The sequence below is a fragment of the Mesorhizobium sp. WSM1497 genome (assembly GCF_001672455.2).
Lineage (GTDB): Bacteria > Pseudomonadota > Alphaproteobacteria > Rhizobiales > Rhizobiaceae > Mesorhizobium > Mesorhizobium ciceri.
In genome coordinates this window covers 1,410,429-1,464,064 of the sequence record NZ_CP021070.1, presented here as the reverse complement: position 1 = coordinate 1,464,064, position 53,636 = coordinate 1,410,429, and the positions used below count along the sequence as shown (strand labels likewise).

Annotated in this window: 62 protein-coding genes (2 of these 62 cut by a window edge); 38 read left to right on the top strand and 24 right to left on the bottom strand. The window is 63.4% G+C overall.

Annotated features, from left to right (window positions below; translation table 11 throughout):
* Window positions 1-253: the 3' portion of an RNA polymerase sigma factor RpoH gene (gene rpoH / locus A9K65_RS07185; RefSeq protein WP_064993254.1), read on the top strand. The gene continues 659 nt to the left of window position 1, outside the view; only the last 253 of its 912 coding nucleotides appear in the window; its start codon lies beyond the left edge, outside the window; it ends in the stop codon at window positions 251-253.
* Window positions 254-393: 140 nt separating this feature from the next.
* On the opposite strand, the gene A9K65_RS07180 is transcribed toward rpoH, so the two are convergent.
* The 4 genes from A9K65_RS07180 to A9K65_RS07165 form a co-directional block, all read right to left on the bottom strand.
* The gene (locus A9K65_RS07180) at window positions 394-1,266 is read right to left on the bottom strand and encodes an MBL fold metallo-hydrolase (RefSeq protein ID WP_064993255.1); all 873 of its coding nucleotides are present in this window, start codon (window positions 1,264-1,266) and stop codon (window positions 394-396) included.
* Between the two features lie 143 nt (window positions 1,267-1,409).
* The gene (locus tag A9K65_RS07175) at window positions 1,410-2,069 is read right to left on the bottom strand and encodes a peroxiredoxin (RefSeq protein ID WP_013529253.1); all 660 of its coding nucleotides are present in this window, start codon (window positions 2,067-2,069) and stop codon (window positions 1,410-1,412) included.
* Between the two features lie 224 nt (window positions 2,070-2,293).
* A complete protein-coding gene (locus A9K65_RS07170; protein ID WP_013529252.1) occupies window positions 2,294-2,659 on the bottom strand; it encodes a cell division protein ZapA in 366 nt (121 codons plus the stop codon).
* Between the two features lie 11 nt (window positions 2,660-2,670).
* Window positions 2,671-2,943, bottom strand: coding sequence for a DUF4164 domain-containing protein (locus A9K65_RS07165; protein ID WP_013529251.1), 273 nt, complete (start codon window positions 2,941-2,943; stop codon window positions 2,671-2,673).
* Between the two features lie 262 nt (window positions 2,944-3,205).
* Between A9K65_RS07165 and tkt the strand changes: the two genes are divergently transcribed.
* The 7 genes from tkt to A9K65_RS07130 all read left to right on the top strand — a co-directional run bounded on the left by tkt (window position 3,206) and on the right by A9K65_RS07130 (window position 12,656).
* Entirely contained in the window at window positions 3,206-5,197 is a 1,992-nt protein-coding gene (gene tkt, locus A9K65_RS07160) for a transketolase (protein ID WP_064993256.1), read from the top strand.
* 158 nt (window positions 5,198-5,355) lie between these two features.
* Window positions 5,356-6,366, top strand: a complete 1,011-nt coding sequence (gap, locus tag A9K65_RS07155; protein WP_013529249.1) for a type I glyceraldehyde-3-phosphate dehydrogenase — start codon at window positions 5,356-5,358, stop codon at window positions 6,364-6,366.
* Window positions 6,367-6,584: 218 nt separating this feature from the next.
* Window positions 6,585-8,474, top strand: a complete 1,890-nt coding sequence (locus A9K65_RS07150; RefSeq protein ID WP_013529248.1) for a potassium/proton antiporter — start codon at window positions 6,585-6,587, stop codon at window positions 8,472-8,474.
* 145 nt (window positions 8,475-8,619) lie between these two features.
* A complete protein-coding gene (locus A9K65_RS07145; RefSeq protein WP_013529247.1) occupies window positions 8,620-9,816 on the top strand; it encodes a phosphoglycerate kinase in 1,197 nt (398 codons plus the stop codon).
* 133 nt (window positions 9,817-9,949) lie between these two features.
* Complete coding sequence (locus A9K65_RS07140; protein WP_064993257.1) at window positions 9,950-10,975, top strand: class I fructose-bisphosphate aldolase; 1,026 nt, start codon at window positions 9,950-9,952, stop codon at window positions 10,973-10,975.
* Window positions 10,976-11,139: 164 nt separating this feature from the next.
* The gene (locus A9K65_RS07135; RefSeq protein ID WP_064993258.1) at window positions 11,140-11,880 is read left to right on the top strand and encodes a thioredoxin family protein; all 741 of its coding nucleotides are present in this window, start codon (window positions 11,140-11,142) and stop codon (window positions 11,878-11,880) included.
* Window positions 11,881-11,942: 62 nt separating this feature from the next.
* Window positions 11,943-12,656, top strand: coding sequence for an SGNH/GDSL hydrolase family protein (locus A9K65_RS07130; RefSeq protein WP_064993259.1), 714 nt, complete (start codon window positions 11,943-11,945; stop codon window positions 12,654-12,656).
* 21 nt (window positions 12,657-12,677) lie between these two features.
* On the opposite strand, the gene A9K65_RS07125 is transcribed toward A9K65_RS07130, so the two are convergent.
* Together A9K65_RS07125 and A9K65_RS07120 are read right to left on the bottom strand one after the other, a co-directional pair.
* Complete coding sequence (locus A9K65_RS07125; RefSeq protein WP_023810961.1) at window positions 12,678-12,839, bottom strand: hypothetical protein; 162 nt, start codon at window positions 12,837-12,839, stop codon at window positions 12,678-12,680.
* 114 nt (window positions 12,840-12,953) lie between these two features.
* On the bottom strand, window positions 12,954-13,901 hold the full coding sequence (locus A9K65_RS07120) for a ring-cleaving dioxygenase (protein WP_064993260.1): 948 nt from the start codon (window positions 13,899-13,901) through the stop codon (window positions 12,954-12,956).
* A 309-nt stretch (window positions 13,902-14,210) separates the two neighbouring features.
* Here A9K65_RS07120 and A9K65_RS07115 point away from each other — a divergent pair, with 309 nt between their 5' ends.
* From A9K65_RS07115 to A9K65_RS07100, 4 genes are all read left to right on the top strand, one after another.
* Window positions 14,211-14,378: a hypothetical protein gene (locus A9K65_RS07115; RefSeq protein ID WP_013529241.1), complete on the top strand. Its 168-nt coding sequence runs from the start codon at window positions 14,211-14,213 to the stop codon at window positions 14,376-14,378.
* 85 nt (window positions 14,379-14,463) lie between these two features.
* Window positions 14,464-15,054: a DJ-1/PfpI family protein gene (locus A9K65_RS07110; protein WP_064993261.1), complete on the top strand. Its 591-nt coding sequence runs from the start codon at window positions 14,464-14,466 to the stop codon at window positions 15,052-15,054.
* 75 nt (window positions 15,055-15,129) lie between these two features.
* Window positions 15,130-15,537, top strand: coding sequence for a hypothetical protein (locus A9K65_RS07105; protein WP_063169160.1), 408 nt, complete (start codon window positions 15,130-15,132; stop codon window positions 15,535-15,537).
* Between the two features lie 125 nt (window positions 15,538-15,662).
* A complete protein-coding gene (locus A9K65_RS07100; RefSeq protein ID WP_013529238.1) occupies window positions 15,663-16,382 on the top strand; it encodes a YafY family protein in 720 nt (239 codons plus the stop codon).
* A 63-nt stretch (window positions 16,383-16,445) separates the two neighbouring features.
* Here A9K65_RS07100 and A9K65_RS07095 read toward each other — a convergent pair whose 3' ends face one another.
* From A9K65_RS07095 to A9K65_RS07085, 3 genes are all read right to left on the bottom strand, one after another.
* Window positions 16,446-17,141 carry a DUF1013 domain-containing protein gene (locus A9K65_RS07095; RefSeq protein ID WP_013529237.1) on the bottom strand — a complete coding sequence of 232 codons (696 nt, stop codon included), beginning with the start codon at window positions 17,139-17,141 and terminating at the stop codon, window positions 16,446-16,448.
* A 484-nt stretch (window positions 17,142-17,625) separates the two neighbouring features.
* Window positions 17,626-17,766, bottom strand: a complete 141-nt coding sequence (locus A9K65_RS07090; RefSeq protein ID WP_013529236.1) for a DUF1127 domain-containing protein — start codon at window positions 17,764-17,766, stop codon at window positions 17,626-17,628.
* A 161-nt stretch (window positions 17,767-17,927) separates the two neighbouring features.
* Window positions 17,928-18,938 carry an NAD(P)H-quinone oxidoreductase gene (locus A9K65_RS07085; protein ID WP_013529235.1) on the bottom strand — a complete coding sequence of 337 codons (1,011 nt, stop codon included), beginning with the start codon at window positions 18,936-18,938 and terminating at the stop codon, window positions 17,928-17,930.
* A gap of 123 nt (window positions 18,939-19,061) precedes the next feature.
* Here A9K65_RS07085 and A9K65_RS07080 point away from each other — a divergent pair, with 123 nt between their 5' ends.
* The 3 genes from A9K65_RS07080 to A9K65_RS07070 all read left to right on the top strand — a co-directional run bounded on the left by A9K65_RS07080 (window position 19,062) and on the right by A9K65_RS07070 (window position 20,889).
* Window positions 19,062-19,256, top strand: coding sequence for a DUF1192 domain-containing protein (locus A9K65_RS07080; protein WP_023810953.1), 195 nt, complete (start codon window positions 19,062-19,064; stop codon window positions 19,254-19,256).
* 89 nt (window positions 19,257-19,345) lie between these two features.
* Window positions 19,346-20,593 (top strand): MFS transporter, encoded by a 1,248-nt coding sequence (locus A9K65_RS07075; protein WP_024502978.1) that lies wholly within the window; start codon window positions 19,346-19,348, stop codon window positions 20,591-20,593.
* Between the two features lie 32 nt (window positions 20,594-20,625).
* Entirely contained in the window at window positions 20,626-20,889 is a 264-nt protein-coding gene (locus A9K65_RS07070; RefSeq protein ID WP_063169162.1) for a metalloregulator ArsR/SmtB family transcription factor, read from the top strand.
* Between the two features lie 5 nt (window positions 20,890-20,894).
* Here A9K65_RS07070 and A9K65_RS07065 read toward each other — a convergent pair whose 3' ends face one another.
* The gene (locus A9K65_RS07065; RefSeq protein ID WP_064993262.1) at window positions 20,895-21,551 is read right to left on the bottom strand and encodes a glutathione S-transferase family protein; all 657 of its coding nucleotides are present in this window, start codon (window positions 21,549-21,551) and stop codon (window positions 20,895-20,897) included.
* 94 nt (window positions 21,552-21,645) lie between these two features.
* Window positions 21,646-22,482, bottom strand: a complete 837-nt coding sequence (locus A9K65_RS07060) for an alpha/beta hydrolase (protein WP_064993263.1) — start codon at window positions 22,480-22,482, stop codon at window positions 21,646-21,648.
* A 98-nt stretch (window positions 22,483-22,580) separates the two neighbouring features.
* Between A9K65_RS07060 and A9K65_RS07055 the strand changes: the two genes are divergently transcribed.
* The 3 genes from A9K65_RS07055 to A9K65_RS07045 all read left to right on the top strand — a co-directional run bounded on the left by A9K65_RS07055 (window position 22,581) and on the right by A9K65_RS07045 (window position 24,009).
* Window positions 22,581-23,102 carry a helix-turn-helix domain-containing protein gene (locus A9K65_RS07055; protein ID WP_024502975.1) on the top strand — a complete coding sequence of 174 codons (522 nt, stop codon included), beginning with the start codon at window positions 22,581-22,583 and terminating at the stop codon, window positions 23,100-23,102.
* 77 nt (window positions 23,103-23,179) lie between these two features.
* The gene (locus tag A9K65_RS07050; RefSeq protein ID WP_027037125.1) at window positions 23,180-23,413 is read left to right on the top strand and encodes a hypothetical protein; all 234 of its coding nucleotides are present in this window, start codon (window positions 23,180-23,182) and stop codon (window positions 23,411-23,413) included.
* A gap of 164 nt (window positions 23,414-23,577) precedes the next feature.
* Complete coding sequence (locus tag A9K65_RS07045; protein ID WP_013529227.1) at window positions 23,578-24,009, top strand: heme-binding protein; 432 nt, start codon at window positions 23,578-23,580, stop codon at window positions 24,007-24,009.
* A gap of 263 nt (window positions 24,010-24,272) precedes the next feature.
* Here the strand turns inward: A9K65_RS07045 and A9K65_RS07040 are convergent, their stop codons facing one another.
* The 3 genes from A9K65_RS07040 to A9K65_RS07030 form a co-directional block, all read right to left on the bottom strand.
* Window positions 24,273-24,674 (bottom strand): hypothetical protein, encoded by a 402-nt coding sequence (locus tag A9K65_RS07040; RefSeq protein WP_013529226.1) that lies wholly within the window; start codon window positions 24,672-24,674, stop codon window positions 24,273-24,275.
* A 233-nt stretch (window positions 24,675-24,907) separates the two neighbouring features.
* On the bottom strand, window positions 24,908-25,090 hold the full coding sequence (gene rpmF, locus A9K65_RS07035) for a 50S ribosomal protein L32 (protein ID WP_008834724.1): 183 nt from the start codon (window positions 25,088-25,090) through the stop codon (window positions 24,908-24,910).
* A gap of 140 nt (window positions 25,091-25,230) precedes the next feature.
* Complete coding sequence (locus A9K65_RS07030) at window positions 25,231-25,992, bottom strand: transglycosylase domain-containing protein (RefSeq protein WP_013529225.1); 762 nt, start codon at window positions 25,990-25,992, stop codon at window positions 25,231-25,233.
* A 222-nt stretch (window positions 25,993-26,214) separates the two neighbouring features.
* Between A9K65_RS07030 and A9K65_RS07025 the strand changes: the two genes are divergently transcribed.
* From A9K65_RS07025 to A9K65_RS07015, 3 genes are all read left to right on the top strand, one after another.
* Complete coding sequence (locus A9K65_RS07025) at window positions 26,215-27,132, top strand: polyprenyl synthetase family protein (RefSeq protein WP_024502973.1); 918 nt, start codon at window positions 26,215-26,217, stop codon at window positions 27,130-27,132.
* A 146-nt stretch (window positions 27,133-27,278) separates the two neighbouring features.
* Window positions 27,279-28,085, top strand: a complete 807-nt coding sequence (locus tag A9K65_RS07020) for a methyltransferase domain-containing protein (RefSeq protein ID WP_064993280.1) — start codon at window positions 27,279-27,281, stop codon at window positions 28,083-28,085.
* Between the two features lie 114 nt (window positions 28,086-28,199).
* Window positions 28,200-30,539 (top strand): response regulator, encoded by a 2,340-nt coding sequence (locus A9K65_RS07015; RefSeq protein ID WP_013529222.1) that lies wholly within the window; start codon window positions 28,200-28,202, stop codon window positions 30,537-30,539.
* 18 nt (window positions 30,540-30,557) lie between these two features.
* On the opposite strand, the gene A9K65_RS07010 is transcribed toward A9K65_RS07015, so the two are convergent.
* From A9K65_RS07010 to A9K65_RS06995, 4 genes are all read right to left on the bottom strand, one after another.
* Window positions 30,558-31,310: a Stf0 family sulfotransferase gene (locus tag A9K65_RS07010; RefSeq protein ID WP_064993264.1), complete on the bottom strand. Its 753-nt coding sequence runs from the start codon at window positions 31,308-31,310 to the stop codon at window positions 30,558-30,560.
* A 150-nt stretch (window positions 31,311-31,460) separates the two neighbouring features.
* On the bottom strand, window positions 31,461-32,315 hold the full coding sequence (locus A9K65_RS07005; RefSeq protein ID WP_013529219.1) for a lytic transglycosylase domain-containing protein: 855 nt from the start codon (window positions 32,313-32,315) through the stop codon (window positions 31,461-31,463).
* Between the two features lie 5 nt (window positions 32,316-32,320).
* Complete coding sequence (gene ispG, locus A9K65_RS07000) at window positions 32,321-33,574, bottom strand: flavodoxin-dependent (E)-4-hydroxy-3-methylbut-2-enyl-diphosphate synthase (protein WP_024502967.1); 1,254 nt, start codon at window positions 33,572-33,574, stop codon at window positions 32,321-32,323.
* A gap of 334 nt (window positions 33,575-33,908) precedes the next feature.
* On the bottom strand, window positions 33,909-34,088 hold the full coding sequence (locus A9K65_RS06995) for a YdcH family protein (RefSeq protein ID WP_013529217.1): 180 nt from the start codon (window positions 34,086-34,088) through the stop codon (window positions 33,909-33,911).
* A 239-nt stretch (window positions 34,089-34,327) separates the two neighbouring features.
* Here A9K65_RS06995 and A9K65_RS06990 point away from each other — a divergent pair, with 239 nt between their 5' ends.
* From A9K65_RS06990 to A9K65_RS06950, 9 genes are all read left to right on the top strand, one after another.
* A complete protein-coding gene (locus tag A9K65_RS06990; RefSeq protein ID WP_013529216.1) occupies window positions 34,328-34,531 on the top strand; it encodes a DUF465 domain-containing protein in 204 nt (67 codons plus the stop codon).
* 393 nt (window positions 34,532-34,924) lie between these two features.
* Complete coding sequence (locus A9K65_RS06985; protein WP_064993281.1) at window positions 34,925-35,914, top strand: TIM barrel protein; 990 nt, start codon at window positions 34,925-34,927, stop codon at window positions 35,912-35,914.
* Window positions 35,915-35,955: 41 nt separating this feature from the next.
* Window positions 35,956-37,008 carry a substrate-binding domain-containing protein gene (locus A9K65_RS06980; RefSeq protein ID WP_024502965.1) on the top strand — a complete coding sequence of 351 codons (1,053 nt, stop codon included), beginning with the start codon at window positions 35,956-35,958 and terminating at the stop codon, window positions 37,006-37,008.
* 68 nt (window positions 37,009-37,076) lie between these two features.
* Window positions 37,077-38,591, top strand: coding sequence for a sugar ABC transporter ATP-binding protein (locus tag A9K65_RS06975; protein WP_027162481.1), 1,515 nt, complete (start codon window positions 37,077-37,079; stop codon window positions 38,589-38,591).
* A gap of 9 nt (window positions 38,592-38,600) precedes the next feature.
* Window positions 38,601-39,569 (top strand): ABC transporter permease, encoded by a 969-nt coding sequence (locus A9K65_RS06970; RefSeq protein ID WP_064993265.1) that lies wholly within the window; start codon window positions 38,601-38,603, stop codon window positions 39,567-39,569.
* Window positions 39,566-40,441: a MurR/RpiR family transcriptional regulator gene (locus tag A9K65_RS06965; protein WP_013529211.1), complete on the top strand. Its 876-nt coding sequence runs from the start codon at window positions 39,566-39,568 to the stop codon at window positions 40,439-40,441. Before A9K65_RS06970 ends, A9K65_RS06965 begins: the two co-directional genes overlap by 4 nt.
* Window positions 40,438-41,331, top strand: coding sequence for a ribokinase (locus tag A9K65_RS06960; protein WP_064993266.1), 894 nt, complete (start codon window positions 40,438-40,440; stop codon window positions 41,329-41,331). The genes A9K65_RS06965 and A9K65_RS06960 overlap by 4 nt, the downstream gene beginning before the upstream one ends.
* A gap of 102 nt (window positions 41,332-41,433) precedes the next feature.
* The gene (purE, locus tag A9K65_RS06955; protein WP_063169171.1) at window positions 41,434-41,931 is read left to right on the top strand and encodes a 5-(carboxyamino)imidazole ribonucleotide mutase; all 498 of its coding nucleotides are present in this window, start codon (window positions 41,434-41,436) and stop codon (window positions 41,929-41,931) included.
* The gene (locus A9K65_RS06950) at window positions 41,928-43,007 is read left to right on the top strand and encodes a 5-(carboxyamino)imidazole ribonucleotide synthase (protein ID WP_064993267.1); all 1,080 of its coding nucleotides are present in this window, start codon (window positions 41,928-41,930) and stop codon (window positions 43,005-43,007) included. Before purE ends, A9K65_RS06950 begins: the two co-directional genes overlap by 4 nt.
* A 6-nt stretch (window positions 43,008-43,013) precedes the next feature.
* On the opposite strand, the gene A9K65_RS06945 is transcribed toward A9K65_RS06950, so the two are convergent.
* Entirely contained in the window at window positions 43,014-43,436 is a 423-nt protein-coding gene (locus A9K65_RS06945) for a lysozyme inhibitor LprI family protein (protein WP_064993268.1), read from the bottom strand.
* Window positions 43,437-43,677: 241 nt separating this feature from the next.
* Here A9K65_RS06945 and ykgO point away from each other — a divergent pair, with 241 nt between their 5' ends.
* From ykgO to A9K65_RS06930, 3 genes are all read left to right on the top strand, one after another.
* On the top strand, window positions 43,678-43,803 hold the full coding sequence (gene ykgO / locus A9K65_RS06940; protein ID WP_006203764.1) for a type B 50S ribosomal protein L36: 126 nt from the start codon (window positions 43,678-43,680) through the stop codon (window positions 43,801-43,803).
* A gap of 112 nt (window positions 43,804-43,915) precedes the next feature.
* On the top strand, window positions 43,916-44,521 hold the full coding sequence (locus A9K65_RS06935; protein WP_064993269.1) for a hypothetical protein: 606 nt from the start codon (window positions 43,916-43,918) through the stop codon (window positions 44,519-44,521).
* Between the two features lie 153 nt (window positions 44,522-44,674).
* A complete protein-coding gene (locus A9K65_RS06930; RefSeq protein WP_064993270.1) occupies window positions 44,675-45,739 on the top strand; it encodes an alpha/beta hydrolase in 1,065 nt (354 codons plus the stop codon).
* A 43-nt stretch (window positions 45,740-45,782) separates the two neighbouring features.
* Here the strand turns inward: A9K65_RS06930 and pyk are convergent, their stop codons facing one another.
* On the bottom strand, window positions 45,783-47,219 hold the full coding sequence (gene pyk / locus A9K65_RS06925) for a pyruvate kinase (protein WP_013529204.1): 1,437 nt from the start codon (window positions 47,217-47,219) through the stop codon (window positions 45,783-45,785).
* Window positions 47,216-47,704: a DUF1036 domain-containing protein gene (locus A9K65_RS06920; protein ID WP_064993271.1), complete on the bottom strand. Its 489-nt coding sequence runs from the start codon at window positions 47,702-47,704 to the stop codon at window positions 47,216-47,218. Before A9K65_RS06920 ends, pyk begins: the two co-directional genes overlap by 4 nt.
* 245 nt (window positions 47,705-47,949) lie before the next feature.
* Between A9K65_RS06920 and A9K65_RS06915 the strand changes: the two genes are divergently transcribed.
* The 3 genes from A9K65_RS06915 to A9K65_RS06905 all read left to right on the top strand — a co-directional run bounded on the left by A9K65_RS06915 (window position 47,950) and on the right by A9K65_RS06905 (window position 50,360).
* Window positions 47,950-48,747 carry an N-formylglutamate amidohydrolase gene (locus tag A9K65_RS06915; RefSeq protein WP_024502956.1) on the top strand — a complete coding sequence of 266 codons (798 nt, stop codon included), beginning with the start codon at window positions 47,950-47,952 and terminating at the stop codon, window positions 48,745-48,747.
* Window positions 48,748-48,758: 11 nt separating this feature from the next.
* A complete protein-coding gene (locus A9K65_RS06910) occupies window positions 48,759-49,067 on the top strand; it encodes a DUF1244 domain-containing protein (protein WP_013529201.1) in 309 nt (102 codons plus the stop codon).
* 117 nt (window positions 49,068-49,184) lie between these two features.
* The gene (locus tag A9K65_RS06905; RefSeq protein ID WP_064993272.1) at window positions 49,185-50,360 is read left to right on the top strand and encodes an MFS transporter; all 1,176 of its coding nucleotides are present in this window, start codon (window positions 49,185-49,187) and stop codon (window positions 50,358-50,360) included.
* On the opposite strand, the gene A9K65_RS06900 is transcribed toward A9K65_RS06905, so the two are convergent.
* Window positions 50,324-51,232, bottom strand: coding sequence for a LysR family transcriptional regulator (locus A9K65_RS06900; RefSeq protein WP_064993273.1), 909 nt, complete (start codon window positions 51,230-51,232; stop codon window positions 50,324-50,326). The two genes, A9K65_RS06905 and A9K65_RS06900, sit on opposite strands and share 37 nt — an antisense overlap.
* A 114-nt stretch (window positions 51,233-51,346) precedes the next feature.
* On the opposite strand from A9K65_RS06900, the gene A9K65_RS06895 reads away from it, so the two are divergent.
* Together A9K65_RS06895 and A9K65_RS06890 are read left to right on the top strand one after the other, a co-directional pair.
* Complete coding sequence (locus tag A9K65_RS06895) at window positions 51,347-51,556, top strand: DUF680 domain-containing protein (protein WP_064993274.1); 210 nt, start codon at window positions 51,347-51,349, stop codon at window positions 51,554-51,556.
* Window positions 51,557-51,669: 113 nt separating this feature from the next.
* Window positions 51,670-52,629: an SDR family oxidoreductase gene (locus A9K65_RS06890; RefSeq protein ID WP_064993275.1), complete on the top strand. Its 960-nt coding sequence runs from the start codon at window positions 51,670-51,672 to the stop codon at window positions 52,627-52,629.
* A gap of 60 nt (window positions 52,630-52,689) precedes the next feature.
* On the opposite strand, the gene A9K65_RS06885 is transcribed toward A9K65_RS06890, so the two are convergent.
* Window positions 52,690-52,848 carry a DUF3309 family protein gene (locus A9K65_RS06885; RefSeq protein WP_064993276.1) on the bottom strand — a complete coding sequence of 53 codons (159 nt, stop codon included), beginning with the start codon at window positions 52,846-52,848 and terminating at the stop codon, window positions 52,690-52,692.
* A 93-nt stretch (window positions 52,849-52,941) separates the two neighbouring features.
* Window positions 52,942-53,636, bottom strand: partial view of an efflux RND transporter permease subunit gene (locus A9K65_RS06880; protein WP_086081292.1) — the 3' end only. 2,479 nt of this gene lie beyond the right edge of the window; 695 of the gene's 3,174 nt are visible here — the last part of the coding sequence; the start codon falls outside the window, past its right edge; its stop codon occupies window positions 52,942-52,944.

Sequence of the window (53,636 nt, the reverse complement as noted above, 5' to 3'; positions counted from 1 at the left end):
GGAAAACCGGCGCGGCATGCTGTCGGGCGCTCTTGCCGTGCTCAACGAGCGCGAGCGGCGCATCTTCGAGGCCCGTCGCCTCGCCGAGGAGCCGCTGACGCTGGAAGAGCTTTCGTCCGAATTCGACATCAGCCGCGAGCGCGTGCGCCAGATCGAGGTGCGCGCCTTCGAGAAGGTGCAGGATGCGGTCAAGGCCGCCGCCAAGCGCCAGACCCAGGCGCTGCGCACCATTGAGGCGCAGCCCGCAGCCTAAAGCCGGCTAAAGGCAACAAGATCTAAAGGCGGCGCCAGGAAACTGGCGCCGCTTTTTTTCTTGTGTGGTTGGCGAAAGCGGAGGCGACATCCGATCTCCCCCGCAAGGGGGGAGATTGCAGCTTCGCCGGCAGCGATCTCTCAAAGCCCATCCAGCGGAAACTTTAGATACCGCCGGCCATTCGCTTCGGGTTCGGGCAGCCTCCCGCCATTCATGTTGACCTGCAGCGCATGCAGGATCAGCCGCGGCATCGGCAGCGTCCTGTCGCGCGCCTCGCGCAGGGCGACGAACTCGGCCTCGCTGCGGGCGGCGGCAAGATGGGTGTTGGTCGCCTTCTGTATGGCGACCGTGCTTTCCCACAAGGGTTCGCGGCCGCCGGCCTGATAGTCATGACCGACGAACAGCCGCATCTCGTCCGGCAACGCCAGTATGTCCTGGATCGAGCGCCAGAGCCGCGCGGCACTGCCGCCGGGAAAGTCCGTCCTCGCTGTGCCGCTGTCGGGCATGAACAGCGTGTCGTGGACGAAGGCGGCATCGCCGATCACATAGGTGATCGACGCCAGCGTATGGCCGGGCGAGAACAGCACCTTGACCGGAAGCGTGCCGACCGTGAAGGTTTCGCCTTCACCAAACAGCCTGTCCCACTGCGAACCGTCGGCGGGAAAATCCGGCCAGTTGTAGATCGCCTTCCACAAATTCTGGACGTCGACGACCCTGTCGCCGATCGCTGTCGGCGCTCCGGTCTTCTCCCTCAGATAGTGCGCCGCCGAGAAATGATCGGCGTGCGGATGGGTGTCGAGGATCCATTCGACGCTCAGCCCCTGCTCGCTGACGAAGTCGAGCAGGATATCGGCATTCGTCGTTGCCGTAGCACCGGATTTCTCGTCGAAATCGAGGATCGGATCGATGATGGCGCAGCGTTTCGTCGCCTGGTCGGCGACGACATACTGGATGGCCCCGGTCGGCTTGTCGTAGAAGCCGCTGACCTGCGGCCTGGCCAAAGCTACGTCCAATTCTGGCTTCCCCAACTCTCGGTCGTCAGGAATGATTTTCTCTGACGACACCCGAGAGGAGCATGGTTGTCCGCTCGGGTGAGCCAGTCAAGTATCATTTCGCTCGCGGCGACAGGAAAGCTAAAAACTGTTCCGAGGAGCGGTCAGGCAGAGGGCTGCTTGGTCTTCCGCAGATACGGCAGGATGGTCTCATAAGCGCCGAAGCGCCTGATCGCGTCCTCGTTGGAGACGGCAGCGGTGATGATGACGTCCTCGCCCTGCTTCCAGTTTGCCGGCGTCGCCACCTGATGCTTGGCGGTCAGCTGCATGGAATCGACCGCACGCAGGATCTCATCGAAGTTGCGGCCCGTGGTCATCGGGTAGGTCAGCACCAGCTTGATCTTCTTGTCCGGTCCGATGACATAGACCGAGCGCACCGTGGCATTGTCGGCCGGCGTGCGGCCTTCCGACGTCTCGCCGGCACCGCCCGGCAGCATGTCGTAGAGCTTGGCGACCTTGAGGTCCTTGTCGCCGATCAGCGGGTAGTTCACCGAATGGCCGGTCGCCGTCTTGATGTCGTCCTGCCACTTGCCGTGGCTTTCGACCGGATCGACCGAAATGCCGATGATCTTGACGTTGCGCTTCTTGAATTCGCCTTCGAGCCCCGCCATCGTGCCAAGCTCGGTCGTGCAGACCGGCGTGAAATTCTTGGGATGACTGAACAGGATCGCCCATCCGTCCCCGATCCAGTCATGGAATTTGATCGTCCCCTGCGTGGTCTCGGCGGTAAAATCCGGCGCAATGTCGTTGATACGAAGGCTCATGGTACATCTCCCCTGTAAACGGAACCCGTCGGCAGCGAGGAACGACAAGCGGCAACCCATGCTGCCATCGAACTGCCCCGCCCGGGCATCGTTGCATCTTAGCGCAAAAATCGTGACTGCAAGATAATATGAAACTCTTGTCGGCGGCAGGCGAGCATTTTTATGCTGCCGAATGCTCGGCACGCGGATGAGAGCCTGTTGGGCTGGACAGGAGAGATCCTGCCTCAGCTCTTGTTGACCGCCATTGTCACAGTCAGATCTTCCATGCGCTGTGCCAGCGCGCTGAGCGCGTTGGTCAGCACGCTATCGCTCTTGTCGGCCTTGGTCAGAGCCTCGTCGCGGGTCTTGCGCAAGGTCAGCACTTCGCTTTCCATGCCCTTGACGCGTTTCTGCAACTCCGAGAGTTCATCCATCACCATGATGCCGGCCATCACGGTCAGCCGCTGATCGCCAATCTCGCCGAACGAGTCCTTCAGGTGCGAAACATAGCGGTCGAAACGTTCGGCAAGATCGATCAGATGCTCTTCCTGGCCCTCGTCGCAGGCCATGCGATACTGCTTGCCGTCGATTGAAACCGTGACCTGTGCCATCGGGCCAGCTCCTATCTGTCCAACACGGCGCGGATGGTTTCCATGGCGGTCACCAAACGTCGCGAGACTTCCTTGTTGGCATCTTCCAGCCGTTCGGCGCGCGCTTCGGAATTGTCGAGTTCCTGCGCCAGCCGCGAGCGATCGGCATTCATCCGCTGCACCTCGGCCTCGGCTTCGGAGTAGTCGCGTTCATGCTCGAGCTTGGCCGCGACGGCGTTTTCCAGCCCCTCGATGGCCTTGCCCAGCCTCGCGATGACTTCCTTGAGTGTGGCTTCCCCGGTCATGGCCTTCGTCCTGTGCCCTGCCCATCACCGAATCGTTCACGTTCAGAACGCGTTATCCCTGAAACATTAGGCACCGGGTGAAGGCAACGTCAACAAAGCTCTCGCGACTGTCCCCCGCTAACGCTAATGTAGGTCCGCCGCCGGCATCACAAGACCGGCAAATATGCACCCGATTTGTTGACTAAAAGCCCGCGCCTGCTATGTGTCGCGCACCCTTTTCAAGGGCTCTCCCAAGCCCCCAAACCCCACTTCTGGAGGAACCATGACGTCGCGTGAACAACATGACCGGATGGCCAATGCGATCCGCTTTCTCTCCATGGACGCCGTCGAGAAGGCAAACTCCGGCCATCCCGGCCTGCCCATGGGCTGCGCCGACATCGCCACGGTGCTGTTCACGAAGTTCCTGAAATATGATCCGAAGGCCCCCCATTGGCCCGACCGGGATCGCTTCATCCTGTCGGCCGGCCACGGTTCGATGCTGCTCTATTCGCTGCTGCACCTGACCGGCTACGAGGACATGACGATCGACCAGATCAAGCATTTCCGCCAGTTGGGCTCGAAGACCGCCGGCCATCCCGAATACGGCCATGCCACCGGCATAGAGACGACCACCGGCCCGCTCGGCCAGGGTCTCGCCAATTCGGTCGGCTTCGCGCTCGGCGAGCGCATCATGAACGCAGCCTTCGGCAACGACCTCGTCGACCATTACACCTACGTACTGGCCGGTGACGGCTGCCTGATGGAAGGTGTTTCCCAGGAAGCCATCGCGCTTGCCGGCCATCTCAAGCTCAACAAGCTGATCGTCTTCTGGGACAACAACAACATCTCGATCGACGGCCCGGTCTCGCTTGCCGACAACACCGACCAGGTCGCCCGCTTCCAGGCCTCGGGCTGGAACGCCAGCCACATCGACGGCACCGATCCGGAAGCCATCGCCTATGCCATCGAAGCCGCTCGTCACTCCGACAAGCCGACGATGATCGCCTGCAAGACGACCATCGGCTTCGGCGCTCCAACCAAGGCCGGCACCAACAAGGCGCACGGTTCGCCGCTCGGCGCCGACGAGATCGCCGGTGCGCGCAAATTCTTCAACTGGGACTCGCCGCCCTTCGAGATTCCGGCCGACATCCTTGACGCATGGCGCGCCGCCGGTAAAACCGGCGCCAAGCCGCGCACCGACTGGGAGGGACGTCTGGCCAAGGCCGAGCCCAAGTTGAAGGCCGAGTTCGAACGCCGCCTCGCCGGCAAGCTGCCGTCGAATTTCGACGCCGTCATCGCCGACTACAAGAAGAAGCTGTCGGCCGACAAGCCGAAGGTCGCCACCCGCAAATCCTCGGAAATGGCGCTGGAGGTCATCAACGGCGCCGTGCCGGAAACCATAAGCGGCTCCGCCGACCTGACCGGCTCCAACAACACCAAGACCAGCCAGACCAAGAACATTACGCCCGACGATTACGGCCAGCGTTATGTCCACTACGGCATTCGCGAACATGGCATGGCGGCCGCCATCAATGGCTTGACGCTGCATGGCGGCCTCATCGCCTATGGCGGCACCTTCCTGTGCTTCTCCGACTATGCCCGCCCGTCAATGCGTCTTGCTTCGCTGATGGGCATCCGCTCGATCTTCGTCATGACCCATGATTCCATCGGTCTGGGCGAAGACGGCCCGACCCACCAGCCGGTCGAGCATCTGGCGGCATTGCGCGCGATCCCCAACCACAATGTCTTACGCCCGGCCGACGCGGTCGAAACCGCGGAATGCTGGCAGATCGCCCTGGAGTCGGAAAAGACGCCGTCGACCTTGGCGCTGACCCGCCAGAACCTGCCGACGGTGCGCACCGAATTCACGGCCAAGAACCTCAGCAGCCAGGGAGCCTATGAGCTGGCCGCCGCCAGCGGCGAGGCGGCGATAACGATCTTCGCCACCGGCTCCGAGGTCGAGATCGCACTTGGCGCGCGCGAGCTGTTGGAAAAGCACGGCCATCCGACCCGCGTCGTCTCGGTTCCCTGCTTCGAACTGTTCGACCAGCAGAGCGACGACTACCGCAAGAAGACGATCGGCAATGCGCCGATCAAGATGGCGATCGAAGCCGGCATCCGCCAGGGATGGGATCATCTGATCGGCTCAGACGGCATCTTCGTCGGCATGACCGGCTTCGGCGCGTCGGGCACGATCGAGCAACTCTATCCGCATTTCGGCATTACCGCCGAGGCCGCGGCCAAGGCGGCGGAAGCCCGCCTGCACGCCAAGTAAGATTCTGGGCCAGTTCGGCGAAACCGCGAAAACGGCTTCGCCGGGCTGGCTCAACTTAATCGATTTAAATCCACGCCAGTGCGGCTGGATTCTTTCTGCTTCCGCCGCTATGAAACTGCAGACCCCTCGTCCGCCCTCCAACTCCCAGGGAGAGAATTATGACCGTCAGAGTTGCCATCAACGGATTTGGCCGCATCGGCCGCAACATCCTGCGCGCTATCCATGAATCCGGCCGCAAGGACATCGACGTCGTCGCCGTCAACGACCTCGGCCCAGTCGAGACCAATGCCCACCTCTTGCGCTATGACAGCGTGCACGGCCGCTTCCCGCATGAAGTCTCGGTATCCGGCGACCAGATCACCGTCGGCAAGGAGACGTTCAAGGTCACCGCGATCAAGGATCCAACGCAGTTGCCGTGGAAGGAACTCGGCATCGACATCGCGCTCGAATGCACCGGCATCTTCACCGCCCGCGACAAGGCAGCGGCACACCTGACCGCCGGCGCCAAGCGCGTCATCGTTTCGGCCCCTGCCGAAGGCGCCGACCTCACCGTGGTCTACGGCATCAACCACGACCAGTTGACCAAGGATCATATCGTCATCTCGAACGCCTCGTGCACCACCAACTGCCTGGCGCCGCTGGCAGCCGTGCTGCACGAAACGGTCGGCATCGAAAAAGGCATGATGACGACGATCCACTCCTACACCGGCGACCAGCCGACCCTGGACACCATGCACAAGGATCTCTACCGCGCCCGCGCCGCTGCGCTGTCGCAGATCCCGACCTCGACCGGTGCCGCCAAGGCGATCGGCTTGGTGCTGCCCGACCTCAAGGGCAAGCTCGACGGCATCTCGATCCGCGTGCCGACCCCGAACGTCTCGGTCGTCGATTTCAAGTTCATCGCCAAGCGGTCGACCACGGTGCAGGAGATCAACGAAGCGGTGATCGCCGCCTCCAACGGCAAGCTCAAGGGCATTCTCGGCGTCACTCATCACCCGAACGTGTCGATCGACTTCAACCACGATCCGCGCTCCTCGATCATGGCGCTCGACCAGACCAAGGTGATGGACGGCAATTTCGTATCGGTGCTCTCCTGGTACGACAATGAATGGGGTTTCTCCAACCGCATGGGCGACACATCGGTCGCCTTCGGCAAGACCATCGCCTGATCACAAAGCCCTCTTTTCGAGACTTGGAACGCCCGGCTTTGCCCGGGCGTTTTTCATGAGCGCAGCTTGCGCCTTCCCAAATTGTGTCCCGGGCGCCAAAACATCCGAAAATCAGCGGCATAGACCAAAAAGCCACCCTGCCGCCTTGCACTGGTCACGTCTTCGCCCCACTCTCTCGCAAAGCAGGAGACAGACGAATTTGAGGGGCTGATTTCAGGATGGAGCATGCGATCTATCTCGTCACGCTGGTCGGCACAGCGCTTGTCGTCGCCGCCGCGTTTTCGAGCCTGATCGCCTTCCGCTTCGGCGCCCCTCTTCTGCTCCTGTTCCTCTGCATTGGCCTCGCCACCGGCACCGACGGTCTCGGCATCCAGTTCGACAATGCCCGCATCGCCTATTTTGCCGGCTCACTGGCGCTGGCCGTCATCCTGTTCGATTCCGGCTTCGGCACGCCGCTCAACGCCTTGCGGCAGGCAGCCGGCCCGGCGTTGTCGCTGGCGACCTTCGGCGTAATTCTGACCACCGGCCTGTTCGGCGCCGCCGCCCACTATCTGCTCGACCTCACCTGGCTGGAATCCTTCCTGCTCGGCGCCGCAGTCGCCTCCACCGATGCGGCCGCCGTGTTCTTCCTGCTGCGTGCCGGCGAAATCAATCTGCGCGAACGCGTGCGCTCGACGCTCGAGGTGGAATCCGGCACCAATGACCCCATCGCCATCTTCCTGACCATCACGCTGGTCGAGATCATCGCCGCTCATGCCAATCCCGAGACCAACGTCCTGGTCACCAGCCTTTTCCTCGGCTTCCTCCTCAACATGGGCCTTGGCGCTGTCGTCGGCGTGCTCGGCGGCCTCGCCATCGTGCGTCTCGTCGACCGGCTCAATCTCGACCATGGCCTGCTGCCGATCTTCGTGCTGACCTTGTCGTTGATGGTCTTTGCCGCCGCCGGCGCCATTGGCGGCTCGGGCTTCCTGGCGGTCTATATCGCCGGCCTCATCTCGGGCAATTCCGATATCCGCGCCGTCACCATCCTCAAGCGCTTCCAGGACGGCATGTCATGGCTGGCACAGATCATCATGTTCCTCATCCTCGGCCTGTTCGCGACGCCCTCGCAATTCCCGGCGATCATGGTGCCGGCGGTGCTGCTCGGCCTGTTCCTGATGTTCGTGGCGCGGCCGGTCGCCGTCTGGCTCTGCCTGATCCCGTTCCGCATGCCGCGCCCCGAAGTCGCCTTTGTCTCGTGGGTCGGCCTGCGCGGCGCGGTGTCGATCCTGCTCGCCATCACCCCGCTGCTCGGCGGGCTGGAAAATGGCCGTGTCATCTTCAACACCGCCTTCATCATCGTTCTGGTTTCGCTGGTCATCCAGGGCTGGACGGTCGGACCGCTGGCGCGCCGCCTCGGTTTGATCGTGCCGGCGCGGCTCGGACCGCTGGACAAGGTCGAGCTGGAATTGCCGGGTTCGGCCCATCACGAGCTTCTCGCCTATCGCGTCGCACCCGGCAGCCCGGTGGCGCGCGGCGAGCGCATCCCACGCTGGGCGCGACCCTCGCTGGTGCTGCGTGACGGCCGTTCGATGCGCTTCCAGGACATGGGCCGGCTCGCCGCCGGCGACCAGGTCTACATTTTCGTCCCGGATCGCTATCCGCGCCTGCTCGACAAGCTGTTCGCCAGCCGTGCCGTGGTCGATCCCGAAGATGCCGATTTCTTCGGCGCCTTCGCCGTCGATCCAGCGCGCCCCGCCGCCGAACTGGAAGCAGCCTATACGCCGGGCCTGACCGAAGCGGAGCAAAAGCTCACCGTTGGAGCGCTGGTCACGGCGCGGCTCGGCGGCCATGCCGAATATGCCGACCGCGTCCTGCTCGGCCCGATAGAACTGATCGTCCGCGACGTCGACGACAAGGGGAAGATCATAGGCCTCGGCCTGTCGTTCGAGCCGACCGCGCCGGTGGCGCGGGTGCCGGTCTTCCTCAGCGCCGGAGAAATCGGCGACCGTCTTTCCGCCTTCATCCGCAATTGGCGCAAGCCGACCGAGGCGCAGGCGGACGAGGCGCGGGCGGACGAGAAACCGGCCCCGGAGCCAGCGCCGGAAAAGGCAGCAACCGAAAGCTGACAAACCCGCTATTGAGCGCTGCCATTCATCCGCCCGCCAGTGCAAGATCGTGCCCACTTCAAAATTTCGGTTCGAGCGCGCCCTAAGCCTTGCATCGTCGCCGATGCGGGGTATGGTCCCCCGGTTTTTCGCGAAAGGAACCCGCATGGCCGCCTTCAAGACACTCGACGATATCGGCAACATCAGCGGCAAGCGCGTGCTGGTGCGCGTCGACCTCAACGTGCCTGTCACTGAGGGCAAAGTCACCGACGCCACCCGCATCGAACGCATCGCACCGACCATCGCCGAGCTATCGGCCAAGGGCGCCAAGGTCATCCTGCTCGCCCATTTCGGCCGACCCAAGGATGGGCCTTCGCCCGAATTCTCGCTGGAGCCGATCGCCAAAGCCACGGCAGAAGTGCTCGGCCGCCCCGTCGGTTTCGCCTCGGATTGCGTCGGCGACACGGCCGGAAGCGCTGTCGCCGCCATGAACAAGGGCGACGTGCTGCTGCTCGAAAACACTCGCTTCTACAAGGCTGAAGAAAAGAATGACCCGGCCTTCACCGAAAAACTCGCCGCCAATGGCGATATCTTCGTCAACGACGCCTTCTCGGCCGCGCACCGCGCGCATTCTTCGACCGAGGGGCTGGCGCATCTGTTGCCGGCTTTTGCCGGCCGCACCATGCAAGCCGAGCTTGAGGCGCTGGAGAAGGGCTTGGGAAAACCGGTTCGTCCGGTCGTCGCCATTGTCGGCGGTGCCAAGGTCTCGACCAAGATCGATCTGTTGATGAACTTGGTGAAGAAGGTCGACGCGCTGGTCATCGGCGGCGGCATGGCCAACACCTTCCTCGCCGCGCGCGGCACCGATGTCGGCAAATCGCTGTGCGAGCATGATCTCGCCTCAACCGCCAAGCAGATCATGATCGAGGCGGCCGAGGCCGGCTGCGCCATCATCCTGCCGGTCGACGGCGTCGTCGCCAGGGAGTTCAAGGCGGGCGCGGCCTGCGAGACCGTCGCCATCTCCGATGTGCCGGCCGACGGGATGATCCTCGATGTCGGCGCCAAAACCGTGACGACCATCGGCGAATGGATCGACCGCGCCGCGACACTGGTCTGGAACGGCCCGCTCGGCGCCTTCGAGATCGCGCCCTTCGACCATGCGACGGTGGCGGCGGCCAAGCATGCGGCGTCGCGCACCAAGGAAGGCAAGCTGGTCTCGGTCGCAGGCGGTGGCGATACGGTCGCGGCGCTCAACCACGCCGGCGTCGCCGACGACTTCACCTATGTCTCGACCGCCGGCGGCGCCTTCCTGGAGTGGATGGAAGGCAAGCCGCTGCCCGGCGTCGATGTGTTGAAGCGCTGAGGCTCCGAGGCGATCAACACTCGGAGAGCGAACAAGGCCGCCCGAGGCTTCAATCGATTCGAGCTTTCCGATGCCATTCCTTTGGCGGTAGACTTCCGTTAAGCGCGGAACAACCGTTTCAGGAGAAGCAACAATGAGCGAACGTCTCGAAGACATTGCCGCTGCGATCGTCGCCGATGGCAAGGGCCTGCTGGCCGCCGACGAAAGTTCCGGCACCATCAAGAAGCGCTTCGACGTCATCGGCGTCGAATCGACCGCCGACAGCCGCCGCGATTACCGCGAGATGATGTTCCGCACCAGGGACGCGATGACCCGCTACATTTCCGGCGTCATCCTCTATGACGAGACGATCCGCCAGAAGGCCGCCGACGGCACGCCGCTGGTCGACATCATCAAGGCCGCCGGCGCCATCCCCGGCATCAAGGTCGATGCCGGCGCCAAGCCGCTGGCCAGGTTTCCCGGCGACACCGTCACCGAAGGCCTCGATGGCCTGCGCGAACGGCTTGCCGACTACTACAAGCTCGGCGCCCGCTTCGCCAAATGGCGCGCGGTGATCGACATCGATATCGCCAAGGGCGTCCCTTCGGCGACCTCGATCGGCTCCAACGCTCATGCGCTCGCCCGCTATGCCGCCCTCTGCCAGGAAGCCGGCATCGTGCCGATCGTCGAACCGGAGGTGCTGATGGACGGCGCCCACGACATCGACACTTGTTACGACATTTCGAAGGCAACGCTGATCAAGCTCTATGACGAGCTCCATGCGGCGCGCGTCGTGCTGGAAGGCACCATCCTGAAGCCCAACATGGTGCTGGCCGGCAGGAAATCGGGCAAGGTGAGCAGCCCCGAAGAAGTCGCCGAAAAGACCATAAAACTGTTCCGCGAGACAGTGCCGGCAGCGGTGCCGGGCATCGCCTTCCTTTCCGGCGGCCAGGAAGACGAAGAGGCGACCGCCAATCTCAACGCCATCAACGCCATCGGGCCGCACCCGTGGAAGCTGACCTTCTCCTATGGTCGCGCGCTGCAGGCCGCGCCACAGAAAGCCTGGAGCGGCAAAGCCTCGAACGTTGCCGCCGGCCAGGCCGCCTTCACCCATCGCGCCCACATGAACCATCTGGCAGCGCTCGGAAAATGGAAGGCGAGCCTGGAACAGGCCGCCTGATCACAGTCCTTTCTTCCTCCTTCGAACCCGGGCCGATGCGCCCGGGTTTTTTGTTTGTGACTTGCAGGGCTTGGGGCGGAGCCTCTCCGTCCTTATTTCCTCTCCGGCGATGTCGGGTTGCGCCCATCCCCAACGTCCTTGGGATGACATTCAGGGAGAGGTTCATGCATCGCAACAAGATCGTTTCGCGCGAAGACTGGTTCCAGGCGCACAAGGCACATCTGGCGCGCGAGAAGGAACTGACGCGGCTCCGCGAGCGGATCGCCGCGGAACGGCGTGAACTGCCCTGGCTGAAGATCAGGAAAGACTATGTCTTCGAGACCGAACAAGGGCCAAACAGACTGACCGACCTGTTTGGCACTAACAGCCAGCTGATCGTCTATCACTTCATGTTCGGGCCGGGCTGCACCCATCATTGCGAGGGCTGCTCATTCCTTGCCGACCATATCGACGGCGCCAATCAGCATCTGCGGCATCACGACGTGTCGCTGGTCGTGGTTTCGCGCGCTCCACTGGCGGAACTTCTGCCTTACAAGCAGCGCATGGGCTGGAAGTTCGACTGGGTGTCGTCCTATGCCTCGGATTTCAACTTCGACATGCAGGTCTCCTTCACCGACAAGCAGATCGCCGCCGGCTGCACCACCTACAATTTCGAGACCCGTCCACGGACATCGAAGGAGCTTCCCGGCACCAGCGTCTTCTACCGGGACGAGACCGGCGACATCTTCCTAACCTTCATGTCGCGCGCCCGCGGCGGCGAGGCGCAGATCGGCGCCTACGACTATCTCGACATGACGCCGAAGGGCCGCAACGAGAACGGCCCCTATCACGGCCTGATGGATTGGGTGCGGCTGCACGATGAATATCAGGGCAAGCAGGCGGGGCAGGCAAGTTGCTGCGATTGAAGATCGTTCCCGTCGGCCAAAACATGCGCTAAGGCTGCCGCTGATCGTTTAACGGTACTGCCATGCGCTTCCCGGCCCTACTCACCTGGCTCGCCTTCCCGGTCTATATCTGGCAGGGCCTCGGCGTGCGACGCCGCACCACGCGCATGCTGCCGGCGCAAGGGCCGGTCATGCACGAAATATCAGGCGCAGCACCGGCAATCTCGCTTCTGGTGCTGGGCGATTCCTCCGCCGCTTCGGTCGGCATCGGCAATTCGGAAGACGGACTTGCCGCGCAACTCGCCGTACTGATTTCACAAAGCACCGGCCGCGCCGTGCGCTGGCGGGCGGCCGGCTTCAATTCGGCAACGTCCGGCCAGATCCGCGACCATGTGCTGCCCAATCTGTCGGCCGATCCGTGGACGCATATCGTGCTGGCCATCGGCACCAACGACACCAAGAATTTCCACTCCGTGCCGCGCTTCAAGAAGGAGTTCGGTGGCCTGCTCTACGGCCTGCGCACCAAATGGCCGGAAGCGCGCGTGGTGTGGTCGCCGGTGCTGGAGTTCACGCGGGCGCCAGCCATGCCGCCGCTGCTCGGAAAGATCCTTGAGATCCGCGCCACCGACATGAACCGGATGGGCGAACGCCTTTGCCTGGAGCGCGGCGCGGTGCCGGCGCCGCGCCTGCCGATCACCAATCCGGAAGCCGGCTTTGCCTCGGACGGCTTTCACGCCTCGGAAGCAGGCTACCGGGCCTGGGCCGAGCATCTGGTCGGCCCGGTGCTTGGCCATTGAGCAGCGACGACAAGTGCCGTCCTACGTCAAATGCCCGAGCACGGCCGCCAGTGAAATCGCGGCCATGGCGAGCAGTGCCAGCTTCCAGAAATCACCGCGTCGCTTGAGGCCTGGCCAGCCAAGCGGCTTGATCAGTTGAATGACCATGAAACCGACGATGACAAGGGCGAGGAATTTCGTCATGCCGCCTTTGACCAGCAACGCGCCCGGCTGTCAAAGCACGTCGTTCATTGCCTGAGAAAGAACGGACGCCGAGATCCCGAACCGGAACGCGGCGCCCTTTGACCGGCAAACGATCTACTTCAGCGGCTTGAGGCCGGCCTCGATCGAAGCGCGCTTCGGTTCGAGGAATGGCGGCAGGGCGAGGCTTTCCCCCAGCGTCTCCAGCGGCTCGTCGGCGGTGAACCCCGGACCGTCGGTTGCGATCTCGAACAGGATGCCGTTCGGCTCGCGGAAGTAGAGCGAACGGAAATAATAGCGCTCGACCTCGCCGCTCGACGGCAGCCGGAACTCGGACAGCCGCGCCGTCCATTGATGCAGCGTTTCCTGGTCCGGCGCCCTGAAGGCAACATGGTGAACCGCACCGGCACCTTGCCGTGCCGGCGCCAGTCCCGGCTGCACCAGGACATGCAGCTCCGCCGCCGGCCCGCCCTCGCCCATTTCGAAGACGTGAACCTGGCCCTCCGGCGAGGCATAGTCGCGCGCCTTGCGCATGTTCATCACCGTGGTCACCACCGCCTCGGTGTTGGTGATGTCGGGAACGCTGATGACGATCGGCCCGAGCCCGCGGATCTGGTGCTCGGCCGGTACCGGGCTTTGCGCCCAGGGATGGCTGCCGCCCTTGCCGCCATCGCTGACCAGGCGCAGACGCTGGCCCTCGGGATCTTCGAAGTCCAGTGACGCATAACCGCCGATGTCGCCGATCTCTCCTGTTGCCAGGCCTTCGTCGGTCAAGTGTTGCTTCCACCAGGCAAGGCTCTCCTGGCTGCCGACCCTGAGGCTGGTCCGCACGATGCTGTGCGTGCCGCGCCGCTCGCGCCCGACCGGCCAGTCGAAGAAGGTAAGGTCGGTGCCCGGTGTCGCTTCGCCGTCGGCATAGAAGAGGTGGTAGGCCGAAGTGTCGTCCTGGTTTACGGTCTTCTTGACCAGCCGCAGACCCAGCACCTTCGTATAAAAATGAAGATTGCCAGGCGCATTGGCGGTGATGGCGGTCAGATGGTGGATACCTGTCAGTTGCAAGCTCATCGTCGTCTCCCTGCTGTTGGGGAACAATTTTCTCCCTCCATATCAGAACTGCGGCCACCCCGCTGAAGGCCTCGTATTCCGACAGTCCGTCGCCGGAAACTGAACAGCGGCGCCCAGAGCACGTCCTCGCTATGAACAATCGGAAGTCGCGAACCTGCCTTTGGCACCGTTCGATGCGGCGAAAAGCGATGCCTTGCCTGCGGTGTGCGCACCGGTCGCAACTATCGTCTCGCGCCTGACATCCTCCTGACAGACTGCTGTCAGGAGGGGTATGCGATAGTACCTCCATACAGAGAGAGGAGACTGGCCATGAACGGTTACACCATTCTGCGCGGCATGCAGCACTATGTCGGCAAGATCCGCACGATGCGCAACGAGATCCGCACCCAGCGGTTCATGAACTCGCTGCCGGCGGATATTCGCAAGGATATCGGCTGGCCGGACATGTATGCGGACCGTGGCCCTCGCGGCAATTGAAGCCAATTTTTCGACCCGGCGATTGGATGTGGGCGCGTCAACGCCCAGATAACAGGTCCGGTGCGTGAGGAATGGGAGCGAGCTTATGCCCGAACAGAAGACGATCGGTTTCCTTTTCATCGAAGGTTTTGCCGACTGGGAGTATGGGCTGCTGGCGGCCTCGGCGGTCGAATGGTTCGGCGCCCGTGCCGTGTCGCTGACGCCTGATGGCAACCCAGTGGCCGGGATCAGCGGCTTTCGGCTGACGCCTGATCGATCGGCCGGGGCGGATGAGAATGATGATCTCGACGCCATCGCCGTCATCGGCTCCGATGAGTGGGCCGGCAAGGCACCGCCCGATGTTGCCGATCTGCTCAATGCTGTTGCATCGCGCGGCGGCGTGGTCGGCGGCATCTGCGCCGGCACGCTGGCGCTAGCCCGCGCCGGCCTGTTCGAGAAGGCCAGGCATACGAGCAATGGCCGCGACTGGATCAATGGTCATGAGGCCGGCTATGCCGGCGACAGCCTCTATCAGGATGTGCCGCATGCCATGGCCGACGGCAAAATTGTTTCCGCGCCAGGCTCGGCGCCGGGCACCTTCGCGCTCGCCTTTCTGAAGACGCTCTACCCCGAAAGAGGCAGCGATCTCGCTCGGATGCGAACGCTGTTTGCCAAGGAGTATGCTGAAGCCTCCTGACAGTATGCTGTCAGGAGGGCCGTGCAATGGTGCCAGCTTAGGGCACCCGTGCATCGGCGGTCGAAAGGACGATCGATGAAGAGTTGGAACGACAGACTGAGCACACCAGGCATCAACGGCGTCAAGCCGACGCCGCGCACGATGGCCGATGTCGTCGAAGGCCAGCCTATGCTGGTGCCGACAGCGCGCCAGGTCGATGATTTCATCCGCTCGATTCCCGAAGGCGTCGAGATGGATGTGCGTGCGCTGCGTACAGCACTTGCCGTCGAGCATGGCGCCGAAGTGACATGCCCGGTCACCATAGGCTATCATCTGCGCACTGTTGCCGAAGCCGCCAACGAGGACCTCCAGCGCGGCATGACGCCGAGTGACGTGGCACCGTTCTGGCGCGTGCTCGATGCGAAAACACCGACGACGAAGAAATTGTCCTTCGGCGCGGAGTTCGTCGCCGCGCAGCGCAAGCGCGAAGGGCTGAAACCATGAGGCATGCCGCCCAAAAGTGTTCTGCGGTTTTGGGATAACGGCATGCGCGAAAACACGATGCATGCCACCCAGAGGTGGACCGGTTTCGGGCGGCATGCATAGAGACAACGCCGAGGGACCATACGATGCGCCGCGCCGACAGGCTCTTCCAGATCGTGCAGCATCTGCGCGGTGGCCGATTGGTCACCGCCCAGAAGCTCGGCACGTGGCTCGAAGTTTCCGAGCGAACCATCTATCGCGACATTGCCGATTTGCAGTCGACCGGAGTGCCGATCGACGGCGAGGCCGGCGTTGGCTACATGATGAGGGAGGGTTTCGACCTTCCGCCGCTGATGTTCACGCGTGACGAGATCGTCGCGCTGGTCGCCGGCGCCCGCATGGTGCGTGCCTTTGGCGGTGCCGCCATGGCGCGGGCCGCCGACGAAGCGCTGGTCAAGATCGGCGCCGTATTGCCCGATGCGGAGAAAGACCGCATCGCCCGCACCGAGATCCACACACCGATGTGGGTGGTCAGCGACGCCGCCCGCGAGGCGATCGACCTGATCGAGCGCGCGGTCGAAAAGCGCCAAGTGCTGACCATCGACTATTCCGACGAGGCCGGCCGCGGCACCGCCCGCGATATCCGCCCGCTCGGCCTGTGGTTCTGGGGCAAGGTGTGGACGCTGGTCGCCTGGTGCGAGATGCGCGACGATTTCCGCGCCTTCCGCATCGATCGCATCGCCTCGGTGGTGATCGCCGGCCGCATCTTCAAGCCGGAGCGCGGCAAGCAACTTGCCGACTTCTACCGCGCAGTGGAGCGCAGCGAGGACTATGGCATGGCGCCGGATCGCGCCGCGCGCAGCTGAGACCTGGCGCAGCTACAAAAAAGCCCGCTCGAAGCGGGCTTTTTCTTGGAATATCAGACAACCTCACTCGTCGTCGTCATTGTCCGTGTTCTTCGACTTCAAGGCCGAGAGCTTGGCGAACACGGCGTTGGCGTCGAGTTCGGCGTCCTCGTCCTTCGGCTTCTCGGGAGCCGGCACCAGCCGCTCGGTCAGGGCCGCCGGCAGCAGCGTGTCGCCGACCGGCTGCGCCTGTTCGCGGCCGCGCGAGGCGCGGTTGACTTCCATGTCGAGGTCGATCTGCGAGGCGAGACCCAGCGTCACCGGGTCCATCGGCTGCAAATTGGCTGAGTTCCAGTGCTTGCGCTCGCGGATCTGTTCGATCGTCGACTTGGTGGTGCCGACGAGGCGCGAGATCTGCGCGTCCTTGAGCTCGGGATGGTTGCGCACCAGCCACAGAATTGCGTTCGGCCGGTCCTGGCGCTTCGACAGCGGCGTGTAGCGCGGACCCTTGCGCTTGGATTCGGGCACCCGCACCTTGGGGTCCGAAAGCTTCAGGCGCTGGTTCGGATCCTTCTCGGCACGGGCGATCTCGTCGCGGGTCAGCTGTCCGGTCATGATCGGGTCCATGCCCTTGATGCCTTGCGCCGCTTCGCCATCGGCGATTGCCTTGACCTCGAGCGGATGCAGCCCGCAGAACTGCGCGATCTGCTCGAAGGAAAGTGCGGTATTGTCGACCAGCCAGACGGCGGTCGCCTTGGGCATCAGCAGCGTATTGGCCATTTTACAAATCCTTCTCGTTCGCCCGCGTTCCCGCGCGGGCGGTGGTTTAGAGCCACCAAAATGGGAAATTCGCGGTCTGTATAACCGCTCTCGGGTCCTTTCGCAACGTTTTTGGAGCAAAGACCGGAAGCCGTGGGTACTTACCGAAAACGTTCCGCGCTCTTGAGCAGAACGACAAGCTGGCTTTGCTGGCGAGTTCCGGTCTTGGCAAAGATCGGTTGAGATAGGGGCACCCCTGTCATGCCGGAGCCGCTGCTTCCATCAGGGTTCGCCCTTGTGAAAGCGCCGAGCCAAGATGCCATGCAGGAAACTGAGGTCAACCCTGCTCGATGGCCGGTATCGGTTGGGACGGTCGTTGATCTCCCGCCCAAAACGACAAAACCCGCCGGACTGGGTCCAGCGGGCTCGGAACCGCGACAAAGTTCGTCTGGTGCGGCTCTGGCTTCCACGGCTTGGGCCCGCCGGAGCGGACCAGGACGTGGCTTTAGATAGCCCTGCGGGCGATCTTTTCGATGTCGGCGCGGTTGATGCCGAGATCGCTGAGCTGGCGTGCGTTGAGACGGTTCAGTTCGCGGACGGTCTCGGTGTACATACGCCAGTTACGGAAAGCGCGGATCGGGTTCATGGTAGTCCCTCCAGAATGATGTTCGTTTCGATGGTGCTCAAATAGGCGTCATCGATGAGGACTTGAATGGCTGATTTTGCATAGCAATGATGCAAATGCTGCATTGCAGCATTAAGCTTCTGTTCATCTTGTGGGCAGCGAGGCGCTGACCTCGCGCGCTGTCAGCCTACGTCGAGCACGATCTTGCCGATATGCTCACCCTCTTCCATGCGCTCATGCGCCCGCCAGGCTTCGCTGAGCGGGAAGATCATGTCCATCACAGGGGCAACCTTGCGCGTGCCGAGCAGCGGCCACACCTGCGCTTCCAGCGCCGCCGCGATCGCCGCCTTGAACTCGACGGTTCGCGGCCTCAGCGTCGAACCTGTGTGGGTAAGCCGCTTGACCATGATCTTCGAAAAGTCCGCGCTTGCGACAGCGCCGGCCTGAACGGCGATCTGGACGATGCGGCCTTCGACCGCCGCGGCTTCGTAGTTGCGCGCCACATAGTCGCCGCCGACCATGTCGAGGATGACATTGGCGCCTTTGCCACCCGTTGCCTCCTTCACCGCGGCGACGAAATCCGCCTCGCGATAATTGATCGCCCGGTCGGCGCCGAGCTTCAGGCAGGCGTCGCATTTCTCCTTGCTGCCGGCAGTGGTGATGACATAGGCGCCGAAGGCGGAGGCAAGCTGGATTGCTGTCGTGCCGATGCCGGACGAGCCGCCATGGACGAGCAGCGTCTCGCCTTTCTTGAGGCCGCCACGCTCGAACACATTGTGCCAGACGGTGAAGTAATTCTCCGGCACCGCCGCGGCTTCGGTGTGGGTGAAGCCGGCGGGCAACGGCAGCACGCTCCCTGCATGGACCTTGACATATTCGGCATAGCCGCCGCCGGGCGTCAGCGCACAGACGCGGTCGCCAATGCGCCAGCGTGATATGTCGTCGCCAAGGGCCGCCACTTCACCCGATGCCTCGAGGCCCGGCAGGTCGGATGCGCCGGGCGGTGGCGGATAGGCGCCTTTGCGCTGCTGGACGTCGGGCCGGTTGACGCCGGCGGCATGCACCTTGATCAGGATCTCGCCGGGGCCGGGCTGCGGCACGTCGCGTGTTTCCGGCTTCAGCACCCGAGGGCCACCCGGCTCCGAGATCGCGATGGCCGTCATCCTTGCCGGAATTTTCTGTCCGCTCGCCATGAGATTTCCCGTCTTTCCTCGCCGTTATCCGATCGGCTGTTTGCATCGACGCCCCTGCCCTATGTATGCTGATTGCCAAATCAGGCAAATGGCCAATCTGGTCTTGGCGGAGGAGGAGCGACGATGGCGATCTTCGACGACGAACCCAAGAAGAAGGCGCGCCCCCACGAGATCGGGCAGGACCTGTCATTGCTTTCCGTCAGCGACTTGACTGAGCGGATCGGCATCCTGCGCGACGAAATCGCCCGCCTGGAAGCCGAACTCAAGGCCAAGGACACCACCAAATCCGCGGCCGAAGCACTGTTCCGCCGCGGATAGGCGCTCGGGCGTAAAGCCCGCCGCCGAAAAGCCCGAATGCGACTGTCTTCAGACCCAGCGTCCCCGCCAAACCTGAGCCGGATCAACCAATGTTCGCAACCTACCGACCGATCCTCTCGCTGCTTCGCGGCACCGCTTTCCTGCTCGCGGCATCTGGTTTGCATGGGCTGCTTCTGCCCCTGCGCGGTCAGCTGGAAGGCTTCTCGACCGCATCGCTCGGCCTGATGGGCACGGCCTGGGCCGGCGGCTTCGTCACCGGCTGCTTCTTCGCACCGCGCATCGTGCGCCGCGCCGGCCACGTGCGCGCCTTTGGCGCCTTTGCCGCATCCGGCGCCATCGTGGCGCTGCTCACCGGGCTGATTATCGACGAGTATGTCTGGATCCTGCTGCGCGCCTTCACCGGCTTCACCATGGCCGGCGCCTTCATGGTCATCGAAAGCTGGTTGAACGAGAAGGCCACCAACGAGAACCGTGGCACCGTCTTCGGCCTCTACATGATGGTGACTTATGCCTCGATCATGGGCGGGCAGATGATCGTCGCCGGCGGCGACGTGAAGTCCGCGTCGCTGTTCATGATCACCGGCATCCTGTTTTGCCTGTCGCTCATTCCGACGGCGGTCTCGACCGCCTCCCACCCCAAGCCGCTGCAGGATGTCTCACTTGATGTCAGGGGCCTTTATGCCAATTCGCCGGTGTCGGCGGTCGCTTGCGTGTTGATCGGCATCGCCAACGGCGCCTGGGGCACGCTTGGCGCGGTCTATGGTGCACGCATCGGCATTTCCACGGCCGAGATCGCCCTGATGATGAGCCTTGTGGTCGTTGCCGGTGCCGCCATGCAGCTTCCGGCCGGGCGCCTGTCCGACAAGACCGACCGGCGCTTCGTGCTGGCGGGGGCGGCTTTCGGCGGGGCCTTCTTCGCGCTCATGATCTTCCTGTTCGAGCCACGCTCCGGCGTCTTCGTCATCGTCTTCACCGCCGCCTATGGCGCCTTCGCCTATACGCTCTATTCCATCGCCGTGGCGCATGCCAACGACCACGCGCGCTCGGAGGATTTCGTCAAGGTATCTGGCGGGCTGTTGCTGCTCTATGGCTTCGGCACGATGATCGGACCTTTGCTTGCGGCTGCCCTGATGGGCTGGATGCGCCCGGAAGGTCTGTTCCTGGCGACCGCCTTCGCGCATCTCTGCCTGGCGGGCTACACGCTGCTGCGCATCAGCCGCCGCGCGCCGGTGCCGATCGGGGATCGTGACGCCTTCAAGACGCAGCCGGCCGACCGCTCGGTCACCCCGGAAGCATTGCGGCTTGATCCCAGAAGAAAAGCAGAAGCAGACGGTTGAGATTCGAAAGGCTTTGCCTCACTAATACAGGCATGATGTTTTCCGACGCCTTCATGGCGATTGCCGATCCCAACCGGCGCCATCTTCTGGAAGAACTTCGCCGCGGCCCGAAAACCGTCACCGAACTGGCCGCCGGCTTGCCGGTCTCGCGCCCAGCCGTGTCGCAACATCTGAAAGTGCTGCTCGATGCCGGCCTGGTCCACGCCAAGCCGGAAGGAACAAGGCGCGTCTATACGGTGAGCGGCACTGGCTTCCTCAAACTCAACATCTGGCTCGATCAGTTCTGGGAAACCTGACCCGATCAACCGTTGTTGTAGGGGAAGAACTTGAAGTAGGGCTGCGCCTCCCCGATCACCCGAGCGAAGGCGGGGCGCTGCAGCAGGCGGTCGTGATAGCGCTTCACAGCCGGGTACCTGTCGCCCAACGGCTCGACCTTGTTGGCATAGAACAGCGCGGGGGAGGCTGCGCAATCGGCCATGGTGAAGCTGTCGCCCATCGCCCAGATCTTCGACTGCATGTCGTGTTCGATGATGGCGTAGGAATTGCGCAACTGGTCGCGAGCCTGCTCGACGCCGAACGGGTCGGTCTTGTCGCCGGGACGCAACCGATCGCCGACAATCTTCTGCATCGGCTCCTGCACATAGAAATCATAGAAACGGTCAGCTTGGCGGACGGCCAACGCCATGTCGATCTCGGCGGGAACGAGGTCGACCGGCCCCGGATAGTGCGCGGCCAGATATTCGACGAGGATGCTCGATTCCAGCACCGTACGGCCACGCGCATCGTCGCGCAGCGCCGGCATCTTGCCGGCCGGCGAGATCTTCAGGAAGGCCGCGCGCGATTCAGCATCGCCAAGGTCGACGATGACAGGCGTGAACGGCGTGGCGTTCTCGTACAGCGCGATCAACGGCTTCCAGCAGAAGGAGGCCAGCGGATGGAAATGAAGTGTCAGGGACATTTCTTGCTCGTCTGTTTCCTGGATTGTCGGTGGCCGCTACCATGCGGCACGCCTGTTGCGGTTAGCCTTGTCCGTCAAACCAGCCTATGCTGCTTCAACCGGCTTGGACATGCGCGATGATCGCTGCGGACATCTCGGCCCAGTCGTCCGGATGCAGCTCGTGGCCGCCACCTTCGATGCGAATGAGTCTTGCGCCGGTGACCGTCTCGGCCAGCGCCTCGCCGTGTTCGACCGGAAAGATCGGATCCGCCGTGCCGTGAATGACCAGCAGCGGCGCCGCGATCTCGTGCAGGCGGCCCTTCCAGGCGGCGCCGCCCTTGAGCATGAAATGGTTGGTCGCGCTCAGGAAGCCGCCGGAGCGGTCGTAATCCTGCTCGACAAAGGCCCGTATCCCCGCCGCATCGAATGAATGCGTGGTGCTGGCGATCGCCCGCGCATCCCTGACGATGAAATCGACCACTTGACCACGGTCCGACCAATCGACTTTGGCGCCCTCGGCCGAGTGTTCCATGTAGGCTTCGGTCGTCCCGGGAAGGCCGGATGTGTCGATTCCCACCGGCGAACTGCTGATCACAGTCAGAGATACGACACGCGAGGGATGTTTCAACGCCACAAGCTGCGCGATCATGCCGCCCATCGACATCCCGACGACATGCGCCTTGCCGATGCCGTGGTCGTCCAGAACATGCATTGCATCGTCGGCCATATCATCGAACGTGTAGGGCGGCTCTCCCGGTTTGTATTTCGTCGAACGGCCGGTATCGCGATTGTCGTAGCGGATCACGAACAGGCCGGCACCGGCCAGTTTCCGGCAGAACGCCTCCGGCCACCACAGCATCGAGGCCATCGCTCCCATGATCAGCAACAGCGGCGGGTTCGCCGGATCGCCAAAGACTTCGGATATAATCTCAGGGCGTTCGGTGGTCCTCATCACGCAGTCTCCTCTCTGCAAAACTGATTGCATTTTGCAATCGGTTGCACGATAATAAAACTGATACGATAATGCAACCGGTTTTGGAGAAAAATCTCATGAGCATGGATCGCCGGTCCGGGTGCCCGATCAATCTGTCGCTGGAAGTCTTCGGCGACCGCTGGAGCCTGATCATCCTTCGCGACATGATCTTCGGCGGCAGGCGCCATTTTCGCGAGTTGCTCAACGGATCGATGGAAGGCATCGCCTCCAATATCCTCGCCGACCGGCTGAAGCGCCTGATGGAGCTGGGCATGCTGACCAAGGCCGACGATCCCTCGCACAAGCAGAAGGCGATTTACAGCCTGACCGAGATGGCGATCACGCTGGTTCCGATCCTGGCCCATCTCGGCGCCTGGGGCCGCGTCTGGCTGCCGGTCAGCGACGAATTGTCGATCCGCGCCGAACTTCTGGAAAAGGGCGGACAGCCTATGTGGGACAAATTCATGGACGAGTTGCGGCACGAGCATCTCGGCATGCCGCTCGATACAATGTCTGGCCTTTCTGTCCGCGCGACCTTGCAGGCCGCCTACGAGGCGGTGGTTGCCAGCAAGGCCCTCGCCGCCAGCCCGGCCGCGTAACCAACTTATTTTCCCGTTTTGGGGCCGGCTCTGCTAGAAGAAGCGGAAAATCACAATTCACGGGATTGGATAAGGTCTTGGTTGAGAACTCTCGGGATGCTGCCCGCGCACGCGCCGACCTGCGCTTCAAGAAGCAGGAAGAGGCGGCAACCGTCCGCCAGAAGGCGATGGCCGAATACGTCGCCGAGAGCGACGCCCGCCAGGCCAAGACCAATAAACTGCGGGCACTGCGTCTCGCCAAGGAAGCGGAAGACCTCGCCAACGCGCCGGCGGAACCCGCCAAGAAGCCGGCCCGCGCCAAGAAGAAGTAGCCCAGCCACGTCTGGAGCCATACAAGCGGCAACGCTTATCCGGATGAGCGGGCGAAGGCTGCTTTCCATCCTGCCTTTTCACGCGAAGCAATTTCAACCGGAACGGGGATGTTATCTCGCCCGCCGACGATCGATGATCGACGCGTTTCAAACAGGAGACCGCCATGACCGCACTGCCGCTCGAAAAAGCCAGGCAAATCATCGAAACCGCCTTTGCCAAGGGCTCCGATCTCAAGCTCAAGCCGCTCGGCGTCTCGGTGCTCGACGCCGGCGGGCATCTGGTCGCCTTCCAGCGCCAGGACGGCGCGTCGTTCCTGCGTCCGCAAATGTCGGCCGGCAAGGCCTATGGTGCGCTCGCCATCGGCATGGGCTCGCGCAAAGTCGAGGCCTTCGCCAAGGAGCGCCCGCATCTCGTCGCCGGCATCTCGGACGTCTCGGGCGGGCGCGTGCTGCCGGTCGTCGGCGGCGTGCTGATCCGCGACAAGGCCGGTGCCATCATCGGCGCCGTCGGCATTTCAGGCGACACGTCGGACAATGACGAAGCCGCGGCAATCGCCGGCATCGAGGCCGCCGGTTTCACCGCCGATCCGGGGTGAGGTCGGGAACTTCGTCATCCACGGGCGGAGCAGGAGCGAGGCTCCGTCGCGCAGACCCGAGGATCCATTCCGTAACATCAGCCGTAGAGTGCAGCGGAGCAGAATTCTGGACCGCTGAAACGCTCACGTGTCGCGGCTTGGACCCTGGGGTCTGCGCCGCGTCGCTACGCTCCTTGCTACGCCCTGGGATGACGACGTTAGGGGCGTTTGCGCCAACTGTCAGCGCAAGCGCCCGTCAAACTTCCGCCTTCCGCGCCGGGGACCTAATTCAAATTGATGTCCCGGCTGGCCGACCGCATCGACACCGCGAATCCGGCCAGCACGTCGAACAGCGCGATGACCATCAGCGTGAAGAAGACGGAATGGGCCGCACCCTTCACCAGCAGGAACTCGACCAGGAAGGCCACGAAGACCAGCGTCGACAGAAGATGGTCCATGATCGAGGCGTTGGTGGTGCGCACCGACTTCGCCATTTCGAGGAACAGGAAGATCAGCCCGATCAGCACCATCAGGTCGCCAAGCGTCATCGAGAACACGCCACCCGACATCATGCTGAATGAGAAGACCTCGCTTGCCCACGGATCGTCACCGCTGCCGAATATTCCCAGCAGTCCGAGATTGTAGAGCACGAAAGGCACGATCAGCAGCGGAATGGCACCGAACATCTGGCGTCTCCATGTGGGGGCAATCCTTTGTAGAATGCGCCACAGGCACGCCGTCAAGATGTTTCGATGGCAGCGTTGAACACGGTCGAAGACCGCACGCAACAACAATGTCAGCCGGTTGCCTGCAACGATTGCCGCCCACGCGTCGAGATGCGCGCTACCCCGCCCCCCAAACGCAAAAGGACCGGCCACTGGCCGGTCCTTTTGGAATTCAAACCTTTGGAAGGCTGGTCTCAGCTTTCCTTGGGCGTCAACACCTGGCGACCGCGATACATGCCCGTCTTCAGGTCGATATGGTGCGGACGGCGCATTTCGCCGGAATTCTTGTCCTCGACATAGGTCGGGGCCTTGAGGGCGTCGGCCGAGCGGCGCATGCCGCGCTTGGACGGAGAGGTTTTACGTTTCGGAACGGCCATGGATATGCTCCACTACATGGTCAAAAGCCCCGCCCGCCCTCGTGAAAGGGCCATGTCGGGGCCTAAATCTGAGAAAGTCGGGTGCCTATACACGCCCTGTACCGTTTTGGCCAGCACTGGCGCGAATTTTTTTGGATCGGCTAGCGGAGACAACCGACATAGGCGCCCGAGCGGCCGGCTCGCCGCTCGATCAGATTGGCAAGCCGCCTCAGGCCAGGCCCGGGCTTGGCCGGATTGCGGGCGATCGGATTTGGCAAAGAGACCGCAAGCAGGGCGGCCTGCCGTCGCGACAGCTGTTTTGCCGAGACGCCGAAATGGTGCTGTGCCGCGGCCTCGATGCCGTAGATGCCCGGCCCCCACTCGGCGATGTTGAGATAGATTTCCATGATGCGCCGTTTCGACATCACCGCATCGAAATAGACGGCCAGCGGCAATTCGACCACCTTGCGCACCGAGCCCAGCGGCCGCGACCAGAGATACAGGTTCTTGACCGTCTGCATGGTGATGGTCGAGGCGCCGCGCGTCGCTTCGCCGGCCAGCGCATCGTCGACGACGCCTCTCAGCTCGCCGAGATCGACGCCACGATGAAAGCAGAACTGCCCGTCCTCCGACATGATGACGGAATTGGCCAGCACCGGCGACACGTCGTCGATCGACACCCAGCGGCGGTCGTAACCGGAGAAGGTCGCCAGGTCCTTCAGCATCAGCGTCGAGACAGGATGCACGAAGAACGGCAGGTACAGAAATGTCAGCACGACCGGAATCAAGGCCAGCACCGCGGCCACGACGATGCCGCGCCGGACCCAGCGCTTGAGACCACGGCGGTTTACGCCCCGCGATCTCGTCGCCATGTCCAGCTTTTCGGTTTCATGATCGACGATCGGTTCCGCCAAGCCGCCCAACCCGTTCCAGAGAGCTCGTTTTGAAACGCGCTCCTGTGAGCCATGTGACGGTGTTTTCGAGAACCGGAGCGGAGCGTACAATAGAGTACGCAAGCACCGGAAGCGCAGAAAACGCCCTCAGATGACCGCAGGAGTAGAGTTTCCGAACGGGCTCATACTGCTCCGGCATAATGGCGCTTGCCTTCTTGCGCAACGTCTGAGTGTCGGCTACCGGTCCCGGCCATGACGAATGACGACCAAATGGCGTTCGAAATGGCGCTGATCAGGCGGGCAGCCGCCGTCGAGGTGCTGCTGCGGCGACTGCTCGACGACCGCGCGCTTTCGGGCGAGATCGCCCGGCCGGACCGGCTGATGGCGGCGATGCGCCATGGCGTGCTGAACGGCGGCAAGCGCCTGCGGCCCTTCCTGGTCATGGAAAGTGCCGCCCTTTTTTCCGCCGACGGCGAGGCGGCACTGCGTGTCGCCGCCGCACTTGAATGCGTGCATTGCTATTCGCTGATCCACGACGATCTGCCCGCCATGGACGACGACGACCTGCGTCGCGGCCAGCCGACCGTGCACAAGGCCTTCGACGAGGCGACCGCGATCCTGGCCGGCGACGCCCTGCTGACGCTGGCCTTCGACATCATTGCCGGCGAGTCGACCGCGCTGCCGGCGGAGCGGCGGGCAGCCCTGGTGCTGGCGCTTGCCCGCGCCGCCGGAGCAGGCGGCATGGTCGGCGGCCAGAAGCTCGATCTCGAAGCCGAACAGACGCCGCCGGACGAGGCCGGCATCATCCGGCTGCAGGCGATGAAGACCGGCGCGCTGATCCGCTTCGCCTGCGAGGCAGGCGCCCTCATCGCCGGCGCCCCGGCCGATGACCGCGAGCGGCTGGCCGAATTCGGCTCGGCGATCGGTCTTGCCTTCCAGCTTGCCGACGACCTGCTCGATTTGACCGCCGACGCCAGCCAGATGGGCAAGGCGACCGGCAAGGACGCCGCCGCCGGCAAGGCGACGCTGGTGGCCTTGCATGGTGCAAATTGGGCACGCGGCCAGCTTCACGGCCTCGTCCAACAGGCGCATGCGCTGCTTGAGCCCTATGGTGACGATGCCCAGTTGCTGAAAGAAGCGGCGACATTCGTGGCGGCGCGTAACAGCTAAGGTTGGTGCCAGCCGGAACATCGAGCTGATTGCACGCACGTCCCCGCCGGCCGGTTCTGAAATAGAACTTGAGCGGAAGCCTGCCGAGGCAGAGGATTGACATCCGCACGGCAAGCACGCGGTGCGGATAAGAGTTGGAGGATGCCATGTCGACCACCGACAAGCTGTTCAGCGGTTCCATTCCCGAGATCTACGACCGGGCGATGGTGCCGCTGATCTTCGAGCCATATGCGCGGGATCTGGCGGAGTGGGTGTCGAAGCTCGGGCCGCAATCGGTGCTCGAAGTGGCGGCGGGCACCGGTGTGGTGACACGTGCGCTCGCAGCAAAGCTGCCGGCGCAAGCGCGCATCGTGGTCACCGACCTCAACCAGCCCATGCTCGACCACGCACGCACGCGGATGGTGGACGATCCTCGCATCACCTGGCAGCAGGCCGATGCTCAGGCGCTGCCCTTCGAGGACGCACAGTTCGACGCCGTGGCCTGCCAGTTTGGCGCGATGTTCTTCCCCGATCGGGTGGGCGCCTACGGGCAAGTTCGGCGCGTGATGCGGCTGGGCGGACACTTCCTGTTCAACGTCTGGGGTGCCATCGAAGAGAACGAGTTTGCCGATGAGGTGACGCGGGCGCTCGGCCATTTTTTCCCGGCCGATCCGCCTCGCTTCATGGCAAGGACACCGCATGGCTATCACGATGCGGACGTCATCCGCGCCGACCTGCATGCCGCCGGCTTCCGTAACATCACCATAGAGCCGCTGGATGCCGTCAGCGCCGCTTCCTCGCCATATGAGGCGGCCACGGCCTATTGCCAGGGCACGCCCCTGCGGGCCGAGATCGAGGCGCGCGGTGGCTCGCTGGAGGAGGTGACGCGATACGTGGCGAATGCCCTTGGGAAACGGTTCGGGGAAGGCCCGGTGAGTGGCCGCATCCGCGCCCTCGTCGTGGACGCGGCCTAGGCGCGCTGTCCATCCGGCGGCTCGCACGGCTCGCCTGCCCGAACGAACGAAATTTTAATGTAAATGAAGCGTAATCCCGGCCATTAAAATGGTGCGTATGTGTTGGGGTTGCGCATGCCTGAATATTCGTCCTTCATCCGGTCGGTCCGGATCCGCTATATTTCAGGGTTGCTGATCTTCGCGCTGGCTTCCGCCGGCATCGTGATTGCGCTTGATCGCGTCAATTCCTTTCGCCGCGACATCGATGCGCTGAGCAGCAATCTCGTCATCTTCACCCGAGACCTGCGCAACGCGACCAGCTTTGCCGAGACGACCGGCACCGCCTGGCGGGCGGAGACACGCGATGCCCTGACCACATCGGCGCGCGGCCATTCGGAGCGCCTGACCGGCGAGATCGAGACGCTGACCGCCCAGCTTGCGGCGATCAAGCCGCGGCTGTCGATCAAGACCGTCGACGAACTCCAATCCGCTTCAGTTAACGGCGATCTGTTCTGGTCGCCGCGCGACATGGTGCGCAATTTCAACCTGATGTCGGTGGCGCAGAAGGTCGATGAGTGGAGCTATCGCGAAATCCGCAACCAGAATGACCTGTTCGCCCAACCCATGCTGGTTCGCGTCCGCACCGCCATGGATGATGAGCGCCATCTGGCCGATGCCTCCAGCGACAGGCTGTTGTTGTGGGCCAGCGGCATCCTGTTCGCGGCCCTTGCCATCGTCGCCTTCTGGATCTTCCGCCCGATGGAAGTGGCGATCCGCCGCGCCTTTGCCGAATCCGCCGAATCCCTGTTCAAGGCCGAGGCCGCCGACCGCGCCAAATCGGAATTCCTGGCCAATATGAGCCACGAAATCCGCACGCCGATGAACGGTGTGCTCGGTATGGCTGAACTGCTGGCCAAGACCGATCTGACCCCACGCCAAAAGACCTTCACCGACGTTATCGTGAAGTCCGGCAACGCGCTGCTCACCATCATCAACGACATCCTCGATTTCTCCAAGATCAATGCTGGCCAGCTCACCCTCGACCCTGCTCCCTTCCGCCTTTCCGAGGCGGTCGAGGACGTGGCGACGCTGGTCTCGGCTCGCGTCGCCGAAAAGAACCTCGAACTGATCGTGCGCGTCGATCCGCGCCTGCCGGCCCATGTCGTCGGCGACGCCGGCCGGTTCCGGCAGATCATCACCAACCTGCTCGGCAACGCAGTGAAGTTCACCGAGAAGGGTCACGTGCTGATCGACGTCGGCGGCGAGATCGTCAACGACGTGGTCCAGCTCAAGATCCGCGTCGAGGACACCGGCATCGGCATACCGGCCGAGAAACTGCAGAACGTGTTCGAAAAATTCGCGCAGGTCGACGGCTCGTCCACCCGCCGTCACGAGGGCACGGGGCTGGGCTTGGCCATCGCAGCACGCCTCGTCGACCTGATGGCAGGCAAGATCGGCGTCGAGAGCGAGATCGGCCGCGGCTCGGTGTTCTGGTTCGCGGTGCCGCTGCCCGCGCATCAGGCCGCGGCGCGCGACGAGATCGTGCCGGTCGACGTCACCGGCGCGCGCGTGCTGGTCATCGACGACAATCCGGTCAACCGCGAAATCCTGCTCGAGCAGCTCAGGAGCTGGAGCTTCGACTGTGCCGCCGCCGAAAGCGGCGCCGTCGGCCTGGCCTTCCTCGATCGCGCCTTTCAGTTGGGCGCCGCCGTCGACTGCATCATCCTCGACTACCAGATGCCCGGCATGAACGGCGCCGACGTCGCCAGAGCCATTGCCTCCGACAGCCGGCTGTCCTCCATCCCGGTGGTGTTGCTGACCTCGGTCGACCAGGTCGATTTCGGCAAGATGATCATCGACTTCGGCATTGCCGCGCATCTGACGAAGCCGGCGCGCTCTGCGGTCCTGCTCGGCACCGTTATTTCGGTCGTGCAGAAGGCCCGTTCGCAGGTCGGCAAGGCGCAGTTTGTCCGCGAACCGATCGTCCAGGCTCCCCCGGCAGCGCCGCCCGCCTTTACCGTCATCCGCGGCCCGGCGCTGCCAGTCGCGGCAGCACCGGAATCGACAACCACGCCGAACGGACCGATCGACATCCTGATTGCCGAGGACAACGACGTGAACCAGCTGGTCTTCGGCCAGATCCTCAATGGCTTGGGCTTGAGCTACCGCATCGCGGGCAACGGCCGCACGGCGGTCGAGATGTACCGGGCGCTGCGCCCCAAGCTGATCCTGATGGACGTCTCGATGCCGGAGATGAATGGCTACGAAGCGACCCGCGCGATCCGGGCCATGGAGACTTCGACGGGCACCCATATACCGATCATCGGCGTCACCGCGCATGCGCTGAAGGGCGATCGCGACAAGTGCATCGAATCGGGCATGGACGACTATCTGCCGAAGCCCGTTTCGCCCGACCGACTGGGCACCAAGATCGGCACCTGGCTCAGCGAGACCGTGGTGGCCAAGACGGCCTAGCCTGCCTCCATCAATGCGTCAGGCGGCTGCGTCCAGACGATAGCGGCGCATCCAGTCGAGGCTCGTGTCGTCGGAGAGCTTTGCAACGCCGGGCCTCACGTCATCGGCATTCGGCGCTTGAACGCCCAAGACTTCGCAGATGCCTAGCAATGTCGCCGCCGGATTGCTCGAAAGGCGCTCGTAGCCAACCCGAAGCGGGGTTATGCCTTGCTCAGCGAACCAGATGTTCCATGCCGCATCATAGGTCTCGAGTTCCTCGACCTCACGCCTGATCCGCTCGAAATCATATTGGGGCTCTTTCGGCGGTGCGACCCTTTCGATCTCGGTGCCGTCGGGAGCGATATGCCAAAGACCGGTCTGCTCTGCCTTGATCAGGGAGACAGCCTGCGCAAGCTTGTCCTCCCGCGAGAGGTGTATGTAGAGAACATTGCCGAATGCTCTTTCGAACCGTGCTCTGTCGGATGGCAGTTTTGGGAAAATCCGGTCGAGGATCGCCGAAAGCTCATCCAGATTTTCGCGCATCAAGCGGAGGCCGAAGAGGCCGGTCCCACCCTTGCCGGCGGCGATCGCGGCATCGAGATACGCGGCATCGAATTCGAGCTCGCTCATCGCGGCGCGATCGGGCAGCTTCCACTCTTCGGCCCACTCCACCACGTCCTGGCGTCGATAAAACGAATGTGGATCGCCGGCCGTCTTGGTGGACGCCAGGAGCTTGCACAGCAGCGTGCTTCCGGTCCTCGGTGTGCCGCAGATAATGTATCCATCGAACATGTTGTGCCCACGCGGCTTGTCAAAGGCAGGGGCTGTCGCTCCTGGTAAGATGACCGCCGCCATAGCTGAAATCCTTGGTGGATGCGACGTCACGGCTGTCGCTTTCTAAATGCCTCTCTCAGACAAAATACCCTGCCGGCAGGGGTCAAATCACCGGTTGCGCACCACCACGCATGCCCCACCGATGCTTTGCAATTTCTGGCAGATGACGTTTGCATCGGCGCGGTGGTCGACACCGATCCTGACCGCATAGATACCCCGCCGGCCGATCGGCGTGCGCACCCGGCTGACCACTGGATCGTGCCCATTGAGCAGGGCCGGGAACCGGCTCCTTACCCTGAGCCACTGGTTGATCGCGGCACTGCGGCGGAAATTGCCGGCCACCTGGATGCCCCACGGCTTTACGTTGATCGAGGCCATCGCCACGGTCCGCGACATGATCACCGGCAGTTTTCGGCAAGCGACGGCAAAATCCGCCTTAGCGTCGAGCGGTTCGACCCTTCCGGCATAGGCTCGGTCGGTGAACTTGTCGGCTGGTTCGCCCATGATGTCGAACACATAGCTTTCGGTTTCCATCGGCAGGAAACCGCCGGAACTGAGCCAGCGCGACACCCGGCTCTCGCCGGCATTGTAGGCGGCGGCCGCCAGGCCGAGATTGCCGTAGCCGGTTTTCATTTCGGCGAGATATTTCGCCGAAGCCGGGATCGCCTGATTGATGTCGAAGGAATTGGCAAGCCCGCGCATCTTGGCGGTTCCCGGCATGAACTGGGCAATGCCTTCGGCGCCGACGGGACTGACGGCGTTGGGATCGAAACGGCTCTCCTTCCAGATCAGCCGGGCGAAGAAATCCCTAGGCAAACCATTCTGGTCGGCATGCGCCTGGATCAGGTTGCAGACCTTGTCGATAAGCCGTTGCTTGGCGGATTGCGGCGGATCGGCCTGAGCCAGTGTCGACCAGACTAGCCCACACAGCAGGACCAGCGTCGCCCACAGGAAACGCTGCATTTGACCTACTCTGCCGCGGCCTTGCCGCCGCGACCGAACCGCTGTTCGATATAGTCGGCGACCATTTTCTCGAAATCCGCCGCGATCGACGGTCCGCGCAGCGTCGCCGCCTTCTTGCCGTCGACGAAGACAGGCGCCGTCGGCGTCTCGCCGGTGCCGGGCAGCGAAATGCCGATATCGGCATGCTTGGACTCGCCCGGGCCGTTGACGATGCAACCCATCACCGCGACCTTGAGGTTCTCGACGCCGGGATATTTGTCGCGCCACACCGGCATGTTCTTCCTGAGATCTGCCTGGATGTTCTGAGCGAGCTCCTGGAACACGGTCGAGGTCGTGCGGCCGCAGCCGGGACACGCGGCGACGATCGGCACGAACTGCCTGAACCCCATCGTCTGCAGCAATTCCTGCGAAACCTGCACCTCGCGCGTGCGGTCGCCATTCGGCTCCGGCGTCAGCGAGATGCGGATGGTGTCGCCGATGCCTTGCTGCAGCAAGATGCCCATGGCGGCCGACGAAGCGACGATGCCTTTCGAGCCCATGCCGGCTTCAGTCAGGCCGAGATGCAGTGCATGGTTGGAGCGGGTGGCGAGCTCGGCATAGACGGCAATCAGGTCCTGCACGCCGCTGACCTTGGCCGACAGGATGATTTTCTCGCGGCCAAGGCCGATCTCTTCCGCCATCTCGGCCGAGAGAATGGCCGACTGCACGATCGCCTCGCGCATCACCTCTTGCGCCGTCAGCGGAAAACCCTTGTCCTGGTTGTCGTCCATCAGCCGGGTCAAAAGCTCCTGGTCGAGCGAGCCCCAGTTGACACCGATGCGCACCGGCTTGTCATGCCTGATCGCCATCTCGACGATATCGGCGAACTGCCGGTCCTTCTTGTCCTTGAAGCCGACATTGCCGGGGTTGATCCGATATTTGGCCAGCGCCTCGGCGCAGGCGGGGTGATCGGCCAAGAGCTTGTGGCCGATATAGTGGAAATCCCCGACCAGCGGCACGTTGATGCCAAGCCGCTGAAGCCGCTCATGAATGCGCGGTACGGCGGCGGCACTCTCGTCGCGATCGACGGTGATGCGCACGATCTCGGAGCCGGCCCGGTGCAGTGCTGCGACCTGCGCGACGGTCTGGTCGATATCGGCCGTGTCGGTGTTGGTCATCGATTGGACGACAACGGGCGCGCCGCCGCCGACGACCACGCCGCCGACATCGACGCCGACCGAGGTGCGGCGGGGGAAAGGAGAGGAAAAATATCCGGTCATGCCGGCAGCCTTTTGTCTCTGGAGCATCTTGTGTCCTGCATGGGCGCACAACGACGCCCCGGGCCGATGCGCTGAGGTCCGGGCATGAGGTGGAGGAGCAAAGATGGCTTGTCAATGGCGACAGGTCGCCACTGGCCGGAATCGGCACGCCGCCAACGACCAAAAACAATCGATGATCTGGCGAAACGGGCGACGGCCGAAGCGGATATTAAGCCGGTGCAAGTCCAGCTTCGGCTGACAGACCGGTGCTGGGAAATCAAAACCCTCCACGCCGGCGGCGGGGAGCCGCCGGGAAAAGAGGCCGCGGATACCGAGCGGCTATGTCAGGAGGGCATCAATGCGTGGTCGGTTTTCCTCTTAGTTTTTCAATCTCGTCCTTGAGTGCCAGCTTGCGTCGCTTAAGATTCACGATTTCGAGGTCGTCGACCGATGGATGATTCATCGCGTCATCGATTTCACGTTCGATGTCGCCGTGTTTCCGCTGCAACTCATCAAGATGGGATGCAAGAGACATGATTGGTTCTCCCTTTCATGGTTTTCCTCGATTGCAACCGTCACGGCGCGTCCACCGCAGGTTCGCTTCTGTGACGGCACGGTGACAGTGTGTCACCTTCCGCGGGCGATGTCGAATGATCCGTGGTAGCATTCCACGACACTGTGAAATGTGATATGGGCTGCACGCCGGTGACAAAACACCCGGCCCCGCCCAATCAGGCCCAGCTTTGGGCGCCGCAGACGTGCAGACGGTAGAGAATGTCCGATCAGGAACAGGCCGATATTCGCCTCGAATTTTCCCGCCTGAAGCAGGAACACGCCGATTTCGATGCAGCCATCAACGCGATGATCGCCATGGCCTGCGATCCGCTGCAGATCCAGCGCATGAAGAAGAAGAAGCTGTTCCTCAAGGACCGGCTGATGGCGCTGGAAGACAAGATCATTCCCGACATCATTGCGTGAACGATGTGATGTGCTGATCCCGCTCGAGCGCCAGGCAGCGGCGATCTGCATCTCCCTGCGCGGTCGTGTGACGGTGCCTTTGGCCGGTCAATCGTTGGGCTCTTTTTCGTCGGTGCACTAGCCGCGACGGCGCGTCCTGCCGGGCGATCTCGCACATGGAGCACCTCGAACTCGACGGCTTCGTCGCACGTTTCCGCAAAACGGCGGCTGAGGACGGTCCTCCCCGGTCAGTGATCCCACCGTTCTGACGGATTGTCCGGCGACGCCGCTGGGAAACCTGCGCCTTCGCGCGGCTCAGCCCCGGCCGTCGACACAGCTCACCACCCATCCTTAAAACAATAACTTTACAAATATTTGTATTTATGTGAAGTCATGACGATTGAAGGATCGACCATGACAGCCACTCGTTTCGCCACGCGCCTGAATTCCTTTGCCTCGCGGCCGCAGGCCGAATGGCCTGATCTTACCGGCAAGCCGTCGCTGCTGCAGATGGCGGCGCGCGCCGCCAAGGTCGGCGGGCTTACCGATCTCGACCTCAACTTTCCCGACCATGTCAGTGAAAAGCCTGCGGAAATCGCCCTCAAACTGAGCGATCTCGGACTTTCTATCAATGGCTTTGCCATGCGCTACTACTCCAACCCCGCCTTCAAGCTCGGCGCCTTCACCAATCCGGATCCGGCGGTGCGCCGCGAGGCCATCGACCTGACCAAAGCCGGCATCGATGCCGTGCGTGAGGCCGGCGCCAGCCTGATGACGCTGTGGCTCGGCCAGGATGGCTTCGACTACGCCTTCCAGGCCGACTATGTGACGCTTTGGCAACACGAAATCGATGGGATTCGTGAAGTAGCGGCGCATGATCCCGACTGTCAGATCAGCCTTGAGTACAAACCGAACGAACCACGCTCCTACAGCCTGATGCCGGATGCGGCGACGACCTTGCTGGCGATCCGCGATGTCGGCCTGCCCAATCTGGGCGTCACCCTCGATTTCGCCCATGTGCTCTATGCCGACGAACAGCCGGCCTTTGCCGCGGCCCTGGTGGCGCGCCACAGCAAGCTGCTCGGCGTGCATCTGAACGACGGCTACGCCAAGCGCGACGACGGCCTGATGGTCGGCGCGGTGCACACGCTGCAGACCATCGAGTTGCTCAGGCAGATTCGCCGTGACGGTTACGCCGGCGCCATCTATTTCGACACGTTCCCCGACATGACCGGGCTCGATCCGGTGCGCGAGTGCGAAGTCAACATCGCCACCGTCAAGCGCATGCTGCGCGTCGTCGACCGGCTGGGGCAGGACAATCGCCTGTCCGCCGCCATGGACAGCCAGGATGCGGTGACGTCGCAGGCCATCATCCAGGAAATCATGCTCGGGCCGGATAGCTGAGGCATGCGCACCATTATCGTTTTCAACAAGGGAGGAATACAATGAAACTTCTGCTTGCCACGGCTACCGCCGCACTGATGGCGCTGTCGATCGGCTCTGCCTTTTCGGCCGACCTCGCGCCGCTCAATTCCGACACGGAAAAGGACCGCATCGACTGGTCGCAGGTCGAGGCCAAATTCGGCGCGTTCCCCAAGCTGCCCGAAGGCACCAAGGCAGGCGCCGTCTCCAAGACGCTGACCAATGAATACTGGCGCTCGCTGGGCGAGGGCTACACGGCATTCGGCGCCAAGGTCGGCGTTCCCGTCGTCTATCAGGCAGCGCAAAGCGAGGGCGACCAGCTCGGCCAGCTCACCATTGCCGAAGGCCTGGTGACGCAGGGCTACAACGTGCTGCTCGTCTCGCCGCAGACGGATGCCAATCTGCAGCCGATCATGGAGCAAGCCAAGGCCGCCAACGTGCCGGTGGTCAACGTCAATGACGCCGTGATCCCGCAGGCCGAACATTATGTCGGCAATGTCCAGCGCGACAATGGCGTGCGCGTCGCCAAATGGTTCATCAAGAACCGTCCGGATGGCGGCAAGGTCGCCATCGTCGAAGGCCAGGCTGGCGTCTATGCCGCCGTGCAGCGCACCGACGGCTTCAAGTCGACCATCACCGAGGCAGGCAAGTTCGAGGTCGTCGCCAGCGTTCCCGGCAACTGGGACCGCCAGACCTCCTATGATGCGGCCACCAACATCCTGCAGCAGCACCCCGACCTGATCGGCTTTTATGCCAACAATGACGGCATGGCGCTCGGCATCGTCGAGGCAGTCAAGGCCGCCGGCCTGCAGGACAAGGTTGCGGTCTTCGGCACCGACGGAATTTCCGACGCCTATGCCTCCATACGGGCCGGCGAACTGACCGGCACGGTCGACAGTTTCCCGGTGCTGACCGGCGAAGTGGCGTTGGAAACTGCTCTGCGTCTCGTCGCGGGACAGAAGCTGCCCCGCGTCGTCGCCACGCCCCAGGCACTGATCACCAAGGACAATGCCGACCGCTATTCCGGCGCCGGCGCGCGCAAGGCACTGCTCGAGGACGCGGCTGCGGGCCAGTAAGGCCAATCGGCGAGTGCCGGCCAGAGCAATTCGCTCCCGCCGGCACCGTTGCCCGGAGATAGAACCCAATGTCACCCCGGCTGCAATTCCAGGGCATTTCCAAGCTGTTTCCGGCCGTGCGGGCGCTTGACGGCGTGTCGTTCTCGGTAGGTGCCGGTGAAATCCACGGCCTGCTCGGGGAAAATGGCGCCGGCAAGTCGACGCTGCTGCGCATCCTGTCTGGCGTCCACACGCCGACAGCGGGAAGCGTCCTCATCGACGGCAAGCCGGTTACACTCGCCAACCCGGTCGCCGCACGCGCTGCGGGCGTCGCCATGATCCATCAGGAATTGCAGCAGGTACCACGCCTTAGCGTCGCCCAGAACATGTTCCTAGGCCATCCGCTGACGCGCGGCGCCATCTTCGTCGCTCGGCGCGAACAGGAGCGCCGTGCTGCGGAGGCTCTTGCGGCCATCGATCCCTCCATCGATCCGGCTGCACCCCTCGGTACCCTGAAGGTGGCGCAGCGGCAGATTGTCGAGATCGCCCGCGCGCTGCTCGATCGCGCCCGCATCGTTGCCATGGACGAGCCGACATCGAGCCTGACGCCGAGCGAATTCGAACGGCTGGCGCAAGTCATCACCGGCCTCGCCCGCGACGGCGTCGCCGTCGTCTATGTCTCGCACAAGCTGGACGAGGTGTTCGGCATCTGCCGGCGCGCCACCATCATGCGCGATGGCGTCGTCGTCGATTCCGTCGATCTGAACGACCTGTCGGAGAAAGCGGTCGTGGCGATGATGGTCGGCCGCGAACTGGCGCAGGAGCAGCATAATTCCCATGCCACGAACAAGGTCATGCTGAGCGCGCGTGGCCTCTCCTCGGCGACGAAGGTGCGCAACGTGTCGTTCGATCTGCATCGCGGCGAGGTGCTGGGCATTGCCGGCCTGGTCGGTTCCGGCCGCACTGAACTGCTGCGGCTCTTGGCCGGCGCCGATCGCGCCACGGCCGGGACGATTGCAATCGACGGCAAGGCGGCACGGTTCTTCAGCCCGCGTGACGCGATTGCCGCCGGCGTCGGACTGGTGCCGGAGGAGCGCAAACGCGAAGGCATCGTGCCGCTGCGCTCGATCACCAGCAATATGGCACTGGCCTCGATGGCCGTGTTCGCGCCGCGCGGCCTCATCGATCACGCCAGGTTGAAACAGGTGGCGGCCGAGAAGATGAGCCGCGTCAATCTGCGCCCATTCCTGCTCGACCGGCCGATCCGCCTGTTCAGCGGCGGCAACCAGCAGAAGGCGATCATCGGCCGCTGGCTGGCGGCGGGAACACGCATCCTCTTGTTCGACGAGCCGACGCGCGGCATCGATGTCGGCGCCAAGGCGGAGATCTATCATCTGATCGAGGAACTCGCCGCCGAGGGCCATGCGGTGGTCGTCGTCTCCTCCGAACTGCCCGAGGTGATCCGGCTTGCCGACCGCGTGTTGGTCATGCGCGACGGCACCATCGCCGCCGAACTCGATAGGGCAAATCTCTCAGAACAGGCGATCGCGGCGCACGCCATCCCGCAAACGCAAACGCCGGCCGCACAGCCGGCAAGGCAGTAGGTGACGGATATGTCGGATGCCACTCTGGTGCGGCCCCAAGCCGAATTCCTGCGCGGTGTTTCCATGCGCGACGCCGGCACGCTGATCGGGCTTGTCGTGATCCTGGCCGTGTTCGGCGCGCTGGTGCCCGGCTTCTTCGCCGAGCGCAACCTGATCAACATCCTGCAGCAGTCGAGCATCAATGCCTGTCTGGCGCTGGGCATGACGCTGGTCATCATCTCCGGCGGCATCGACCTGTCGGTCGGGCCGACGGCGGCACTCTCGGCCGTCATCTCGGCCTCTATGATGGCCGCCGGCGTGCCGTTTCCGCTGGCCATCGCCGCCGGCTTCGCCATTGGTCTTGCCTGCGGCCTCGTCAACGGCGTGCTCGTCGCCCATGTTGGGCTGCAGCCCTTCATCGTCACGTTGGGAACGCTCAGCACCTATCGGGCACTGGCGCTGATCTACACCGGCGGCAATCCGGTCCTCGGCCTGCCCCCAGGCTTTCGCGCCGTCTTCAACGGTTCGCTGTTCGGACTGCCTCTGGCGGTCGTCATCGTCGCCTGCGTGGCTGTCGTCGCCTGGGTCGTTTTGAAGAAGACGCCCTTCGGCGAATATCTGCTCGCCGTCGGCGGCAACGAGGAGGCGGCCTACATCGCCGGCGTGCCGATTGCCCGCACCAAGATCGCCGCCTACATGATCTCAGGCCTGCTGGCGGCGCTTGCCGCGCAGATCCTGATCGGCCGGTTGGGCGCCGCCGAACCCATCCTCGGCAATCTCTGGGAGCTCGACGCCATCGCGGCTGCCGCCATCGGCGGCGCCTCGCTGATGGGCGGCAAGGGCAGCGTCGTCGGCACCATCCTGGGCGCCGTCATCCTCGGTGCCATGCGCAACGGTTTGACGCTGATGAACGTCCAGTCCTTCTATCAGCTTCTGGCAACTGGTCTTATAATCCTCGCCGCGATGCTTATCGATCGCGTGACGAGGGGGCGTGGATGACCTTGAGCGGGCTGGACCTGAAAGCGGTAGGACCGCGCATCCGCATGATGATGCCGCATCTCACTCCCTTGGAGGCGAAGGTGGTGGAAACCGTCTTCGGCCGGCGCGGCTTCGACGAGAGCATTCCGCTGAAGCAGATCGCCGAGGAATCCGGCGTGTCCGAGGCGATGGTGGTCAAGATCGCCAAGAAGCTCGGCTTTTCCGGCTATCGCGATTTCCGCACCGCCGTCTACGAATACAGTCGCCTGCCGACCGCCGAGATGCACCAGGAACTGTCATCCGACGACAGTTCGGCCGAGATCGTGCAAAAAGTGTTCCGCACCTCCATCCAGGCGCTGGAGGAGACGCTGGCGATCCTCGACATCGAGGATTTCGACCGCGCCGCCGAGCTGCTCTTCCGTGCCAAGAACCGGGATTTCTATGGCGTCGGCGGCTCGGCGCAGATCGCGCGCGACGTTTCGCACAAATTCCTGCGCATCGGCATCCGCGCATCCGTCTACGACGATTCGCACATGATGCTGATGTCGGCCTCGCTGCTCGGCGGCGACGACATCGCCGTCGGCTTCTCGCATTCGGGCAACACGTCGGCCGTTATCGACGCCATCCAGTTGGCTCGCAAGAACGGTGCCCGCACGCTGGCCATCACCAATTACGACAACTCGCCCCTGGCCGCCGTCGCCGATATCGTTCTGTGCTCGACCGCGCAGGGCTCGCCGCTGATGGGCGAGAACGCAGCGGCCCGCATTGCCCAGCTCAACATTCTCGACGCGTTGTTCGTCGCGGTGGCGCAGCGCGACTATCAGGCGGCGGAGCGCAATCTCGGCCGCACCATGTCGGCGGTGACATCGAAACGAAAAGACCGGGGCTCATGACGACAACGCCGCTGGTCACCGTGTTCGGCAGCCTGCATTACGACATTATGGTCGACGCGCCCGACCGCCCGCGCAAGGGCGAGACGGTGACCGGCCATGCCTGGCACCCCAAATGCGGTGGCAAGGGCGGCAACCAGGCCGTCTCGGCGGCGCGGGCCGGTGTGTATGCGGCGATGATCGGCGCCGTCGGCGACGATGATTTCGGGCGGGCGTTGCTGGCCAATCTCGATCGCGCCAAGGTCGACCGCCGCTTCGTGCGGGTGGCCGCTGGCGCCGGCTCCGGCATGAGCGTGGCGATCTTCGACCAAGGCGGCGACTATGGCGCGGTGATCGTCTCGGGCAGCAATCTGACACTGGGCCATGCCGACAGTGCCTCTGCTTCCGATGTGGTGGGACAGACGGCGGTGCTCCTGCTGCAGAACGAAGTGCCGGAAGCCGCCAACATTGCCGCCGCACGCGCAGTCAAGGCACGGGGCGGTCGCGTCGTGCTCAACGCGGCCCCCGCGCGCAAACTCTCCGAGGAGTTGATCGCCCTGGTCGACATATTGGTGGTCAACGCGATCGAGGCGGAATTCCTGGCTGGCACAGCAGTGGTCGAGACACTCGACGGGGCCGCGCAAGCCGCACGGCTATTGGCCGATCTCTATCCCGTGGCGATCGTCACGGCGGGCGGCGAAGGCGTCGCCTGTTGCGACCGGAGCGGCGAGGCCTTTGCGCTGTCCGCCATCCCGGTCAAGGTCGCCAGCACGCATGGCGCCGGCGATGAATTCGTTGGCGCGCTGGCCGCGGGACTTGCCCGTGGGCAGACCATGCGGGCGGCCATCACCGCCGCCAACGCGGCTTCGGCCTTGCTGGTCTCGACGCCAGAGGCCGAGCGCGACGGCATCTGACCGGCTGGTTTCCGTCTTGCCAGACCGCAGCAGCGGCCGCCTATCCTTGCGGCCTCGTGCGAATTCCGCTAAGGCGCGCCTTTGTCGCCGGGGAACACGGACTTGGACGATCAACGCGCCGACGTCGCCATCATCATGGGCAGCCAGTCCGACTGGGCGACGATGCGCCATGCCGCCGAAACGCTGGAAGCACTTGGCATCCCGCACAAGCGGCTCATCATCTCCGCGCACCGCACACCGGACCGGCTCTATGATTTCGCCAAGGGCGCCAAGGCGGCCGGTTACCAGGTGATCATCGCCGGCGCCGGCGGTGCAGCACACCTGCCCGGCATGACGGCGGCGATGACGCCATTGCCGGTGTTCGGCGTGCCGGTGGAATCGAAAGCGCTTTCCGGGCAGGATTCGCTGCTGTCCATCGTCCAGATGCCAGCCGGCATTCCCGTTGGAACGCTGGCCATAGGCAAGGCTGGAGCCGCCAACGCAGCCCTTTTGGCCGCCGCCGTGCTGGCCCTGAACGACGACAGCCTTGCCGTCCGTCTGGATGCCTGGCGCGCCGCGCAGACTGCCAAGGTCGCGGCTGAACCGACGGATACGCCGTGAGCCTGCCCGCCGGATCGACCATCGGTATCATTGGCGGCGGCCAGCTCGGCCGCATGCTGGCTGTTGCTGCCGCCCGCCTCGGCTACCGCACCGTGGTGCTGGAGCCGCAAGCGGATTGCCCGGCCGCACAGGTCGCCAACCGGCAGATAACAGCCGCCTATGACGACCCGGCCGCCCTTGCCGAACTGGCAGCGTCGAGTTCCGTCATCACCTACGAGTTCGAGAACGTCCCGGTCGCGGCGGCCAGCGCGCTGGCGGCCAAGGTTCCGGTCTATCCGCCGGCGCGTGCGCTGGAAGTGGCGCAGGACCGGGTGGACGAAAAAACATTCCTCAACGGCATCGGCATTGCCACCGCCGATTTCCACGCCGTCGACAATGATGACGAGCTGGCGGCGGCGCTGAAAGCATTCGACGGCAGCGGCATCCTGAAGACCCGGCGCATGGGATATGACGGCAAGGGCCAGCGCGTCTTCCGAAACATGGAAGCCGGCGGTTTTGCCGGCACATGCGAGGCGATGGGCAATGTGCCGCTGATTCTGGAGTCCTTCGTGCCGTTCGAGCGCGAGATATCGGTGATCGCGGCGCGTGGGCTGGACGGTGCGGTTGTCGCCTACGATCCAGCCGAGAATATCCATCGCAACGGCATTCTCCACACATCGACCTTGCCGGCCGCCATTATGCCGGAGACGGCGCAAGCAGCCCGAACGGCCGCATCGAAGATCCTTGCGGCGCTCGACTATGTCGGTATCATCGGCGTCGAGTTCTTTGTGCTGGCCGATGGCTCGCTGCTGGCCAACGAGATCGCGCCGCGCGTGCACAATTCCGGCCATTGGACGGAAGCCGCCTGTGTCGTTTCGCAGTTCGAGCAGCATATCCGCGCCATCGCCGGCCTGCCGCTCGGCGGCCCGGACCGCCATTCCGACTGCGTGATGGAAAACCTGATCGGCGACGATGTGATACGCGTCCCGGAGCTTCTCGCCGAGCCCGATCTGATGCTGCATCTCTACGGCAAGGCCGAAGCGCGGCCCGGCCGCAAGATGGGTCATTTCACTCGGATCAGACGTCGCGCCTCATAAGGTTGCCTACTGCGCGTCGTCGCTCTCGTCCTGCCCTGTATTGGCGCAACTCCCATCGCCTTCCTCGCAATTGGCCGCGGCAGCAAGCTGCTTGACGCGGTCATTGGTCAATCTGGTCAGGCATTGCGAAACTTCCATCGAATGGATCGATCCGCCTTCGCTGGCGGCGGTGGAATGCGCGCACTCGGCATCGCGAAAAGTGATCCAGGCACGTTGCGCCACCTGCAGCAATCTCTTGCCGTTGGCATCGTCCGAGCTGGTGAGGTTCTGATAGGCCGTGTTGAGCCTGGCGTCGGCCGCCTGGTAGTCCTCGCCGGCACAGATGTTCATCATTTGCTGGCTGTCGTCGCTGCGGTCGCATTCCTGCGCGCGCGCAACCGAAGCTGCCGCCAGCAGGACAAGGCAGGCGGCCAGGAACATCCGGCGCATAGTCGTCTCCAAATCATTTCACGGCGAACCGCATCATCCCAGCCGGCCCAGGGCCGCGCAATGCCGCAAGGCAGACATGGCGGATAATTGATGACAGGGATGATTCACAGCCGCTATGGAGCACGCTTGCGGTTGACAGGGACAAGGCTCCTCGTTTATGAGCCACCCACAGTTCAAAGGCGCGTCTTCTGGCGCGCCTTAAAATTTCGACCCAACCGGGTCCACACCGACAGGCAAGACCATGAAGATCAAGAATTCGCTCAAGGCGCTGAAGGCGCGTCACCGCGACAACCAGCTGGTTCGCCGCAAGGGCCGCATCTACATCATCAACAAGACCGCCCCGCGCTACAAGGCACGTCAGGGCTGAGTTTTCGGGCAGGAGGCTGTCGCCTCCGCCCATTTGATGCTTGTCGCCGTCTGCCGGCCTTTTCACGCCAAATTCAGTTTGACGTTCTCTCGCCCGGGACTAGAGTCCGGCGATGCGGATTCTTTTTGCATTTTTGACATCTCTGCTTGTTTCCGGCGTCATTTATGGCCCGGCATGGGCGGATGGTGCTGTCGCGCCGCCGTCCACTCAGGATGCGCCGCCCGCCGCAACGACGAAACAAGCCCGCCTCGATCAGCTGTTCAGCGACTTGAAACGCGAACGCAACGAAAAGGCGGCTGAGCGCATCGCCGGCAACATCTGGAGCGAGTGGTCGCAATCCGGCAGCGCCTCGATCGACCTGATGATGCAATGGTCGCAAAAAGCCGTCGAGGGCCAGAAGTTCGACGTCGCGCTCGATTTCCTCGACCAGGTGGTGACTTTGCAGCCGACTTATGCCGAAGGCTGGAACCGACGTGCCACCGTCCATTTTATGATGAAGAACTACGGCAAGTCGATGTCCGACATCGACCATACGCTGCAGCTCGAGCCGCGCCATTTCGGTGCGCTGTCCGGCCTAGCGCAGATCTTGGCGCTGACCGGCCACAAGCAATCGGCGCTCGAGGCTTGGCAAAAGGTCCTGGCCATCTATCCGATGATGCGCAGCGCCCAGGACCAGGTCGGCACGATTTCGGAGGAACTTGCCGGTGAAGGCATTTGATTGCTCTAGGGGAGTAAGGGAATAGGGCAGTAAGACCGTAGGGGCAGATTGCACCCGCGGAACACACCCTACTCGCCTACTCCCCTACTCCCCTACTCCCCTACTCCCCTACTCCCCTACAACTTACCCCCCTCCACCTCCGTATCTTCCCCCATGAACCTGATCTACGCCGCCCTTGCCTTCCTGATGGCGCTTGTCTTCGGCTTTGTCGGCGTCACCCGGGTCGGCTCATGGCTGATCGAGCGCCGCAATCCGCCGATCGGCGAGTTCGCCGACATCGACGGCGCCCGCATCCACTATGTCCATGTTCCGGCACCCGCCAACGCCGAGCTGCCGCCGATCGTCTTCATCCACGGCGCCAGCGCCAATCTCAGGGACCAGATGCTGCCGCTGCGTCCCTTGCTCGAAGGCCGCGCCGAAATGCTGTTCTTCGACCGGCCAGGCCACGGCTGGTCGGGTCGCGGCACCAACAACGAGAACCCGTCGGCGCAGGCCAACACCATTGCCGCATTGATGGACCATCTCGGCATCAGGAAGGCTGTCGTCGTCGGCCATTCCTTCGGCGGCGTGGTGACATCGGCCTTTGGCCGCGAGCATCCAGACAAGACAGTTGGACTGGTCTTCCTCGCACCGGCGACCCATCCATGGCCGGGCGGCGCAACCGCCTGGTACTACGATCTGACCACCATGCCGGTGCTCGGCTGGCTGTTTTCCGAAACGCTGACCTATCCGGCCGGTACACTGCAGATGGCCGACGCCACCACCTGCGTTTTCTCGCCCAACAAGGTGCCGGACAATTATCTCGGAATGGCCTCTATCCCGCTGGTGCTGCGACCAAAAGCCTTTCGCGCCAACGCCACCGATGTCGCCGGGCTCTATCGCTATGCCCTCGACGCCGCACCGCGCTACAACGAGATCAAGGCGCCAACCGTGGTCATTTCAGGCGATCGCGACAAGGTGGTCTATGCACATATCCATTCGGTCGGTCTGGCGCGCGACATAGCCGGTGCCGAACTCGTCTGGGTGCACAATCTCGGTCACAAGCCAGACTGGATCGCGCCCGACCTGACCGTCGGCGCCATCGAGAAGGTCGCCGGCAAGAATATAGACCTGCAGGCGATGGCCAGGACCGTGGAGGCGCGCATCGCCGGCGACGCCTACGGCGCCGGCAGATGCGCCGATATCAAGGTACCGCAGGCCGAACTCGCGCCGACCTAAAGCGGGTCGCCCGAACCGTTCAGAGCCGACACGCTTTAGGAATCTAGCGGCTGACTTGTGTGTCCGACCCGATATAGGCGATGCGCAGCATGTTGGTTGAACCCGGTGTCCGCAGCGGTACGCCCGCGGTGATGATGACGCGGTCGCCCGGCTTGCCGAAGCCTTCGTCGAAGGCGATGCGGCAGGCGCGGTTGACCATGTCGTCGAGGTCGACGGCGTCGGGCGAGACAACGCAATGCGTGCCCCACAAAAGCGACAGCCGCCGCGCCGTGTTGAGGATCGGCGACAGCGCGATAACAGGCACTTGCGGCCGCTCGCGGGCGGCGCGCAGGCCCGTGGTGCCTGATGCGGTGTAGGTGATGATCGCCGACAGCTTCAGCGTTTCGGCGATCTCGCGCGCGGCCAGCGAAATGGCGTCGGCGCCGGTCGCTTCCGGCTCGGAGCGCTGGGCGTTGATGATGCCGGCATAGGTCGGATCGGTCTCGACCTTGGTGGCGATACGGTTCATCATTGCCACGGCCTCGACGGGATAGGCACCCGCCGCCGATTCCGCCGACAGCATGATGGCATCGGCGCCTTCGAAGACGGCGATCGAAACATCGGACACCTCGGCGCGGGTCGGCACCGGTGCCGTGATCATCGATTCCAGCATCTGCGTTGCAACCACCACCGGCTTGCCGGCGCGGCGTGCGGCGCGCGTGATCTGCTTCTGGATACCGGGCACCGCCTCGAGCGGCATCTCGACGCCGAGATCGCCGCGGGCGACCATCAGCGCGTCGGACAGTTCGATGATTTCGGCCAGCCGGGCGACAGCCTGCGGCTTCTCGATCTTGGCCATGATCAGCGCCCGGCCGCGTGCGATCTTGCGCGCTTCGGCCAGATCCTCCGGCCGTTGCACGAAGGACAGCGCCACCCAGTCGACGCCTGTGGCCAGCACGGCATCGAGGTCCTTGCGGTCCTTCTCGGTCAACGCGCCGACCGGCAGGTCGGTGTCAGGCAGGCTGACGCCCTTCTTGTCGGAAATCGTGGTGCCGGCGACGACGGTGCAGACGATCGACTTGCCGTCGCTCTTCACCGCCTTCAGCTCGAGCTTGCCATCGTCGATCAGCAGGCGATGGCCGGCTTCGACCGAGCTCAGGATTTCCGGATGCGGCAGATAGACCCTGGTCGAAGTGCCGGGCTCGGGATTGTCGTCGAGCGTGAAGGTCTGGCCTTGCGTCAGCACTTCCTTGCCGTTGGCGAACTTGCCGACGCGCAGCTTTGGCCCTTGCAGATCGGCGAGGATGCCGATCGGCCTGCCAACGGCTTCCTCGACAGCGCGGATGCGTCCGACCAGCGTGCGCATCAGTTCATGGTCGGTATGGCTCATATTGATGCGGAACACATCGGCGCCCGCTTCGAACAGTTTCTTCAGCATCTCCTCCGAGGAGGAGGCAGGACCGATGGTGGCTAGGATCTTGACCTTGCGGCTACGTCTCATTGATTGTTTGTTCCCGGGGTGGCTGGAGCGCCTCCCGTTGTGGACTCATCGGTCAGCTGGACCATCCAGCTTGCCTGTTCGCCCGTGTCATATTCCTGGAATCCGGCGCGCTGAAAGCCCCGGGCGACGCAGTCGGTTACGCCTGCGATCTTGAACTCTTTTTCAGCCACGCACATGTTGATCGGGCCGTCCCAGCGTCCACCGCGTTCGGCGTCTTCTGCATAAAGATAGTAAAACCTTGATGACAGCGGCCCTTCGATCAGCGTCTTGCAGCTCGATCCCTCGATGTGCCACCAGCCTTCGGTGATCCAGCCGGCCTTGGCGCGATAGCCAATGCCGACGCCAACCAGGTTCTGCGTGGCGTTGCAGACGCGGAAATCGGCACGCGCCGGCGAAGCCACGACCATGGCCGACAGGCCGATGGCAAGAGTGAGGAGCGGCATGGCAAAGGCAGAGCGCATGCGCTGCCCGCCGGCGGAACTCATCCGAAAACCCCTCAAAAACCACATCAGCATCTCTCTGCGCCCCTTTTCGGAAAAGTCCGGGCGCATGTCAACGCACCGTTTTGTCCAATTCCAATCGATTTAGAAAGGCTCCGGCGCACAATTCGCCGACTTGTGCCAGATTTCCCGGGAAACCTTGGCCAAACAACGGCATTGCGCAAGCGTCGTCTTCGTGGAATGACGATAGCATCCTCCCCGGAAGCCAGCGAACAGACCATTTCCCGCCAATGACCCGATCCACAGTTTTCGCGCCTTTCGACATCATCGAGGGCGACCGCAAGCGAGGCATCGTGCTGTTGGGCGATCATGCCCGTCGCGACCTGCCCGACGACTATGGCAGCCTCGGCCTGCCCTCAGCGGAGTTCGACCGCCACATCGCCTATGACATCGGCGTCGAGGGCGTGACGCGCGAACTGGCTGCCCTGCTCGGCGTACCAGCGGTGCTCGCCAATTTTTCGCGGCTGCTGATCGATCCCAATCGCGGCGAAGACGACCCGACGCTCATTCGCCAGCTTTATGACGGCACTGTCGTACCTGGGAACTACCCCATCGCTGCCGAGGAGCGCGAGAGGCGGCTCGACGGGTTCTACCGGCCCTATCACGACGCCGTCAGCGCCATGATCGCCTCGGTCGCACAGGCTTCCGCCCAGGCGCCCTTCATCTTCTCGGTGCATTCCTTCACCCCGGCCATGCAAGGAATCCAGCGTCCTTGGCACGTCGGCATCCTGTGGGACCTCGACGACCGCGTGGCGCGGCCGTTGATAGACATGCTGGCGCAGGACAGGAACCTCGTCGTCGGCGACAACGAACCCTATGACGGCGCGCTGCGCGGCGACACCATGTACAAGCACGCCATCGTCAACGGCTTCGCCCATGCGCTGATCGAGATCCGACAGGATTTGATATCGGACCAGAAGGGCGCGCTCGCCTGGGCCGAACGGCTGGCGCCGATCGTTGACGCCATCGACCGCCGTCCCGATATACATGTGGTGAAGATGTTCGGCTCGCGCACCGGGCCGCTATGACGGAGGTTTCGATGACCGAACTCAGCGACGAGCAGCAACGCGATTTCGAGGCGGCCGCCTTCCGCCGGCTGGTCGAGCATCTGCGCGAACGCAACGACGTGCAGAACATCGACCTGATGAACCTCGCCGGCTTCTGCCGCAACTGCCTGTCGAACTGGTATCGCGAGGCGGCCAATGCCGAGGGCGTCGATCTCACCAAGGATCAGTCGCGCGAGATCGTCTACGGCATGCCCTATGCGCAATGGCAGGCGCTCAACCAGACCGAGGCCTCCGACGCCAAGAAGGCCGAATTCGAGGCAAGGCGCCCCAAGGACCATTAAGGCCGGCGATCACTCAAGGCTGTGTTTGGCTCAAAAAATGCTTCCCGAAAGAGCCTTGACTGAAAATTGAATCGATCTAATTTGCCGCGCGAAGCCATTTCTTGCGGGATTCGCCTCATGAACGCGTCAACTGCCAAGCTGACTGCCATTCGCGGACGATGGGCGCTCGCGGCCATTTTCCTCGCCAACGGCTTTCTGACGGGCAGCTGGGCGCCGCAGATTCCGGTGTTCCTGACCCGGCTGGAGATTTCGAAGTTCACGCTCGGTCTGCTGATTCTCTTGTTTGGGGTCGGCGCCGTCGTCGCGATGACCTGGTGTGGCCATTTGATCTCCAGACATGGTTCGCGCACCGTACTGCGTTGGTTCGCGCTGTGCGGCAGCCTCGGTCTCATGGTCGTGGCGCTGGCGCCCGACGTACCCTTGGCGGCCGTTGCCATGATCATCTTCGGCGGCTCGATCGGTGGCATGGACGTTGCCATGAATGCCAACGCCGTGGTGGTCGAACGGCGGCTATCCCGCGCCGTCATGTCGTCTTCGCACGGCTTCTGGAGTCTCGGCGGTTTTGCCGGTGGCGGCCTCGGCGGCTTTGCCATCCAGCATTACGGCCACCTCGTCCACGCGGCGGCGGTAACGGCGTTTGCCTTCGCGGTGATCGCGGTGGCCGTTCGCCATCTCCTCGCCGAAGACAGACCGCAGGCGGCCGAGCACCACAAATTCGCACTGCCGGCAAACCCGCTGGTTTATCTGATCGGGCTGATGGCGTTGCTGGCGATGATCTCGGAAGGCGCCGTGCTCGACTGGGCAGCCCTGTATCTGCGCCAGGAGCTCGGCGCCGATCTCGCCGTCGCCGGCCTCGCCTACGCCGGATTTTCAGGCGTCATGGCGGTTACGCGGTTCTTCGGCGACGGCATACGCAATCGCTTCGGCGCGGTGACGACGCTACGCGCGTCGGCCCTCGTAGCCGCGGTCGGCATGCTGGTGGCTGGCCTGGCGCCCTCGCCCTGGCTCGCCATTGCAGCCTTTGCCTTTTGCGGCTTCGGCATCGCCAATATGGTGCCGATCATCTTTTCGGCCGGCGGCAACCAGGAAGGCATGTCTTCCGGCACCGGCATGAGCGTGGTCACAACGATCGGATACTGCGGCATACTGGTGGCGCCGTCGGCGATCGGCTTCGTTGCCGAGCATTCCAGCTTCGGCCCGATCTTCATCACCATGTCGGGACTGCTGATCATCGTGTTGCTGATGGCCGGGCTCGCTCACCGCGCCGAATTCGCGCCAGCACCCGCCGAATAGCGTTTCAGCTCCTCGTGAAGGAAATCCACCACACGGCGGATGCGCACGCTGGTACGCACGTCGCGATGCATCGCCAGCCACACCGGCAGAACTGGCAGCGGCAGGTCAGGCAGCACCTTCTCAATCAAAGGATCCCTGTCGGCCAGCGGCTCCTGGCCAAGACCAATGCCGTTTCCCGCCCGCACCGCTTCCCACAAAACAATCTGGTTGTCGGCCCTGAAGCGGAAGCTGCTCCGGGTGACGGGGATGCCGTGCCGGGTAAAACCCCTGATGATCTCGTCGCCGCGGTCGAAGCCGACCAGATCGTGGTCGACAAGATCGGCAGGCTTCAGCGGACGGCCGCGCCTGTCGAGATAGGATTTGGCCGCGCAGGCGCAGAGCTCGATGTCGCAGACCTTGCGTGCCATCAGCTCGTTCTGCGCCGGCTTGACCATGCGGATGGCGATGTCGGCATCTCGACGCAGCAGGTTCTCAACCTGATTGGAAGCGACGATCTCGACCTCGATGCCGGGCTCCTCGATCCCCAGCCGCATCGTCATCTCAGGCAGGACATAGGCCGCCACGACCTCGCTGGCGGCGATACGCACCGTGCCTTCGATAGCCTCAACCGAACCCAGTGCCAGGAGTGAGAAGGCGCTTGCCTGCTCGCTGACCGCCTTGCCGCGTTCGAACAGCGTGCTGCCGGCCTCCGTCAGTTCGTAGCCGTGCCGTCCTCGACGGAACAGCGTGACGCCCAGCGCCTGTTCCAACTCGCCGATGTGACGGCCAAGCGTCGGCTGGCTGGCCGAAAGCTTTCGCGCGGCAGCCGACAGGCTGCCGGATTCCGCCACGGTGACAAAGCTCTTGATCAGGTTCCAGTCGATTTCTGCCATTCATTTATGAATATCAGAACGCCATCTGTAGTCAATTTCCATTCGCATTCGGAGCGACCATATTCCAGCTGCAGACACCAACACGGACTGCAAACACCAACCAGGAGAACTCAGATGACCAAGATCGCTCTCACCACCGCCGCTATCCTCATTTCCATCAGCGCCGCTTTTGCCGGCAGCGACAAGTTTGGTTCGAACGACGCCAGCCAGCCGGCTGTCACCAGCACCGACAACACGACCACCGCTTCGATTCACAACCCCGATGCGGCCATCCGGAAGCCGGTCACACAGGGCAGCAACCGCGATCTCTTCGGCAGCCGCTGATCCCGATCGCGCCTGTCGCTGATCCCGATCGCGCTTGCCGCTGATCTCGATCGCGCTGTCGCTGATATCGATCGCCCGACCGACCACCTAAATCCCAACCAGGAGTGCTTCCAATGACCAAGATCGCAATTCTCGGTGCCGGTGGCCGGCTCGGCCGCGTGGTCGCCAAGGCCTTCATCGACGCGGGCTACGAGGTCCGCGCCGTCACCCGCAACGGCAAGGTGCCGGCCGAACTCAAAGGCGCCACAGCCGTTGCCGGTGACGCTCTCGACCGCGAGGCCCTCATCCGCGCCACGCAAGGTGTCGATATCGTCTTCAACGGCCTCAACCCGATCTACACCGACTGGGGCAAATGCCTGCCGATGGCGCAGAATGTCATGGCCGCCTGCCATGCGAACGGCGCACTGCATCTCTTCCCCGGCACCGTTTACAATTACGGCTCGCCGATGCCGGCGGTGATATCGGAAGACACACCCTTCCACCCGACCACGCAAAAGGGCCGCATCCGCTGCGCCATGGAGGAGTTGTTTCGTCGCGAGGCCGACGCGGGCCGCGTCCGCACCATTCTTCTGCGGGCCGGCGATTTCTTCGGCGGCACCGGCAGCGGATCATGGTTCGACCTGATCGTTGCCGCCAAGATCAACAAGGGTATCTACACCGCGCCTGGCCCGGTCGACCTCGTGCATGAATGGGCCTATCTGCCTGACTTCGCTATGGGCTTCGTCGCGCTGGCGCGCAATCTGGACAAGCTCGGCTTCTATGAAGCGCTGAACTTTCCGGGCCACGCGGTCACCGATCTGCAGATCAAGGCCGCTGCCGAGAAGGCTATTGGTCGCCCGCTCAAGATGACTTCGATGCCCTGGTGGGTGCTGCGCGCTGGCAGCCCGTTCGTGGCGATGTGGCGCGAGATCGTCTCCATGTCCTACCTGCGCTTCGAGCCGCATCAGCTGGCTTCGATACGGCTGGAAGGCATCGTCGGCGAGATCCCGCACACGCCGTTGGATCAGGCGGTTGCTGAAGCTCTTGGCGATATCGGCATTGCCACAGTGAATGGCGTTGCGAAAGCTGCCTGACTTCCGCGATCACGGGCGCCGCCACTCCGCACACTGAACAATCTCCCACGAGAGGGCGCCTCAGAGCCGTCCCATCAACAGCAACACCATGAGCACCACCAGCACGACGCCGACAATACCCGACGGCCCATAACCCCAGGAGCGCGAATGCGGCCAGGCCGGCACCGCGCCGATGAGGACAAGGATCAGGACGCTGATGACGATGGTGGTGATCGGCATGAGAAGCCCTCGCTTCGACGTTTCGCTCAGAGACAATGCAGAGGCCGCCCGGTTGTTCCGGGCGGCCTCTGCCGGTCAAATCGGCGATGGGGTCTATTCGGCGGCTTTCGGAAAGGCGATTTCCGGTTCGTCGCCTGCTTCCTGGCCAAGCCTGTCGGTCGGCGAAACCGTTCCCTTGCCGCGCCGGAACAGCCGGCGGAAAAACGCATAGAAGCGGCTGTTCTTGCTGCGCGTGAAAATCATCAGCATCGACGGCGTCACCACCAGCGTCAGCAAGGTGGCGAAGGACAGGCCGAAGACGATCGCCGAGGACAGCGAAATCCACCATTGCGTCGACGGCGCGTTGATCGTCGTCTCGTGATGGAAGATTTCCAGCCCAAGGCCGAAGGCGATCGGCAACACGCCGAGGATCGCCGACACGGCCGTCAGCACCACCGGCCGGGCGCGCTCGCGGCAGGTCTGCAGCACCGCGTCCATCTTGTCCCAGCCTTCTTCGCGCAGCCGGTCATAGGTGTCGATCAGCACGATGTTGTTGTTCACCACCACGCCGGCCAGAGCGATGACGCCAATGCCCGACATGACGATGCCGAAGGTCTCGCCTGTGATCAGCAGCCCCAGGAACACGCCAACCGTCGCCATGACCACGCAGGACAGCACCATCAGCACGCTGGTGAATTTGTTGAACTGCATCAGCAGCACCAGGAAGATCAGGAAGATCGCCGCCCCGAAGGCCTTGCCAAGGAAGGCGCTGGCCTCGGCGCTGTCTTCGTTCGAGCCGGCCAGCTTCC

What these genes read in the sequence shown, in the direction of transcription:
- A9K65_RS07175 (WP_013529253.1), bottom strand. Translation starts at nt 2,069, where the DNA reads ATGAGCCTTCGTATCAACGACATTGCGCCGGATTTTACCGCCGAGACC.
- A9K65_RS07170 (WP_013529252.1), bottom strand. Translation starts at nt 2,659, where the DNA reads ATGGCACAGGTCACGGTTTCAATCGACGGCAAGCAGTATCGCATGGCC.
- A9K65_RS07165 (WP_013529251.1), bottom strand. Translation starts at nt 2,943, where the DNA reads ATGACCGGGGAAGCCACACTCAAGGAAGTCATCGCGAGGCTGGGCAAG.
- tkt (WP_064993256.1), top strand. Translation starts at nt 3,206, where the DNA reads ATGACGTCGCGTGAACAACATGACCGGATGGCCAATGCGATCCGCTTT.
- gap (WP_013529249.1), top strand. Translation starts at nt 5,356, where the DNA reads ATGACCGTCAGAGTTGCCATCAACGGATTTGGCCGCATCGGCCGCAAC.
- A9K65_RS07150 (WP_013529248.1), top strand. Translation starts at nt 6,585, where the DNA reads ATGGAGCATGCGATCTATCTCGTCACGCTGGTCGGCACAGCGCTTGTC.
- A9K65_RS07145 (WP_013529247.1), top strand. Translation starts at nt 8,620, where the DNA reads ATGGCCGCCTTCAAGACACTCGACGATATCGGCAACATCAGCGGCAAG.
- A9K65_RS07140 (WP_064993257.1), top strand. Translation starts at nt 9,950, where the DNA reads ATGAGCGAACGTCTCGAAGACATTGCCGCTGCGATCGTCGCCGATGGC.
- A9K65_RS07135 (WP_064993258.1), top strand. Translation starts at nt 11,140, where the DNA reads ATGCATCGCAACAAGATCGTTTCGCGCGAAGACTGGTTCCAGGCGCAC.
- A9K65_RS07130 (WP_064993259.1), top strand. Translation starts at nt 11,943, where the DNA reads ATGCGCTTCCCGGCCCTACTCACCTGGCTCGCCTTCCCGGTCTATATC.
- A9K65_RS07125 (WP_023810961.1), bottom strand. Translation starts at nt 12,839, where the DNA reads ATGACGAAATTCCTCGCCCTTGTCATCGTCGGTTTCATGGTCATTCAA.
- A9K65_RS07120 (WP_064993260.1), bottom strand. Translation starts at nt 13,901, where the DNA reads ATGAGCTTGCAACTGACAGGTATCCACCATCTGACCGCCATCACCGCC.
- A9K65_RS07115 (WP_013529241.1), top strand. Translation starts at nt 14,211, where the DNA reads ATGAACGGTTACACCATTCTGCGCGGCATGCAGCACTATGTCGGCAAG.
- A9K65_RS07110 (WP_064993261.1), top strand. Translation starts at nt 14,464, where the DNA reads ATGCCCGAACAGAAGACGATCGGTTTCCTTTTCATCGAAGGTTTTGCC.
- A9K65_RS07105 (WP_063169160.1), top strand. Translation starts at nt 15,130, where the DNA reads ATGAAGAGTTGGAACGACAGACTGAGCACACCAGGCATCAACGGCGTC.
- A9K65_RS07100 (WP_013529238.1), top strand. Translation starts at nt 15,663, where the DNA reads ATGCGCCGCGCCGACAGGCTCTTCCAGATCGTGCAGCATCTGCGCGGT.
- A9K65_RS07095 (WP_013529237.1), bottom strand. Translation starts at nt 17,141, where the DNA reads ATGGCCAATACGCTGCTGATGCCCAAGGCGACCGCCGTCTGGCTGGTC.
- A9K65_RS07090 (WP_013529236.1), bottom strand. Translation starts at nt 17,766, where the DNA reads ATGAACCCGATCCGCGCTTTCCGTAACTGGCGTATGTACACCGAGACC.
- A9K65_RS07085 (WP_013529235.1), bottom strand. Translation starts at nt 18,938, where the DNA reads ATGGCGAGCGGACAGAAAATTCCGGCAAGGATGACGGCCATCGCGATC.
- A9K65_RS07080 (WP_023810953.1), top strand. Translation starts at nt 19,062, where the DNA reads ATGGCGATCTTCGACGACGAACCCAAGAAGAAGGCGCGCCCCCACGAG.
- A9K65_RS07075 (WP_024502978.1), top strand. Translation starts at nt 19,346, where the DNA reads ATGTTCGCAACCTACCGACCGATCCTCTCGCTGCTTCGCGGCACCGCT.
- A9K65_RS07070 (WP_063169162.1), top strand. Translation starts at nt 20,626, where the DNA reads ATGATGTTTTCCGACGCCTTCATGGCGATTGCCGATCCCAACCGGCGC.
- A9K65_RS07065 (WP_064993262.1), bottom strand. Translation starts at nt 21,551, where the DNA reads ATGTCCCTGACACTTCATTTCCATCCGCTGGCCTCCTTCTGCTGGAAG.
- A9K65_RS07060 (WP_064993263.1), bottom strand. Translation starts at nt 22,482, where the DNA reads ATGAGGACCACCGAACGCCCTGAGATTATATCCGAAGTCTTTGGCGAT.
- A9K65_RS07055 (WP_024502975.1), top strand. Translation starts at nt 22,581, where the DNA reads ATGAGCATGGATCGCCGGTCCGGGTGCCCGATCAATCTGTCGCTGGAA.
- A9K65_RS07045 (WP_013529227.1), top strand. Translation starts at nt 23,578, where the DNA reads ATGACCGCACTGCCGCTCGAAAAAGCCAGGCAAATCATCGAAACCGCC.
- A9K65_RS07040 (WP_013529226.1), bottom strand. Translation starts at nt 24,674, where the DNA reads ATGTTCGGTGCCATTCCGCTGCTGATCGTGCCTTTCGTGCTCTACAAT.
- rpmF (WP_008834724.1), bottom strand. Translation starts at nt 25,090, where the DNA reads ATGGCCGTTCCGAAACGTAAAACCTCTCCGTCCAAGCGCGGCATGCGC.
- A9K65_RS07025 (WP_024502973.1), top strand. Translation starts at nt 26,215, where the DNA reads ATGACGAATGACGACCAAATGGCGTTCGAAATGGCGCTGATCAGGCGG.
- A9K65_RS07020 (WP_064993280.1), top strand. Translation starts at nt 27,279, where the DNA reads ATGTCGACCACCGACAAGCTGTTCAGCGGTTCCATTCCCGAGATCTAC.
- A9K65_RS07015 (WP_013529222.1), top strand. Translation starts at nt 28,200, where the DNA reads ATGCCTGAATATTCGTCCTTCATCCGGTCGGTCCGGATCCGCTATATT.
- A9K65_RS07010 (WP_064993264.1), bottom strand. Translation starts at nt 31,310, where the DNA reads ATGTTCGATGGATACATTATCTGCGGCACACCGAGGACCGGAAGCACG.
- A9K65_RS07005 (WP_013529219.1), bottom strand. Translation starts at nt 32,315, where the DNA reads ATGCAGCGTTTCCTGTGGGCGACGCTGGTCCTGCTGTGTGGGCTAGTC.
- ispG (WP_024502967.1), bottom strand. Translation starts at nt 33,574, where the DNA reads ATGACCGGATATTTTTCCTCTCCTTTCCCCCGCCGCACCTCGGTCGGC.
- A9K65_RS06995 (WP_013529217.1), bottom strand. Translation starts at nt 34,088, where the DNA reads ATGTCTCTTGCATCCCATCTTGATGAGTTGCAGCGGAAACACGGCGAC.
- A9K65_RS06990 (WP_013529216.1), top strand. Translation starts at nt 34,328, where the DNA reads ATGTCCGATCAGGAACAGGCCGATATTCGCCTCGAATTTTCCCGCCTG.
- A9K65_RS06985 (WP_064993281.1), top strand. Translation starts at nt 34,925, where the DNA reads ATGACAGCCACTCGTTTCGCCACGCGCCTGAATTCCTTTGCCTCGCGG.
- A9K65_RS06980 (WP_024502965.1), top strand. Translation starts at nt 35,956, where the DNA reads ATGAAACTTCTGCTTGCCACGGCTACCGCCGCACTGATGGCGCTGTCG.
- A9K65_RS06975 (WP_027162481.1), top strand. Translation starts at nt 37,077, where the DNA reads ATGTCACCCCGGCTGCAATTCCAGGGCATTTCCAAGCTGTTTCCGGCC.
- A9K65_RS06970 (WP_064993265.1), top strand. Translation starts at nt 38,601, where the DNA reads ATGTCGGATGCCACTCTGGTGCGGCCCCAAGCCGAATTCCTGCGCGGT.
- A9K65_RS06965 (WP_013529211.1), top strand. Translation starts at nt 39,566, where the DNA reads ATGACCTTGAGCGGGCTGGACCTGAAAGCGGTAGGACCGCGCATCCGC.
- A9K65_RS06960 (WP_064993266.1), top strand. Translation starts at nt 40,438, where the DNA reads ATGACGACAACGCCGCTGGTCACCGTGTTCGGCAGCCTGCATTACGAC.
- A9K65_RS06945 (WP_064993268.1), bottom strand. Translation starts at nt 43,436, where the DNA reads ATGCGCCGGATGTTCCTGGCCGCCTGCCTTGTCCTGCTGGCGGCAGCT.
- ykgO (WP_006203764.1), top strand. Translation starts at nt 43,678, where the DNA reads ATGAAGATCAAGAATTCGCTCAAGGCGCTGAAGGCGCGTCACCGCGAC.
- A9K65_RS06935 (WP_064993269.1), top strand. Translation starts at nt 43,916, where the DNA reads ATGCGGATTCTTTTTGCATTTTTGACATCTCTGCTTGTTTCCGGCGTC.
- A9K65_RS06930 (WP_064993270.1), top strand. Translation starts at nt 44,675, where the DNA reads ATGAACCTGATCTACGCCGCCCTTGCCTTCCTGATGGCGCTTGTCTTC.
- pyk (WP_013529204.1), bottom strand. Translation starts at nt 47,219, where the DNA reads ATGAGACGTAGCCGCAAGGTCAAGATCCTAGCCACCATCGGTCCTGCC.
- A9K65_RS06920 (WP_064993271.1), bottom strand. Translation starts at nt 47,704, where the DNA reads ATGAGTTCCGCCGGCGGGCAGCGCATGCGCTCTGCCTTTGCCATGCCG.
- A9K65_RS06915 (WP_024502956.1), top strand. Translation starts at nt 47,950, where the DNA reads ATGACCCGATCCACAGTTTTCGCGCCTTTCGACATCATCGAGGGCGAC.
- A9K65_RS06910 (WP_013529201.1), top strand. Translation starts at nt 48,759, where the DNA reads ATGACCGAACTCAGCGACGAGCAGCAACGCGATTTCGAGGCGGCCGCC.
- A9K65_RS06905 (WP_064993272.1), top strand. Translation starts at nt 49,185, where the DNA reads ATGAACGCGTCAACTGCCAAGCTGACTGCCATTCGCGGACGATGGGCG.
- A9K65_RS06900 (WP_064993273.1), bottom strand. Translation starts at nt 51,232, where the DNA reads ATGGCAGAAATCGACTGGAACCTGATCAAGAGCTTTGTCACCGTGGCG.
- A9K65_RS06895 (WP_064993274.1), top strand. Translation starts at nt 51,347, where the DNA reads ATGACCAAGATCGCTCTCACCACCGCCGCTATCCTCATTTCCATCAGC.
- A9K65_RS06890 (WP_064993275.1), top strand. Translation starts at nt 51,670, where the DNA reads ATGACCAAGATCGCAATTCTCGGTGCCGGTGGCCGGCTCGGCCGCGTG.
- A9K65_RS06885 (WP_064993276.1), bottom strand. Translation starts at nt 52,848, where the DNA reads ATGCCGATCACCACCATCGTCATCAGCGTCCTGATCCTTGTCCTCATC.